The sequence below is a fragment of the Flexivirga caeni genome (genome assembly GCF_003724155.1).
Lineage (GTDB): Bacteria > Actinomycetota > Actinomycetes > Actinomycetales > Dermatophilaceae > Flexivirga > Flexivirga caeni.
Window position 1 is genome coordinate 1 of the sequence record NZ_RJJQ01000007.1, and the last position, 56,935, is coordinate 56,935.

Sequence of the window (56,935 nt, forward strand, 5' to 3'; positions counted from 1 at the left end):
GAACTACTCATCAAAAATCAGGTTCCTCAACTCGCCCTGCAGGGGTCAACTTTGCTAACGGGCACTGGACTCAACTCACCTTGACACGCAGGGGGTCGGCGGCGCCGACAGGTCGGACGCGGATCGGATCGGGGAGACAGTGAACGGACCTTGATTGCATACAAAAAGCCTCGGAACGCGAATCGCGGCCGAAGCTTCATCACCATTATCTCACGGAATCGGGATCTGCACCCCCACCCCCTCGCGACTGACGGTCCTCAGTGCGCTCGGAGTTCGCACACTCGCATCCGTCCGCAGGCAGGAAGGCACCGTGGACGAGGACCGGCACGACGGCGGAGGCATTGTGCGTAGCGGCGATGCTGACGTGCCTGCCGAAGCCATTGCCGTCCATACCCCGTGGGCGACGAGCGCGGACAGGACGGCGCCAGCCCCGAACTGGTCCTCCAGCGCGGGACGCAAGGAGTCATCGAAACTCCAGCGCTCCCCCGCCGCGATCACCGCGACCGAACGACCCGCCTCAACCGCGCGAAGCAACCTGCCGGAGCCAGCGAGGCCCGAGCCACACCAGCCTTCTGCCGCGGGGTGTTCCGCTGGTTATCGAGAAATGATCACCTGCGTGACATCGACAGAGACAGCCCCTCGAGCGGGGACAAGCACACGGCAGTCCGACGTGCTCGCCGGGTACGCATGTCGTAAACGGCTGAAGGCCTGCCCGGTTGTTACCGTGAAACAGCCGGAGCCGACGTTTGTGGGAAACCGCGTGTGGTGGCAGCCAACCGCTGAGCGGTGTCCGGCGTCTGACGGGGGGAAACGGCCGAGCGGGAACGAGAACGGCGACACGACGAGAGACGAGACGGGGTATTCGCAGTGCCTAAGCCGATCGGGGGCGCCAAGCACTATGTCCCAGGACTGGACGGACTTCGGACGATCGCGGTTGCCTTGGTGATCGCCTATCACCTGCACGTCCCCCACGCCGGCGGCGGCCTGCTCGGCGTCGGGATCTTCTTTACACTCTCGGGATTTCTCATCACCTCGATCCTGCTTTCCGGGGCACAGCAGCGTGGCTGGGAGCTGCGCAGCTTTTGGGTGCGGCGGGCTCGCCGACTGCTGCCGGCAGTCGTCCTGCTGCTGATCGTGACGATGGTCGCGACGGTGATCCGGCGGCCGGGTGAAACCGGCACCTGGGGCGTCGAGGCACTCGCGGCGCTGTTCTACGTCGCCAACTGGCACACGATCCTGGCCGGTGACTCCTATTTCGCGCGGTTCAACACCGGCCCCTTCGACCACCTCTGGTCGTTATCGGTCGAGGAGCAGTTCTACCTGGTCTGGCCGCTGCTGCTCGTCGCCTTGTGGTTGCTGACCCGCCGTCGCACCCGGATCATGGCGGTGATTGCAGCCCTGCTGGCCGCAGCCTCCTTCGTCGAACTGTCCATGTTGGCCAAGTCCGGCTTCGACACCACTCGCGCCTACGAGGGCACCGACACCCGGATGGGCGGGCTGCTCGTGGGCGCCGCGCTGGCCTTGTGGTTGCACGGCCGCCGCGACCGGCTGCCTGACCACCGTCGCGCGATCGACATCGGCGGGGTCCTCGGCCTCGTCGTGATCGGTGTGCTCGTCAGCCAGACCACCGAATACGACCTGTCCACCTACCGTTTCGGGCTGCTGGCGTTGTCCGTAGCGACCGGCGCCGTGCTGCTCGCGATCAGCACGCCCGGCAGTGTCCTGGGCCGCATTCTCGGTTTGCGACCGCTGACCTGGTTGGGCGAGCGCTCCTACGGGATCTACCTGTGGCACCTGCCGATCCTGGTCTTCATGCCGACCAACGGCGCGCTGGCGGGTGGCCTGGCGCACGGTGCGGCGGTCGTCATACTGACCGTGCTCATCTCTGCTCTGTCGTGGCGGTATGTCGAAGACCCGATCCGCGCCCTGGGGCTGCGTGCGGCGCTTCGCCGACGTGGCACCTCGGTGGTGGAGCAGATCCTCCCGCCCGAGCCGGCCATTGACACCAATGCTCCCGCGGCGCCGCTGCCCGGGCAGATTCCCGGTGCGATCCGGCTGCCGCTGTACCCGCGACCAGGCGTCGCGATGGACCGCAACAACACCAGACCCGTTCCCGCTCCGGCACCGGTCATTGCTCAGCCGGTCATCACGACCCCGGCCGATATCAACCGGGCGCGGGTTCTGTCGCGCCGGCTCAACGTGCGAGTCGGCGGTGCGATGGTGGGCGCACTGGCAGTGGCCGTGATGGTGGTGCCGCAAGCGCTGCCGCTGAACCTCATGGCTGCCAGCGACGCCGCCGCGGCTCCCGCGATCCCCACCCCACGCCCCAGCCGTGCCGCCACGTCGCCCGGGTCGACACCGACCGGCGGCGCGACGTCGTCGGGCAGCGGTTCGGCCAGCCCCTCGGCGATCCCGTCGGTCGCTATCGGCGGGCCGGGCGCGCTGCAGTCATCTTGCACTCATGTCGTGCATGTCGGGGACTCCACCTCAGAGGGGCTGCTGGGCAACTCCTACATCCCCAACCCCGCGCAGCAATACCCGCAGCAATTGCGCGACGTCGGCGTCACGTCATACACCCCGGAGATCTCCGGTGGGCGGTCGATCGTCGAGACCCTCAACGGTCAGGCCAACGCAGCGACCGTAGTGCGGCAACAGATCGCCGCGGGCTACCACGGCTGCTGGGTCTTCGCCCTCGGCACCAACGACACCGCCGACCAGGCCGCCGGCGGGAATGTCCCACTGGCGCAACGGATCTCACGCCTCATGCAACTCGTCGGCTCCGATGACGTGCTGTGGGTCAACGTGCGAGTGCACAACCCGAGCAACCCGGCGTACTCCGAGTCGAATATGCAGAAGTGGAACAAGGCGCTACTGGACGCATGCAAGAGGTACCCCACGATGCGCGTCGCGAACTGGGCCGACCAGGTGCAGGACAAGTGGTTCATCAGCGACGGCATCCACTTCACGACACCCGGGTACATCGCGCGTGCGCACGACATTGCCCAAGCCCTCGCGGTGGCCTTCCCCAAGGGTGGCCACTCGCCGTCCCAGTGCCTCGTCCAAGGGGCGCCGACCCCAACGCCCTGACCACGCAGCTATCGATCCATTCGCGCGGTCTCGGCAGGGACTCCGGCCTCGACCCGGTCGTACACACCCTGGACCTGGTCGAGAAGGTCCGCGCCGACCGGCGTCCGCGTGGACGGCTGCACTGCGGCGGTCACACCGCGCCGCAGCCGGGAAAGAAAGGAGTTCGCTCACTCGCATCCGCCCGCAGGCTGAAAGGCCCCGTCGACGAGCACCGGAACGACGGCGGACGCATTCAGCGCGGCAGCGACGTCGACGTCAGTGCCGAAGCCGAGACTGTCCAGCTCCCGACCGCCGACGCAGTCGTGCAAGCGCTCGACGAGTCTGCCTGCATTGACGTCGAAGAGCTCCGCTGCTGCCCACGCTTCCGGGCTGAACCTGTCGCCATACCCGAGGGCGACGAGCGCGGAGAGAATGGCGCCCGCCCCGAGGTGGTCCTCCAGCGCGGGACGCAAGGAATCGTCGAAACGCCAGCGCTCCCCCGCCGCGATCACCGCGACCGAACAACCCGCCCCAACCGCGGGGGCGAGCCAGTCGGCAACCGCCTGCGCGTTGCGCAGACATCCGATCGACACCGTCGAGTCGCCCTCCAAGAGCGTGGCGGCGATCGTGGAGCCGTTCGGCGATGGCAACACCAGCCGAGGGATCGGCTCGCAGGCGAGCAGGCCTGCGGGCGAAAGCGACGGGGCCGATGCTGCGTCATACGTCATGGATTCCAGCCTGCCGACAGCAAGTATGGCGCCACGTGCCGTCGCAAACTCCTGCGCCCGCGCACCTTTCCACGGGTATGGGAAGACGCGCATCCCGCGTTCGACGGCCACCGTGACGGATGTCGAGAAGCTCAGCACGTCGACCACGACCGCAACATCGGCACGCGTTGCCCGCGCCCCGACCGGACCCCACTCGAGTCGTATGCCGAAGTCGCCCTGCCCGAACAGATCCGCCACAGCGCAGGAACCTATCCGATCGCGCCGGAACATCGAGTCCCCGCCGGTGGTTGACGCTGTCATGAACACTCCCGACGGGCGGATCACAGCGCCCAATGGCGTCATCTCCATCGAGCCGATCGGCCGCACGGTTCGTGCGACGCTCGGCAGCGAGACCATCGTGGATTCCGCCCACGGCATCCGGCTGCTGGAGAAGGACCACGAACCGGTCTACTACTTCCCGCTGGCAGACGTTCCCTCCCGTTTCCTGCGGCCGAGCACGACGCACACCGTGTGCCCGCGCAAGGGGAAAGCCGACTACTTCGACCTCGTCGTGGGTGACACTGTCATACCCGATGCGGTGTGGACCTACCCGGAGCACTACGACGACGCACTGGACCTGGCGGGTTATGCGTCGATCTACTGGGACCGAGCCGACGCGTGGTATGAGGACGGCCAGCAGATCGCCGCCCCGTCGAACGGCTGATTCGGCGCATCCTGGCCGACCGCTCAGTCGTCCCCTTTCGAAGTCGTCAGCTTCGCCCAATTCCCTTCGGACACAACACGAATCGCGTCGCCGTCGATGACGATCGCCGTCTGGTCATCCATTGCGTATGCCGGGGCGGAGATGCTCGCCGCCCAGGCTTCCGCCTCGGCCAGGGAGTTGCCTGGCATGCCGTCGTCCGCCAGGTGCGGGCAGATCGAGAAGTCGACGAGCCCGAGGGTGCTGGTGTCGCCGCTCGGCGGGCGCCACTGGATGAAGTCCTCGCCAACCTCGGGTGTCATCACCATGCTCCCGGCGCTCAGACCGACCCACACGGTGTCGTCCAGTTCCGGCAGCAGGCCGGCCAGGCCGGATTCACGCATCCAGTGGCACAGGTAGAGCACGTCACCTCCGGCGGCCAGCAGCACATCCGCGGCACGGATCGGCGGAACCCAGGCCTCTTCGGGCAGGCTCGGCAACGCGGTCAACTCCAGCAAACCGACCGACTGCCAGCCCAATTCGACCATCGGATTCGGCGATCGACCGGCGACGAACCCCCACGCCTTGGTGCCCGGTCCGACCGAGGGATGGCCGTACATCGCGGTGGGGATGCACAACGCTGTGGACTCCTCGATCGGCTTGCCCAGCAGTTCGATCAACGCGGTCCGGATGCTGTCGTTGCTAACTCCGCCGGACGTCAGCAGCAGCTTCACGAATCTTCCGCATCGAGACGAGCGGCGACGGCGGCGGGAAAGCCGCCGGTGGCGATCGGGCCCCAGCGCTTCGGGGTGATCCGGATCAGCGACTTACCCTGCACGCGCATCGCGGCGCGGTATTCGTCCCAGTCCGGGTGCTCACCAGAGATGCTGCGGAAGTAGTCGACCAGCCCGTCCTCCGCCTCCGGCATGTCGAGCACTTCCGCGGTGCCGTCGACCTGCACCCACGCGCCGCCGAAGTCGTCGGAGAGCACGCAGACGCTGACGTGCGAATTCCGTTTGAGGTTCACTGTTTTCGCGCGCCCGGGGTATGTCGAGACGACGATCCTGCCTGCGTCGTCGACACCGGCGGTCACTGGCGACAACTGCGGCGACCCGTCGGCACGGGTGGTCAGCAACACCGCGTGGTGTCGGGTGCGTGCGAAGTCGAGCAGATCGGCGAGCGGAACGGTGGACGCGGTTGCGATCGTTCGGGGCATGCTCGTGAGCCTATCCGGGTCGAGCGGGCTTGCAGTGGCTCTTCGCCGCCGACGCAGCCAGTTCGATCGCGTGTCTCGTGCTCGTCGCCGGATGGTTGCCGAGAACGCCGCCGCCTCCGGTGCAGCAGGAACTCGGCACGTCTCGATCGGCGTGGAAGGACGGGCGGCTGTGGCTGCTGATGACCACGGGCACTCTTTTCGCCACGGTGTACATGCTGATCCCGATGGCGATGCCGCTGGCACTCGCGGCGACCGGTCGGCCGGCGTCCGACGCCGGACTGCTCAGCGCACTGGGCACCCTGATCACGATCGCTGCGCAGCCGTTGATGCGGCGCAGCGAGAACATCACCAGCCGGATCGTCGCTGGATACCTTCTCTTGGCTGCCGGGCTGGCAGTTGCCGGACTCCACCCCGCAATGACCGGGTACGTCGGTGCCACCATCATCATCGCGGCCGGTGACACGTTGCTGGTGGGGTACACCTACACACTCGTGGCAGCGATCGCACCAGCCGGATCCAGGGCCCGCTACTTCGCTGTCTACGGCCTCACCTGGGGAGTCGCGTTGACCGTTGGCCCACCTGCGATCGGCACACTGGTCCGCCACGGATTCGCCGAGTTCTGGCTCGTCTGCGCCGCGGCAATGTGTGCCACGGGCCTGGGACAACTTCTCGTCAATCGGATGATCCGACCGCGCCCTTGCGCGTGATCTGGAGCGCGCTCCGGGGAAGACGCCGCGTGCCACGAACATCTGGACCATGTGCGCGCCGAACTGGATGGCGGCGAACCGTGGCCGGACACGCCCCTACCGTGCTGAACCGACCGTGACCTCAGGCCGCCGCCCCGCCGTCGTGCAGCGGGAGCACGGCAACAGTCTCGTGCCGCGGGCGGGCGTGCGGCCCCTCCCCCAGGTATGACGCGACCAGCTCCACGGTATCCACCCGCCACGAGTCACTGGCGAACGTGTCGAGCACCTGCAGCCAGCGACGAGCGTCGATCGGCCGGCGCTGACGTGCCACGCTGAGGTGTCCGACGAAGCGCTGACCGTCCGGGGTCGCACCGACGGAGTTCGCGGCGTGCCGCACACCGGTCGCCAGCGCGGTCAGGTCGACGCTCGGCCGGAGCCACAACGCCTTTGCCGCGACAGCATCCGGGAACGCGCCTGCGCCCGACAGTTGTAGATCGAATGCATCGTGCCGCACCGCGGTCCGTGCCAGTGCAGCGACAAGATCGTCCTGACGGTGATCCGGCACAGCGGCCAAGAACGCGAGCGTGAGATGCCACTGCTCCGGATCGATCCAGGTCATGCCGCCGCGCGGAGCCAGGAAATCGGCGAGTTGCTCGCGCACCTCCTCGGACGGGCGGATCGCGACGAACATCCGGGTCGTCGCGGTCATTCGCCGCCCTGCGCCGGCGACTCGAGCGACACGTTCGCGGTCGTCACGGTGGCCGCGGACTTCCCGGGAGCTCGCTGCTCACCCCAGTAGAGGTTGGTGTGCGCGATCACCAGATCCGGGGTGGGAGCGCCATACGCCGACAGGTCCTCGGTGGTGTGCGCATCGCTCACGAGGGTCACGTCATACCCCCTGGCGAAGGCGCCGTGGATGGTCGACCGGACGCACATGTCGGTCTGCGCACCCGCCACCACGAGATGGCCCACACCGGCGTGGGCGAGCACCTGCTCCAGGTCGGTGCCCTCGAACGAGTCGCCATAGGTCTTCTCGACCAGCGGCTCGGAGTCGTCGCGGGACAACTCGTGAGCCAATTGCCACTCGGGAGAACCCTGTTGAAGCCCGCCGTCGTGATGCTGCACCCACACGACGGGAACGTTCTCGGACCGGGCACGGTCGATAAGCGACTGCACGTTGGCGACGACTTCGTCGCGTTGGTGTGCCCCTGCGACGACGCCCTCTTGCACGTCGATCACCAGCAGGGCGGTCTCGGGTCGGTCGGTCAGCGTGGTCATGACAGCTCCTTCGTAGGCATAGACAGGACGTTAGCCGCGAGGTCTGACAGGCGTGGGCGACAATCGACACTGTGCAGTGCGACTACTACGACGCCGGGGTCTGCCGGTCGTGCACCCTGATGGGCCGGCCGTATGACGCACAAATGCACGATCTCCAGCACGCCGTCGCGACCGTGCTGGCCCCTCATGTCGCCGAATCGTGTTGGACTGCACCGGCATACGGCCCGGAGTCGCACTTCCGCAACAAGGCGAAACTCGTCGTCGGCGGCACCCGCACCGCGCCGACGTTCGGCATCCTGGGCGGCGACGGCACCGGGGTCGACCTGCGCGACTGCGGTCTCTACGAGCCGGGCCTCCACGACGCGGTGCACCGCCTGGCGCGCTTCGTCATCGGACTCGGCCTGACGCCGTATGACGTGCCGCGCCGCAGCGGCGAACTGAAGCACCTGATCGTCACGCACTCACCGGACGGCGAGATCATGGTCCGCTTCGTGATGCGCTCCCCCGGCCAGCTGCGGCGGCTGCGGGACGCACTCCCGGACCTGCTGGACGCGGTGCCCGGGACGAGAGTTGTCTCGGTCAACCTGCTGCCGGAGCATCGGGCCGCTCTCGAAGGCGACCAAGAGGTGTTCCTCACCGACGAGGAGACGCTGCCGATGCGAGTGAACGGCATTCGGCTGCACTTGCGGCCGCGCAGCTTCTTCCAGACCAACACCACGGTTGCCGGGATGCTCTATCGGCAAGCGCAGGAATGGATTTCACCGGCCGCGCCGTCCAGCGTGCTGGATCTCTTCTGTGGCGTCGGCGGGTTTGCGCTGGGTGCTGCGACAGCGCTCTGCGACCCCGGAGCCAGCGTGCGCGGGGTCGAGATCTCGGCCGACGCGGTGGCGAGTGCGCGGCTGAGCGCTGCGGAGCTGCCGGGACGGGAAGCACTGGGCGACATACGATTCCAGGCCGGTGATGCGACCGCTGCATTGGCCGAAGGCGCCGACCTGGTCATCGTGAACCCGCCACGACGCGGCATCGGGGCACTCGCGCGGCAGCTCGAAGAATCCGACGTGCCGCACATCCTCTACTCCAGTTGCAACGCGAAGACCCTGGCCGCCGACCTACAGGCGATGCCGTCGCTGCGCGTCACGCGTGCCAGGCTGTTCGACATGTTCCCGCAGACCCGGCACCACGAGGTGCTGCTCTGGCTCGAACGATGAGGTTCCGCCGAGACGGCGCACCGGGCAATGCAGCTCCTGCGCCTATGCCGCGCGAGGTCTGGGTGCTGGTGTCCGCCGGCTTCGTGATCGCCCTCGGCTACGGCGTCGTGGCGCCGGCGCTGCCCGAATTCGCCGCCAGCTTCGGCGTCGATCTGACCGCGGCGTCGGCCATCGTGTCCGCCTTCGCCGTCATGCGGCTGGTCTTCGCACCGACCAGCGGCAGGCTGGTCACCCGCTTCGGCGAACGACCGATGTATCTCCTTGGCGTCTTCATCGTCGCCCTCTCCACGCTCGCTGCCGCGCTCGCCCAAACTTATTGGCAACTCATGCTTTTCCGCGGCTTGGGCGGCGTCGGATCGGTCATGTTCTCGGTCGCGGCGCTCGGCCTGCTGATCCGCATTTCACCACCGGCGATACGCGGGCGAGTCTCCGGGCTGTATTCGTCGAGCTTCGTGCTCGGCAGCATCACCGGCCCGGTGCTCGGCGGCGCGCTCGTCGGCTTCGGCCTGCGCGTGCCGTTCGTCGTGTATGCCGTGACACTCTTCGCCGCGATCACCGTCGTCCACCTGCAGTTGCGGCACAGCACACTTGGTCAGTTGGACGGATCGACGAAGGTCGCGGTGATGCCGCTGCCGTCGGCACTACGCATCGGCGCCTACCGGTCGGCGGTCGCCACCGCAGCCATCTTCGGCTGGGTCTACGCGATGCGGGTGTCCCTCGTTCCGCTCTACTTCGCGCGCGTCCTGCACCAGCATGTGGGCATCGCCGGGCTGGCACTCGCGACCTACGCGTGCGGAGATGTGATCGCGATGATGCCGGCCGGACGCCTCTCGGACCGCATCGGCCGCCGCCCGTTGATCGTCGCCGGTATGACGATCCTCGCGCTCGCCACCCTCACCCTCGCATTCACCCACAGCGTCGCGATCGCGTTCGCCTCCACCCTGATCGGCGGCATCGGCACGGGCATGGTCAGTCCGTCCCAGCAGGCCGTGCTCGCCGACGTGATGTACGGGCACGGCCGCGGCGGTCCGGTCCTGGTCACCTACCAGATGAGCCAGGACCTCGGCACGGTGATCGGCCCCGTCGCCGGCGGCTTCCTCGCGCAGGAGTGGGGCTTCCCGACCGCATTCACGGTCACCGCACTCCTCGCGGCTGTTGCCGCTGCGGCGTGGCTGACGACCCGGGATTCGCTCGTCATACGCGCGGCCTAGCGAGTGACGGTCTCCCCGCCGAGCGACGGCGAAATTGCGCCGTCGCTCGCCGAAGAAGCCGTCACTCGCGGAAATTGGGGTGGCGGAGTCTCCGGATCAGGACGCCGAGCACCGCGATGCCGGCGAGTGCCGCGACAGCCTGCTTCCAGTAGAGCTTCGCCATCACCGGCAGAACCGTCGTGCCGAGGTCGAGGGCGTCGTCCGTGGGCTCGGCGCGTGTGGCGGCGGGCGCCGGTGTGGGTGCAGGCGTCGGCGTGACCACGGCCGGTTCGGGCTCAGTCTCGTCGACGCCTCCCGCCTCCGCCGCAGGTTCGGACTCGGCAGTCCCGCCGTCGGAACCCACCTTCTGCTGCAGGCAGTCGACGAACTGCCCGAGTAGCTTGTCGGACACGTCCTGGATGACGCCGCGCCCGAACTGGGCGGGCTTGCCGGTGATCGACAGATCGGTGACCACCTCGACCCGGGTGCCCTCGTCCACGGCGGTCATCGTCGCCGTCACGAGCGCACCGGCAGTGCCGTTGCCTCGCCGGTCCTTGCCCTTGGCGTCGATCACCATCCGATGAGCTTCCTCATCACGCTCGGTGAACGTGCCAGTTCCCTTGTAAACCAACGCGATCGGGCCGAGTTTGACCTTGACGGTGCCCTCGAATGAGTCGCCGCTCGCCGAGGTGATCTGCGCACCCGGGAAGCACTCGGCGACCGATTCGATGTCCTGAAAGGCCACCCAGGTCTCGTCGACCCCGGCCGGCACGGTGAAGGAATGTGTCAGATCCATCTGTTCATCCTGTCGCAGCCGTCAACACCGCGCGCCGGGTGAGCACCCGTGCCAGGTGTCTGCGGTAGTCGGCGTCGCCGTTGAGGTCGGCCGGTGGGCTGGTGCCGTCGGCGACGCTGCTGACCGCGTCACGTATGGCGTCCTCGGTGGCGGGGCGTCCGCGCAACAGTTCCTCCACCGCGGTCGCCCGCAGTGGCGTGGCTCCCATATTAGTGAGTGCGACCCGAGCCTCGGCAATGGTGCCGCCCTCGGCACGCACGGTCGCGGCGACGGCCACGATCGACCACTGCTGCGCGATCCGCACGAACTTCTCGTAGTGCGCGCCCCAGCCGGTGTGCTTCGGGATCCGGATCTCGGTGAGCAACTCGTCCTCGCCGATCGCCGTCTCGAAGAGGTCCACGAAGAAGTCTCCGGCATCCACCGTACGACGCCCGCCGCCCTGCTCGGCGATCACGAACTGCGCACCCAGGGCCAGCGCCGGAGCACCGACGTCACCCGCCGGATCGGCGTGCGCAAGCGCACCGCCGAAGGTGCCGCGGTTGCGCACCTGCGCGTCGGCGACGGTGCGCACCGCCTTGCTGACCAGAGCCGCATGCTGGGCGATCAGCGGGTCGGTGGCAACCGTCGCGTGGGTCGTCATGGCGCCGACCACGAGCGCGCCACCGTCGTCCCGCACGCCGCGCAAGGCGTCGATCCGGCCCAGATCGATAACGAATTCCGGTGCGTTGAGCCGCAATCGGAGCACCGGCAACAACGACTGGCCACCGGCGATGAGCTTCGCGTCCTCGCCGTGCTCTGCCAGCAGCGCCAGTGCCTCGTCGACGGTCGTCGGCGCGGCGTAGTCGAATGCTGCGGGAATCATGCGCCCGCTCCTTCCGTGGTGGTGCCGGTATCGCCGGCGCGAGCGGCGGCGATGGCCGCGTAGACCCTGGCCGGGGAGCACGGCATGACGATGTCCTCGACGCCGAACTGGCGGACCGCGTCCAGCACCGCGTTGACGACGGCGGGCGTCGAGGCGATCGTGCCGGCCTCCCCAACTCCCTTGGTGCCCAACGTGTTCGTCGTCGCGGGAGTGCTCGCGTGGTGCGCGTCGAAACTAATCAGGTCGGCCGCGCTTGGCACCAGATAGTCCACGAACGACCCGGACACCAGCGTGCCGGCGTCGTCGAAGACCGCGTCCTCGTAGAGCGCCTGGGCGATGCCTTGCGCGAGCCCGCCGTGCACCTGCCCCTCGACGATCAGCGGATTGACGATGGTGCCGACGTCGTCGACACAGGTGTACTTGCGCAGCCGCACCTGCCCGGTCTCGGTGTCCACCTCCACCGCGCACAGGTGGGTGCCGTGCGGATAGTTGAAGTTGATCGGGTCGTAGGTCGCCTCGGCGTCGATCGACGGCTCCATGCCGTCGGGCAGGTTGTGCGCGGTGAAGACGGCACCCGCAACCTCCTGGATGGTGACACCTGCGTCCGTGCCCTTGACCCCGAACCGGCCGCCCTGGAACTCGATGTCGTCGACCGCGGCTTCCAGCAGGTGCGCCGCCACCGGCTTCGCCTTCTCGACCACCTTGTCGGCTGCCTTGACCAGCGCCTCGCCGCCGACGACCAGCGACCGCGATCCGTAGGTGTCCAGTCCCTTCACCGAGACCTGGGTGTCACCGTGCAGGATCTCGACATCCTCGAAGGGGACGCCCAGCCGATCGGCGACGATCTGGCTGAACGCCGTCTCGTGCCCCTGCCCGTGCGCGCTGGTGCCGGTTGCCACCTCGACCTTGCCGGTGGCCAGCATCCGCACCGATGCGTGCTCCCAGCCGCCGGCCCCGTAGTCGAGCGAGCCCAGCACCCGCGACGGTGCCAGCCCGCACATCTCGGTGAAGGTGGAGATGCCGATGCCCAGCTGGACCGGGTCGCCGGCTGCGCGACGGCGCGCCTGCTCGGCGCGCAGCTCGTCGTACCCGAAGAACTTCTTGGCCGACGCAGTGGCGGCTTCGTAGTTGCCGGAGTCGTATTCGAGTCCGGCGACCGTGGTGAACGGGAACTCCTCGTGGGTGATCCAGTTCTTCTCCCGCAGTTCGAGTGGGTCCATCCCGAGCTCGTCGGCCAGGTCGCTCATCAGGCGTTCGATGGCGAAGGTGGCCTCCGGTCGGCCCGCGCCACGGTAGGCGTCGGTCCAGGTCTTGTTGGTGAGCACGGTCTGGCAGGCGAAGTGGTATGCCGGGATCTTGTAGATCGCGTTGAACATGAACGCACCCAGGACCGGCACCCCGCCGCCGACGATGGCGACATACGACCCGAGGTCGGCGGTGAGTTCGACCTTCAGCCCGGTGACCCGGCCGTCCTTCGTCGCCGCAAGCGTCAGCTTCTGCCACTGGTCGCGCCCGTGATGCGCGGCGATCATCGACTCGGATCTGGTCTCGGTGTACTTCACCGGCTTGTGCACCTGGCGCGCGATCCACCAGGCGAGCCATTCCTCCGGGGTGACCTGCAGCTTGCCGCCGAACCCGCCGCCCACGTCCGGCGCGATGACCCGGATCTTGTTCTCCGGCACACCCGTCGTCGCGGCGAGCGCGAACCGCACAATGTGCGGGACCTGGGTAGCGGACCACATCGTCAGCTGCTCGCCGGTCGGATCGACGACCACCGACCGCGGCTCCATGAAGGCGGGAATCAACCGGTTCTGCCGGTACTCCCGCTCAATGACCACGCCGTCGGCGCGGGCTGCCGTGATCGCATCCTCGACATTGCCGCCGGTGCCTGCCGCGGCCGAGTCGAATACCCACAACGCGGACTTGTTCGTGCCCAGATCCGGGTGCGCCAGTACGGTGTCCTGCACCGCCTCCTTCAGGTCGAGAGCCGCGGGGAGTTCGTCGTAGTCGACGTCGACCAGCTCGGCCGCATCACGGGCAGCAGCTGCGCTGCGAGCCACCACCACCGCTACGATCTCGCCGGCGAAGGTCACCCGGTCCGCTGCGAGCACCGGGTGCACCGGCGTCACCTGATCCGGGGTGATCGGCCAGGCGTTGATCAGGACACCGGCCGACTCGTCCAGGTCGGCCGCGGTGTAGACCGCCACCACGTTGGCGGCCGCCTTCGCCTCGGCGGCGTCGATCGAGGTGACCCGGGCGTGCGCGAACGGGCTGCGCACCATCGCCAGGTGCAGCATGCCGGGCAGCACGATGTTGTCGGTGTAGCGACTACTGCCGGTGATCAGCCGGCGGTCCTCCTTGCGGCGCCGGTCCCGGCCGATCTCAGCGGCCGGCCGGTCGGCGGTGACGGTCATTGCTCCTCTCCCTTCCCGGCGGCCGCGGCGGTCTGCACCGCGCGCACGATGTTGTGGTAGCCGGTGCACCGGCACAGGTTGCCCTCCAGGCCTTCCCGGATCTCGTCCTCGGTCGGGTCGGGGTTCTCGTTCAGCAGGTCGACCGAGCGCATGATCATCCCCGGCGTGCAGAACCCGCATTGCAACGCGTGACATTCGTGGAACGCCGCCTGCACCGGGTGCAGCTCGCCTCCGTCGTAGGTCGCCGCCAGTCCTTCGATGGTGGTGACCTCACCGCCGTCTGCCTGCACCGCCAGGACGTTGCAGGACTTGACCGCGCGACCGTCCAGATGCACGGTGCACGCGCCGCAGTTGCTGGTGTCACAACCGATGAGCGTGCCTGTCTTACCGAGCTTTTCGCGCAGGAACTGCACCAGCAGCATGCGCGGCTCCACGTCTTCGGAGACCGCGCCTCCGTCGACGGTGAGGTGGATCTTCGTCATGGTGGGCACCCTTCGATCGGCAGACTTCTGGCGTCAGCATCGAACCTAGGCGGCTGCGGGTTGGCGCCTGGTTGGCAAGGTCTACCTAATCCCCGGCAAGTTCCTCCCGCGCAGCGACGTCACCTGCGTGCGGCGGCGAGCCGGCCGCGCAGCAGCGGTATGGCGCGATGCCCACTCGTGCCGAGCCGGGCCAGACACGCCTCGAGAACCTGCACGTCATACGGGGCGATCTCGCTGTAGCCCAGGACGGCGTCCGGGTCGGGGTCGGCCAGCAGTGCCTCGCGGACCGCCACGGCGACTACCTCGGCGAGTTCGGTCAGCGCCGGTGAATTCGTGCCAGGCATCAGGTCCCCGCCGTATGCCGTGACGGCCGCCAGCACCTCACCCCGTTTCACTCGGTCCAGCACCTCGTCGACATCCACGACCACCGGAAGCATCAGCCGGTAGGGCCGCGACGAGATTGCGCCGCCGAGGGTCGAACGCAGGTGGGAGACTTCGGATTTCAGCGTGGAGACGCTGACCGCGGAGTCGCCGTAGACCAGGGCGTGCAGGCGTTCGAGCGACAACCCCTCCGGGTGCAGCGCGAGCAACGCAAGGATCTCGGTCTGCCGCCGGTTCAGCAGCAGCCGCCTGCCGTCGAGCCGGGCTTCGGCGGCACCGAGCAGCGTGAGTGACAGGCCGTGCTCGACCGGTGGCGGCCCGAACCGCGGATGCTGACGCGTGTCGGGCAGCGCGCTCTCGATCAGCCGCGCCATCATCCGGGCGGTCGCCAGCCCGATCGGGTGTGCGCGGTCCCAGGTGGTCGACAGGTCGATGACGCCGAGCCGTTCGCCTGTGGCCGGATCATGCAGCGGAGCCGCCCAGCAGACCCAGTTGTGCACGATCGGCGCGAAGTGCTCCGCGGAGAACACCGTGGCCGGCGCATCGAGCCGTGCGGCCAGGTCCAGTGCGTTCGTGCCGACGCTGGTGTCGTCCCAGCGGCCACCGGCCACGAAATTGACGGCCTCGGCCTTGCGGCGCATGACCCGCCCGCCATACGTCCACAGAATGCGCGCCTGAGTGTCGGTCACGGCGAGCACCAGATCGCCGTCCGCCGCGCTGCGGCGCAACTCATCCGCGACCGCCGACACAGCGGCCTGCAGCGGTGAGCCCTGCCAGAAAGCAGCGGTGTCGCCCTCGTCGGCGAGCGGCGCACTCACCACTTCCAGCGCCGAACCCTGCGCCGACCGCCGCCAGCTGGACAGGATCTCCGGACGGACCGGCACGGACTCATTGCCCTCGGTGACGAACGCGACCCAGGCGCGCACCGCAGCCATGCGGCGGTCGCGAAGCGTTGCGACACCGTCGTCCACGGCACCTCCCGGAAGATCGCGTCCAGAATATCGCCGCGGTGCGAGCAGTCAGGCGTGAATGCGACCCTCCGTCTCGCCCAGCCGGCTACCGCTGCCGCCCCACTGCCGGGCGATGATCTCGGCGAAGATGCTGATCGCCGTCTCCTCCGGGGTGCGCGCACCGAGGTCCAGGCCGAGCGGGCTGTGCAGCCGGGCCAGTTGCTCCTCGGTGACGCCGATGTCCCGCAGCCGGTGCATCCGGTCCTCGTGCGTCCGCCGCGAACCCATCGCGCCGACATAGGCGACCTCCGGCGCCTGCAGGGCGATCTCGAGCAGTGGCACGTCGAACTTCGGGTCGTGGGTGAGGACGGTGATGACGGTGCGGGCGTCCACTCGTCCGGCGTCCAGCTCGGCGGACAGATAGCGGTGCGGCCAGTCGACGACCACCTCGTCCGCGTCCGGGAACCGGGTCTTCGTGGCGAACACCGGCCGGGCGTCGCAGACCGTCACGCGATAACCCAGGAACGACGCGACCTTCGCGACGGCAGCGGCGAAGTCGATCGCGCCGAAGACGAGCATCCGCGGCGGTGGCGCGAAGCTGCTCACGAACACCCGCATGCCGTCCTCGAGCCGCTGCCCGTCCGGGCCGTAGGTGAGGGTCGCGTTGCGGCCGCTGGCAAGCAATCCCGCGGCATCGTCCGCGACGGCCGAGTTGGCCCGGTCGGTGCCCAGATCGCCGGCCGCGGGCTCGCCCGGTCGCAGCACCAGCCGGCGGCCGACCCACTCCGGGTCCGGGTGCTCGACTACTGTCGCGACCGCGACCGGCCGATCGTTGCGTATGTCGTCTGCGATCGCGGCGAGCTCGGGAAACGTTGTCCTGTCGACCTTTTCGACATACACATCGAGTATGCCGCCACAGGTCAGCCCGACCGCGAACGCGTCGTCGTCGGACACTCCATACCGCTGCAGCACGGGGGTGCCGGACCCGACCACCTCCCCGGCGAGCTCGTAGACCGCGCCCTCGACGCACCCGCCGGATACCGACCCGACGGCCTCGCCGCCCGGGCCGACCAGCATCGACGCCCCGGGCGGGCGGGGTGCGGACCGGAAGGTCGCGACTACGGTGCCCACACCGACGGGCTCACCGGCGTCGTACCACCGCATGAGTTCGGACAGCACCTCACGCATTGCCCACCACCTCCAACACCTGCTCGAACGAGCGCAGCGAGTGTCCTGCCACGAAATGATCGCAGTGCGGCAGTGCCGCGACGATCCCTTGCTGCACCGGCTGGTAACCGTCCTTGCCGCGATGCGGGTTGACCCACACCACCCGGTGCGCGAGCCGGCCCAGCCGGGCCAGCTGGTCACCGAGCAGTTGCGGGTCGCCACGCTCCCAGCCATCGCTGAAGACAACGACGACGGCCCCGCGCGCCATTCCACGAGCGCCCCAGCGGTCCAGGAACGCTTCGAGCGTCTCCCCCAGCCGCGTCCCGCCGGCCCAGTCGGGCACCTCGTCGCCGGCGCGCACCAGCGCCCGGTCGGGGTCCGTGGTCCGCAGCGGCAGGGTGATGCGGGTCAGCCGGGTCCCGACGGTGAACACCTCGACCGGGGCTGCGGTGCACACCACCGCGTGCGCGAGCCGCAGGAGGGCATCGGCATAGGGGCGCATGCTGGCCGACACGTCGATCAGCAGCACGACCCGGCGCGGCACCGTGGCCCGGCGCCGATGGCGCACCTGGGCCGGCTCGCCCATCAGCCGCAACGAACTGCGCAAGGTGCGCTGCAGGTCGACCGCACCGCGCCGCCAGGGGGTATGGCGAGCCGCTCGCCGCACCGGGGGCCGTGGCCGCAGCGCCCGGATCATCGCGTCGAGCAGCGCCTTCTGCGCTGCGTCCATCCCGGCCACGTCCCGATGCCGCAGGACCTCCGCCTGCGAGGCCGCTGCGCGGATGATCTCCCGCTCGGCCTCGCCACCGTGCTCGCCCGGGTCGTCGCTCACCGGCAGCGGGGTCGCGACGTCCCGCCGGTGCTCACGCGGAATCGAGCCAGGCAGCCCCGACCGGTCACCGAACCACGCCTCGAATACCTGGTCGTAACGCTCCAGGTCGTCCGGGCCGGAGCACAGGGTGGCGCGGCCGGCGACATACACCCCGCCCGGGTCGCCCAGCCCGACGATCGCGGTCGCGGTCAGGAACCCGGTCGCGCGGTCCTGCGTCACGCGCACCCCGGCCGCGCGCAGTGCGCGGGTGAAGCCGAGCAGGATCTCCTCGGGTGGATGACCGGTTGGCGTGCTCATCGAGCCAGCATCCGGTCCAGGACGTGCCGGACCCGGTCGGTGTCCTCGCGATATTTCACCACCGCGCCGAGGGTTGCGGCCGCCTGCTCAAGGTCGAGTTCGGTGGCCCCGAGTTGCTCCAATGCCCTTGCCCAGTCAAGGGTTTCGGCCACACCTGGTGGTTTCAGCAGGTGCTCGGTACGCAGGGTTTGCACAAGCGCGACGACCTGGCGCGCGAGAGCGTCGGGGACCTCCGGCGCGCGAGATCGCACGATGGCGACTTCGCGGTCGAGCCCGGGGTGGTCGATCCAGTGGTAGAGGCAGCGGCGCTTGAGGGCATCGTGCAACTCGCGAGTCCGGTTGGAGGTCAGCACCACGGTCGGCGGGGTCGTGGCGACCACCGTGCCCAGCTCCGGGATGCTGACCGCCCACGAGGACAACACTTCCAACAGGAACGCCTCGAACTCGTCGTCGGCCCGGTCGACCTCGTCGATCAGCAGCACGGACGGCGACTCGCGCAAGGCGCGCAGCACCGGGCGGGCGAGCAGGAAGCGCTCGTCGAAGAGCGACTTCTCCGCGTCGACCGGATCGAGCGACCCATCCCTGGTCGCGGCCTCCAGCGTCCGCAGGTGCAGGATCTGCCGCGGGAAGTCCCAGTCGTAGAGCGCCTGGCTGGCATCGATGCCCTCGTAGCACTGCAGCCGGATCAGCGGCACACCGCGCAGCTGTGCGAGTGCCTCGGCCAGTGCGGTCTTGCCGGTGCCCGGCTCCCCTTCGAGCAACAGGGGACGTTGCATGCGCTCGGCGAGGAAGACGACCGTCGCGAGGGCCGGATCCGTCAGATATCCGGTCTGTCCCAGGGCCTGCGACACCGCGCTCGGTGAGTCCATCCGGTCAGGCTATGCCCGTGGGGGTTGGCGTGCGGTTGGGTCGCCGTCACCGATCCACGTCCCGTCCGGTGGCCAGGTCATCGCACTCCACGAGCACCGTGTCGTGCGCGCGCAGATAGTCGCGGGCGCCGCGGTCGCCCGCGGCTCCACCGGCCGCCCCGGCCCAATGGTCGCGACCGAGCAGCACTGGGTGCCCCGGCACGCCGCCGTATGACGCCCGCGCCAGCACGTCCGGGGTGTCCGGCTGCGCCAGCACCCGCGCCACGACGTCGCGTCCGACGTCCGGCAGGTCGACCAGCGTGATCAGGCAACGGGTTTCGTCGGTCAACGCACCGATCCCGGCCCGCAGCGACGCGCTCATGCCGGTCGCCCAGTCGTCGGCGACGACGACGTCGGCCTGCCCCGCATCCAGCAGCGTGCGCGCCTGCTCGGCGGCCGCGCCGAGGACCACCACGACGCGGTCGCAGTCAGCGAGGGTGCCCACCGCGTGCAGCAACCAGCCGTCGACGAGGGCCTTGGGGCCACCCATGCGGCGGCCGGCGCCTGCGGCGAGCACGATCCCTGTGGTCACCCAGCCAGTATGTCGTGACGCTCCTCGCGCGACAGCACCGTCATACCGGCGAGCCCGTAGGGTGGCAGTTCTACGGCTCCAAGAAGAGTCATGCCAGCGAATTGCCCATGGCTGCAGTGCTTTTCACCGGTTTCGGGGCCAGCATCATCGTGCTGCCGTGGATAATCGTCCAGCAGGTGCAGCTGACGAGGTGCTCGTGGCTGTCCGGCGGTACGCCGTCGGGCCGAATCCTCAGCAGATGCTCAGATAACTCCCATACGGTGGCGCCCGTCCCGCCCGGCTCCCGATCGACCAGGAGAGCTTCGTTGAGCCACCTGAGCTACCTGCAGGCCACCGTCATGGGCGCCCTGCAGGGCGTCACCGAACTGTTTCCCGTCTCCAGTCTCGGCCACTCGCTGTTGGTGCCCGCGTGGATCGGGGGTTCGTGGAGTGCGCTGGTCACCCAGCAGGGTGCCAAGGGAGCGACGCCGTTCCTCGCCTTCATCGTCGCCCTGCACGTCGCGACGGCGCTCGCGCTCATCGCCTACCAGTGGCGCGACTGGGTGCAGGTGCTCGCCGGCATTGGCGATCTGGTCAAGGACCGCCGCATCCGCACACCACGCGCGCGGCTGACCGCGTTGCTGATCGTCGCCACCATCCCGGTCGGCATCATCGGGCTGCTGCTCGACAAGCCGCTGCGGCACCTCTTCTCACATCCGCTGACCGCCGCAATCTTCTTGACGGTCAACGGATTGGTGCTCCTCACGGTCGAACTGCTCACCCGGCGCGCGCGGCGCGGGGCCCACGCCGCGGCGGTGGAGCCGGGCGAGGCAGCCACCGACTACCAGAACGTCGGTTTCGCGGAGGCAACGCTCATCGGCAGCAGTCAGGCACTTGCGCTGCTGCCCGGCATTTCCCGCTCCGGCGTCACGATCTCAGCCGGCCTGTTGCGCGGCTGGAGCCACGAGCGGGCGTTGCACTTCGCATTCCTGCTCGCCACGCCGGTCATCCTCGCGGCGGGTGTGCTGAAGGTGCCCGAGCTGTTCGGCCCGGAAGGCAAGGGCATCGGCGGGCAGGTGCTGGTCGGCTTCGTCGTCGCGTTCGTCGCGGCATACATCTCGGCGCGCTGGCTGGCCAGGTTCCTGCGCACCCGCACGCTCTACCCGTTCGTCGCCTACTGCCTGGTCGCCGGCGTCGTGAGCATCGTGCACTTCGCCTGACGAACGATACGAGAGGTCACCCGCGTTCGATCGCCGCGCGGCGTTGCTGGATCCGCCGGATGCGTGCGACGTCCAGCTTGGCCGAGCGGTCGAAGAAGTAGATGCCGTTCTGTTCCTGGAAGACGTCGGTGAGCTGGGTGTAGCAGTACCCGAACATCAACGGGTCGTCCAGCAGCACATCGACCAGTCCCGTGAAACGTTCGTAGACCTCCTCCTCCGTGCGCACAGCCTGTCCGTAACCCCACGAGTCGGCCCCTTGGACGCCGCCCGGGCTCCACCAAATTCCGCCGAATTCACTACAGAAGTACGGCTGTCCGCGGTAGGCAACAGACCACTTGGCCCCTTCGTTGATGTATGGCGCACCGTCCGCCAGCGGCTTCATCAGGTCCGCGAACTCCCGGGGATCCTGTTCGTACAGATGTGAGTCGTACACGTCGGTCTGGTCGACCCGGTGGGCATATCCTGATGCGTCGATGACAGGGCGGGTGCGGTCGGCAAGCTTGGTGGCCAAGAACATCCCACGGGTGACGTCGTCGAGCACCGTGATCCGGTCCTGCCGGTCCTGGAAGGTCTCGTTGAGCGGACACCAGCCGACGATGCTCGGGTGGCTGTAGTCCCGCTGCACCGCCTCAAGCCACTGAGTGATGTATGACGCATCCGGTCGCTGGTTATCCCCACTGGACGGGCCGGGCTCCCGGCACCCCCAGTCACCGAACTCCGCCCAGACGAGGTAGCCCATCCGGTCCGCATGGTGCAGAAAGCGCTCCTCGAAAACCTTCTGGTGCAATCGCGCACCGTTGAAGCCGGCTGCCAGCGACAGCTCGATGTCCTGGACCAGTGCCTGGTCCGACGGTGCCGTCATCAGACCGTCCGGGTAGTAACCCTGGTCGAGCACCAGCCGCTGGAAGACTCGCTCGCCGTTCAGGAGCACGGCCGGACCGTCGATCGAGACGGACCGCAGCCCGGCATATGACGAGACAGTGTCGACGACGTCACCACCGGCCGAAATCAGTTGCAGCCGAACGTCATACAAGTGCGGGTCGGCCGGTGACCACAGTCGCCGGTGCGCCAGCGGCACGGCGAGGTCGACCATCGTGGTGAAGTCCGTGGCCACCAACCGGTCGGCTCGGTCGATCCGGTCCGTCCCGTCGAGCAGCTCTGCGACGACCCGCATCCCGGCCGCAGGGCCGCTGACCGGCAGCTCCAGATGAAACGCACCGGAGCCCGCGTCGGGCGTGATTCGCGGCCGCTCGAACCGGGTCGCGGGGACCGGCTCCAGCCACACCGTCTGCCACAGGCCTGTCGTCCGTCCGTAGAGCGCGGCCCGTCCTTCGTAATCACGACTCTGCTTGCCCCGTGCCTGCGCACCACGGTGCGAATCGCGGCACCGAATCGTCAGCTGTCTCGGAGCACGCACGAAATGGTCAGCCGGTCCGAGGTCGATCGTGAAGGAAGTGAAGCCCCCACGGTGCCTGCCACACTCGGTGCCGTCGACCCAGACGGTCGTGTCGTAGTCTGCGGCTCCGATGTGCAGCAACAGGAGCTGGCCGCTCCATGCTTGCGGCACCTGGACGCCTCGTCGGTACCACACCGCTTCGAGAAAGTCCGTGTTGGCGACACCCGACAGCGTGGACTCCGGCGCGAACGGCACGATAATCGTCCCCGAGAGCGGAGCATCGACCAGGCCGCGTTCCAGGCCGCTGTCACCCTGGTCGATCTCGAAATCCCACGCACCGTTCAGGTTGAGCCACCGATCCCGGACGAAGGACGGGCGAGGATATTCCGGGCGTGGCTGAGCCGCAGTTGCGGTCACCTGGTGCCTCCATCGGTGAGTCGGTGGTCGGTCCGGTCGTCGCCGGCAGTGCTAGCCCGCACCGCAATGCGGTGCGGGATGACCACGTGGTCGTGTGTGGTGTCGAGGCCGGCAAACTGCGGCACCAGACGGTCGATCGCAGCGCGCGCGACCGCAAACCGGTCGACGCTCACCGAGGTGAGACTCGGCACGCAGAACTGTGCGTCCCTCAGATCGTCCCAGCCGATCACGGCGATGTCGTCGGGAACACGGACGCCTGCCGCGTGCAGAGCGTGCAGTGCCCCGAAGGCGAGCTCGTCGTTGAAGCAGAAAACCGCCTCCGGTGGGTGCGCCAACGCCAGCAGCCGGCGCATGGCCTGGGCACCGTCGACACGCTCGTAACCGCCCGGTGCGACGACCCAGTCACGGCGCACGCGGAAACCTGCAGCGCGCATCGCGGCGCGGTAGCCCCTCGTGCGCAGTGCTCCCGTTTCGCCACCGAAGCCGTGTTGGTCACCAATGACCGCAATCCGGCTCCGCCCCAAGGAAATCAGGTGGTCCGTGGCATCTCGTGCCGCAGCAACGTTGTCGGTGCCGACCCACGCCAGATCGAAGGTCGCCCCGTGTTCGCCGAGCGCGACGAGCGGCGCATTCGCGTGCCGCCCCAGGTCGGAGCGCGTCATGCTCAGCGGGCTCACGATCGCGCCGTCCCACAAGCCGTCATCCAGCGCCTGCCGCAGTGGTGAGGTCTCGCTGTCGCGTCGGCCATCCGTCTGATCAACGACGATCGACAGCTCGTTCTCGCGCGCCACGGTCACGACGGCATCGGCCAATTCGGCGAAGTAATGCTCCGCGAGACGTGGTATCAGCAAGCCAACGACGCCGGTCCGGCCGGACCGCAGTCGCCGAGCGACCCGATTCGGCCGATAACCGAGAGCGTCGATCGAGCGCTGAACGGTCGCCCGAGTGTGCGGCGACACCTGCGGAAAGTCGTTGACAACGTTGGAAACGGTGCGCACCGAGACCCCCGCATGCACCGCAACATCCCGCAGAGTGACTGCCACAGGAGGAAACTACCAGAAAGCCTTGCATCGTTGCATGCAACGATGCAAGGCTTCATCTCGCACAAGGAGGTGCCCGCCATGACCGACAATTCGGTTCAGCGCAGAACACAGCCGCATCCATCGCCCACTCGGCGCACCATCGTCGGTGCCGGCCTCGGAGCAGCCGCCGCCGAACTCCTATCGGGATGCGGATCTCCAGTGGCGACAGGGCTTTTCGGACTTGCACCGCCCTCCGACAAGCTGACCTACTGGAATCTGTTCAGTGGAGGCGACGGCGCAAACATGGCCAAGATGGAAAAGGTTTACGAGCGGTCGCACCCCTCGATCGACCTCAGTGCCACCACCCTCTCGTGGGGCACCCCGTACTACACCAAGCTCGCTCTTGCCACGGCAGGCGGAGCGCCACCCGACGTGGGCATCGTGCACCTGTCCCGGCTGGACACTTTCGTCGAGGCCGGCCTGCTCACGCCGTTCCCCGCCGACGAGCTGACCGCATTCGGGATGCCGGCGACGAATTTCACGCCACGGGCTGCCCAGAAGGCCACTGTCGACGGGCAGCTGCACGCCATACCGCTGGATACCCACCCGTTCGTCATGTACTACAACATCCCGGTCTGCCGGAAGGCCGGCCTGCTCGACGCCGACGACAATCTGAAACCGATCCACGGCCCTGCCGAACTCACCGCTGCCCTCTTGGCCGCCAAGAAGGTCACCGGTCACTACGGCGGTGTCGTTGCCGTCATCGGCGACCCGGCGACCAACCTGCGGTACTTCTCCACCCTCTATTACCAGGCGGGCGGGACCTACATCGCCGATGCCGGTCAGAAGATCACGATCGACAACGATAAGGCCGCCCAGGTCCTGACGTTCATGCGCAATCTGACCAAATCCGGTCTGATGCCCGCCACGATCAACGACGCCGGTGTGCTGTCGCTCTTCTCCACCGGCAAGGCCGGCTTCCTCTTCGACGGCGAATGGGACATTCCGACCTACCGGGCGACCCCGCTCAATGGGAAGTTCAATGTCGTGCCGATCCCGCACATCTTCGGCCCGAAGCCGGTTGCGTATGCCGACAGCCACTCGTTCGTCATACCGAGAAACAGCGCGATGGACAAGAACCGGCGGGCGATGGTGCTGACCTTCATCAAGACGATGCTGGAGAACAGCCTCATCTGGGCCGGCGGAGGACACGTACCCGCGTGGACGCCGGTCCGCGATTCGGCGGCGTTCAAGGCGCTGAAGCCGCAGGCGAACTACGTGGCGGCCGCCGAGACCGCGATGTACGACCCGCCTGCGTGGTATTCCGGCGCCGGCAGCGACTTCGAGAACATCATCGGCGCGGCCGTCGCGAATTCCCAGTCCGGGGTGAGCAGCGCGTCGTCCGCCGTCGGGCAGATGTGGTCGGGACTACGCCCGTATGCCGACGCCAAGGCACCGGTGGGATGAGGAGGCACTGACCCATGGCAACCACAGTGATCGACGACGGTCTACCCGTCGCAGTGCCGGACTCCGGCTCACCCCTGCGCACCCAGCGCAGCGGTGAGAATCGTGCCGGCTGGCTGCTCAGCGCACCGTTCATCGTCTTCTACCTGATCTTCCTCATCGGCCCGGCGCTCTACGGCATCCTGATGAGCTTCTTCAACACCACCTCGGTCAAATCCGGGCTGGGAGCGGCCGTCGGTCTCGCCAATTACCGTGAAGTCCTGACCAGTTCGGCGTTCTGGGGTTCCATGGGCCACACCCTGTGGTTCACCGTCCTGACGACGCCGCCGCTGGTGATCCTCGCCTTCGTCTTCGCCATCCTCGCCGAGCGCATTCGCCGTGGAAGGGCGCTGGTGCGGTTCATCTTCTTCGCACCGTTCGTCATGCCAGTCACCTCGGTCACGATGATCTTCGGCTGGCTCTTCACCGCTCAGATCGGACTCTTCCCCAAGTGGCTGAGCGATATCGGCATCTCACCGCCGAACTTCCTCGGGACCACCGGGTGGTCGTTCATCACCGTCGCGTTGCTGACCGTGTGGTGGACCGTCGGATTCAACTTCGTGCTGTTCCTGGCCGGCCTGCAGGAGATCCCGACCGAGGTCTACGAGGCCGCTGCCATCGACGGCTCCACCCCACGCAAGACCATGTGGTCGATCACCATGCCCTTGTTGCGGCCGACGATCGTGCTGGTCACCATGCTGCAGATCCTCGCGAGTCTGCAGATCTTCAACCAGATGTACCTGATGACCGGCGGCGGTCCAGGCACCTCCACCCGGCCGGTCATGGAATTCATCTACGACTACGGCTTCTCCGACTATCGGGCAGGGTATGCCGCCGCCGCCACGATGGTCTATTTCGTCATCGTCCTGGTGGTATCCCTGGTCTGGTTCGTACTGCGGCGGCAGACCCGAAAGACGGTGGGAGCATGACGACCAACGCCCCGGCAAACGCCCTGGACTACAACGCCCGGTCGAGAGCCTTCAAGATCTTCTCCGCGATAGTTCTCGCAATCTTCGCGATCATCTGGATAATCCCATTGGTCTTCGCCCTGGACACTTCCCTCAAACCCGAGGGCGAGATCGCGGCCCACCCGACCTCCTGGTGGAGCTCGCACTTCTCGTTCCATGCCTATACCGAGGTGGTCAAGGGCACCCCGATCATGACGTGGTATCTCAACAGCCTGATCATTGCCGTCCTCACGGTGATCATCACCCTGGTGGTGTGCTCGATGATCGGTTTCGCGCTGGCCCAGACGAGATTCTCCGGGCGGATCACGGTTTTCGGGTTCGTGCTCGCCGGATTGCTGATCCCGGGCTCCATCCTGGTGCTACCGCTCTACCAGATCGTGCACGAGATGCACCTGCTGAACACCTACTGGGCAATGGCGCTACCGGCGGTCTCGGCACCGGTCGCGGTCTTCATCTTCGAGTCGTTCTTCAGCGGATTGCCACGGGAACTCATCGAAGCCGCCCGCATCGACGGCGCCTCGTGGTTCGGCATCTACTGGCGAGTGTGCCTGCCACTGTGCCGGCCGGCGATGGCCGCCGTCGCGATCTTCACCTTCGTCGGCAGCTGGAACAACTTCCTGTGGCCGTTGCTGTGCATGAGCAACGTGGATCAGATGACCATTCCGGTCGGTATGGCGACCGTCGCCGGCGGGTTCGGCATCCTCTACGCGCAAGTGATGGCAACCGCCGTGCTCGGTGCGCTCCCTCTCTTCGTGGTGTTTCTGCTGTTTCAGCGACACATCGTGCAAGGAATCGCCGGCACTGGCATCAAGTAGTGGCTGCGGTCGCAGCGGCGACAGCCGGAGCGCGGCGGCGCTCCGAACGCAGCCGCTCCGCGATAACCGAGACGAGGTAGATCGCGAAGCTGGTGAAGGCGATCAGCACACTGGCCTTGATGTTGGTGTTGCTGAGAGCCAAGCTGAGCAGCAGCCCACCGTCGGCGGCGATCAGCGCGAACAGCACCGAAAGGCCCGCGAACGCAACGGGATTGGCGGTCCAGCGACGCGCAGATGCCGCCGGGGTGATCGCCAGGCTCAGCACCAGGAGGGTGCCGACGACCTGCGCGGCCTCGGTCACCGTCACCGACAGCAGCAGCAGGAACACCAGGCCGAGCAGCCGGACGGGGACGCCACGCGCTTCGGCGACGGCGGCGTCGACCGACGCGAAGAGCAGCGGCCGGTAGATCACGCCCAGCACCACCAGCACCACCACTGCAAGCACCGCAAGCGTCACGACGTCGCGGGTGGAGGCCGACACGATCGAGCCGAAGAGGATGTTGGTCGCGGCGGATGCGAAGCCGTTGTAGAACGACAGTAGGAAGATGCCAAGCCCCAGCCCGAAGGCCATGACGACGCCGATCGAGGTGTTGCTGTCGGTGCCCCGGCGGCCGAGCAGCGCGAAAGCTATTGCGACCACCACGGATCCGACGAGGGCACCGGTCACCGCGTCGTTGACGATGAGCAATCCTGCGACCGCTGTGGTGAAGGACAACTCCGCAGTGCCGTGCACCGCGAACGCCATGTCGCGCATCACGACGAACGGTGCCACCAGCCCGCAGGTCAGGCCGATCAGCGTGGCCGCGATCAGCGCGTGCTGGGCCCACGGGTAGCCCAGATATTCGGTGATGTTGGTCATGCGGGGATCACAACGTCGGCGCCGCAGTGGTGCGTGGCTTCCGGCGCCTCGCCGCCGCCGACCACGACGACCCGGCCGCGCACGCGCAATACGTCGATGGGCGTGCCGTAGAGCCGGCTCAGCCGCTCGGAGGTGAGCACCTCGTCCGGGGTGCCCTGCGCAAACCGCCCGGCGGCGAGATAGAGGATGCGGTCGACGAACGGCAGGATCGGATTGATCTCGTGCGTGACCATCAGGACCGCCGTGTTCCGTTGCCGCCGGCGCTGGTCGAGCAGTTCCAGCACGCCCTCCTGGTGCCGCAGGTCCAGGGAGGTCAGCGGTTCGTCACAGAGCAGCACCTTGGGGTCGCTCATCAGCGCCTGTGCGATCCGCAGCCGTTGCTGCTCGCCGCCGGAGAGGCGCCCGATCGGGGCGGACGCGTATGACGTCGCGCCGACCGCTTCGATCAGCTCGGCGGCCTTCGCGCGCACCCGCTTGCGCGACCACGGCACTCCGAATCGGTCGCCGTCGGCGCCGAGGCACACCAGATCCACGCCCCGCAGCCCGAGGTCGGCGTCGAACATCTTCTGCTGCGGCACATAGCCGACCTGGGAGCTGCCGCGGTGCGGGGTCTGACCCGCGACCTGGGCCGAACCACCGGCAAGCTGTTGCAGGCCGAGCAGCGCCTTCAGCAGGGTCGTCTTGCCGGTGCCGTTAGGACCGAGGATCGCGAGGAACTCCCCCGGCTGCACGTCGAGGTCGAGCCCGGACCAGAGCACCCGGCCACCGACCGACAAGGTCGCGTCGGTGAAGCGCACCGCCGGACCGTTGTCCGCATCGCTCATTGAGATTCCTCCAACGCCTTCTGCAACGCCTGGACCTGGCTCAGCTGCCAGGCCTGGTAGTCCTTCGCATTCGTAGGCATTGTCTCCGAAACCGGGACGAGCGGCACCTTGGCGGTCTGGGCGTCCTGTTTCAGCGCGTCGGTCTGCTTGTCGGTGACCTGGCTGTTATAGATGAGCGCCTTCACGGTGTGGTTCGTCAGCGCGTCGGTGAAGGCCTTGGTGTCCGCAGGGCTCGGGTCGTCGCCGTCCTCGACGGACTGGGCAAAGCTGGCCGGGATGCCGAGCTTCAGCCCGGCGTTGTCGACGAGATAACCGGCCACCCGCTCGGTGTAGGCGATCTCGGTGCCCGTGAACTTGCTCTTGATTGCCTGGGTGGCCTTCTCGATCGGGTCCAGACTCGTGGCGAACTTCTTTGCGTTCGCGTGGAATTCGGCCGCATTGGCGGGATCCGCCTTCGCGAGTGCGTCGGCGATCGAGGAAGCGACCTTGGGCATCTGCGGCACGTCATACCAGAGGTGCGGGTTGGGGTTCTTGCCGGTGATGCCCAGCACCTTCGACACGGTGACGACGGTCGGGTTCGCGCCGGAGTTCTTCACCAGGTCGTTCATGAAGTCGTCGTAGCCGACCCCGTTGTCGACGACCACCTTCGACCGTGACACCGCTGCCGCGTTCTTGGTGCTCGCCTCGTATTCGTGCGGGTCGACGTTCGGGTCGCTCAGGATCGACGTCACCGCGACGTGGGCGCCGCCGATCTGCTGCACGATGTTGCCGTAGACGTTGGTGCTCGCCACGACCTGGACCTGGGCGCCCTTCCCCTCACTGCTCGCGCCACTGCCTCCCGACCCGGAGCCACAAGCGGCCAGCAGCAGAACCGGTGCCGATGCCAGGACGGTCCAACGCACGTTCACACACTTCTCCCTGTGTCTCTTCTGGAACAACTCACCATATTGATAGTGATTCTCGTTACCAGGAGACTATCAGGGTACGGCGCTGGGGACGAATCGGCTGCCTTAGGCGGTCGGCGATGACAGCCAGTCGGCGATGACCCGGCCCAGCGCACGATCGGCGACAGCGCTCATGTGATTGCCCGGGATCTCGACGAAACTGCCGTGCGGGACTGCGTGCGCGAGTCGTTCCGAGCCGGCGCGGTGGTCGGTGTCCTGCTCTCCGCAGACGGCCAGCAACGGCATCGAGATCGCTGACAGCTCAGCGGGATCCGTGCGCACGCTGGAGCGCCATACACCACGCAGGGCAACCGGGTCGGACCCGGTCTGCCGCATGAAGATGCGTGCCTTGCCGGCAGGCGACCGCTTGTCGGTCTCCTGGTCCAGGTCGAACGCGGTCTCGTAGACCGCGTCGCGTGACTTGAGGTTCTCGATGCCCTCGATGCCCATCCCGGCTGTGACCAGCCGGCGGGGGCGGGAACCCCGCAGCACCATGCGCAGGCTGGTGTGCGCGCCGAGTGAATAGCCGCCCAGGTCGTAGTCGGTCAGTCCGAGGTGCTCGATGAGCGCAGCGCCGTCCATCGCGAGCACGTCCGGCGGATAGGCACGGGCGTCGTGCGGCTGGGCACTGCTGCCATGACCCCGCAAGTCGGGCATGATGACGCGAAATCCCTTGTCGGCAATGGTTTTCGCGTGTCCGTAGCGGATCCAGTTGGTCAGTGCATTGGAGACGAAGCCGTGCAGCAGGACGACCGGACGCCCCTCGCCGAGCTCCCGCCAGACGAGGCGCGCACCGTCGAACGATGCGAAATCGTGGGTGGTGATTTCGTCCATGCCGGCCGTGATGCTCAACGCTGTCCCAGCGCCAGGGAACCCATCGGGTCCCACGCGGGCAGCACGATCGGCTCGGTGTCGAGCGCAGCCTGCAACTCGGCGGGCAGCCGGTCGCGCGGAGCGGCGATCTCGAAGACGTATTCGCCGAACCACGAGTCGTTCATGGTGTAGAAGCCCTTGTCGGCCTTGTCGGAGCCCCAGGAGTTCTCCACCCGCCACTTGCGCGGAGTGTTCCCGTCCAGGTCGACGCCGGTGAGCAGCATCGCGTGGGTCATCAGAGTCTCGTGCAGGGCGAGCCGCTCGGCCTTGTCCAACTCGAAGCTCGTGCCGTAGACACCCGCGAAGTCGTAGAGCCGGGCGTCCCAGATCCCGAGATCCCGCTCCATCATCTGGCCGACGTCGCAGCCGAACCACACTGGTTCGCCGGACGTGATCGCTTCTGCGGCAAGAGATTTCAGCGTCTCCGGCGGAACGTTGAGGTAACGCACCGGCGCACCCCCGACGACGTTGCCAAGATGGTCCACGGTGAAGGTGCGGCCGCGCGGGCTCGTCGGCCGCGGGTCGTCGACCAGACAGACGTAGTCGTCGACGTCGATCGTGACATAGCGATCACGGAACTGCGCGGGCGTCAGCGTGCCGTCGCGATGGAACTCGCCGTCGTCGTCGGTCCACTGCCAGTCGAACTCGGTCGGCGGGGTGCCGAGGTGCATGGCCAGGATGCGGTATGCCGCGGCCATCACCTGGGCACGGATCTCCGCGACCTGCGCGTCACCTGACGCGGCGCGCACGTCGCGAGCGGCTTGGCGCAACAGGCTGCGCAAGTTCTTGTTCATCGCCGCACTGTTGGACGACGACTGTGTCTCGGGCATCACGGTTTTGGGGACGACGCCATACTTCTGGACGATCGCGGCGAACATGTTCCACTGCCCACCGTCACCCACGACGTCCTGCAGCAGCCAGGCGACGGTGCGATCGTCTGCGGGACGATCGGCAAGCTGCGCCATCGACTCCAGGAAGTAGTTGCAGCGTTCCAGCTTGTCCCAGAAGAACGGGTAGTTCTGGGAGAGCTCGAAATCCTTGACCCCAAGCTTGTCCATCACGCCGGCGCGGAGCAGGTTGAGACCGGCGAACATCCAACAGCGGCCGCTCTTCTCCTGGCTGGTGACCGGCCACTTGTCGAGACGATGCGACATCGAGCGGTCGATGCCGGTGACGACGGCGTGGTCGAGCGCCACGTCCGTGATCGGTGACTTGGTGATGGCGTTCTGGAAAAGCCGATTGACCGGCCGAGCGTCGAACTCCTTGCGCAGGAGTGCGACGTCCGGCTCGGTCAATGGTGTTGAGGAGGAAACCATGAGTTCAGCTTCTCACGGACGAATTGGCCGGACCCGCCGATCACTTCGACAGCTGGATGCGTCGATCCTCCTCTCGCTCGAAGTCGTCGAATGCCGCTGCGGCACCACCGAATTCGTCCCCGACTTCGCCGGCGATCTCCTCCGGCGCATCGGCGCCATCGACCTTGTGGCCGTCTTCGTCGATGCCGCGGTCGGCGGCCGCGAGGGTCCGGTGCGCGGTGCTCAGGATCACTGCCGCGAGCAGCGCGGTGCCGGCCGCGATCGCGAACGGGAGGTGCAGGTTGTAGTGCTCGACCAGCTTGCCGGCCGCGAACGGGGCGAGACCGCCGCCGATGAAGCGCACGAAGCCGTAAGCCGCGGAGGCGACCGGGCGCTCCACTGGGGAGACCACCATCACGGCCTGCGTGGTCAGCGTGTTGTTGATGCCGATGAAGATGCCGGCGGCGATGACCGCGCAGATCAGCACGGTGCGGTGGGTCGGCCAGATGGCGATGATGGCCAGGTCGATGGCGAAGAGCGTCAGGGCGACATACAGGGTCGGGGCCGTGCCGAAGCGACGCTGCAGGGCGGGCGCGCCCAGCACGGCGAAGATCGCGACCAGGATGCCCCAGCCGAAGAAGACGAAGCCGAGCTGGATGGCCGACAGCTTCATCGGGAACGGCGCGTAGCCCAGCATTGTGAAGAACGCCCAGTTGTAGCAGAGCGCAGCCAGGCCCATCGTCAGCAGACCGCGGTGCCGGAGCGCCTTGAGCGGGGCCAGCACCGAGGTGTGGTGCGTCGGCTTCGGAGTCGCCGGCAGGAAGAAGAGGGTGGCGATCAGTGCGATCAGCATGAGGACGGAGACGCCGTAGAACGGGCCTCGCCAGGAGACCTCACCCAGCAGGCCACCGACGAGCGGTCCGCAGGCAATGCCGACGCCGAGCGCCGTTTCGTAGAGGATGATCGCGCCGGCGAATCCACCGGTCGCCGAGGCGACGATGACGGCCAGCGACGTCGCGATGAACAGTGCGTTGCCCAGACCCCACCCGGCCCGGAAGCCGATGATCCCGCCGATCGAGCCGGCCGATCCGGCCGATCCGGCGAAGATGACGATGAGCACCAGACCCGCGATCAGTGTCTTCTTCGCACCGATGCGACTGGACACCGCATTGGTGCCGAGCATCGCGACCGCCGTCACCACGAGGTAGCTGGTGAACAGCAAGGTCACCTGGCTGGGCGACGCATGCAACTGTGACGAGATGGCCGGCAGGATCGGGTCGACCAGGCCGATGCCCATGAAGGACACCACGCACGCGAACGCGACGACATACACCGCCTTCGGCTGGCTGAACATTGAAGGCCGGGTCTCCCCTGCCGCTGGGCGGTTCACACTGCGCTCCTTGTCTTGTGGGGTGGGTTCTGTTCATCTCGGAACCACGGACAACTATATACCTCCTCTATGTTTCTTGCCAGGTCAGGAATCCACGGCGAACATCCACTCCCCTGCGAGCGACCCGCGTCGAGCGGGGTACTTCGGCGCCGAGCGGGGTAGATATCCGGGCCGTGAACGCCTGTGGTTCTACTCCGCTCGGTGGGCTTCTACCCCGCTCGGCGAATCCACGCGATTACTCCATGCTGTCCACGAATTCCATGATCGCCAGCATCGCTGCTGTCTGCGCGACGGTTTCAGCTGCTCGCCCGGCGTCCGACCCGCGGTTGACGGCCGAAACGGCCGCTGACGGTGCAGCAGCGACGTCAGCGGTGGTTTCGGGCGCCAGCGAACACTTCGACCGTCAGCAGACGGGGCGACCCTTCTCCTGAGCGGCCGAGCAGCCCAGGAGAATCCCGCCCCCGCGAGCGGCGGAGCGAAGCGGGGAACGTATCGAAGGGCGAAGCCCAGGAGGGCGCATCGAGGCCCGAGCGCCCCCTTCGCCGAGCAGTATGGGCGCCGATTGCCGTATCCGATATTGAGGACGCCGGTAGGCGACCCGGCCTCGAGTCAGCACCGGCTGGACCGGCGCGACAGCCTCACGGCGTCGCACGATGGATCCTGGACGATCTTCACACCCCATTGGCCGACCCACGTCGGAGACACGACTCAGGAGGCGGGACCCCCGAGGGATTCTCACTCCCCGCGTCCCCGACCCGGGGGCCTTATTCGAAAATTTATCTGATAGAACGCTTGTGCTATCAGGATGCGTTCAGGTAAACTGCAGGTACAGCGAAACAACCTGAACGGTAAGGAGGTCCGGGTATGACGAGCAACGATCCTGGACCTCTGGTGCCCGGCGAGGTCGTGGTTTCGGGGGTGCCCGGTGGTGACGTTTCCGGCGATCCGGTGGATTCGCCGGTGACCCAGGGTGAATCGCCAAGTTCTGCCGCACCCGCCGCGCCACCGGCGGTTGCGGTGCCGGGTCGTGCTGCGGAGATTCTGGAGATGGCGCGGGAGTTCCGGGCTGCCCTGGATGAGGTGCCGGGTGCGTTGTACCAGCTCGGGGAAGAAGGACTGTCGGACCTGATGACCCATTTGATGGGCGTGCATGTTCGTGCTGCGCAGGTGGCGACCGTGGTGGTCGCTGAAGCCCACATCCGAGGTGAAGTGAACACGTCGATATCGGCGTCCGCGGTGCAGTGGATCACCGCCCACGCGGTCGAGGCCGGCACGATGGTGGAGCCGCGGGATGCGAAGACGATGGCCGTGGTTGCCGAAGCCTACGGCGACCGCCGCAATGCCGTGGTGGCGGATGCTGTGCGGGAAGGCAGATGCACCCTGGCGGTGGCCCGGGCGGCGTTGTCGAACACGGACAAGGTGGCCCCGGTGTTGCCGGGCGCGTCGCGGGATGAACTGTTGGGTCACTTCCTGCACCTGGATCCGGCGTTGGGGTCTCGTGGGGTGTCGGCGTTGACGCGGATGATCATCGCCCAGTACGCCCCCGACACCCTCTCGGCGCAGGACGCGAAACTGGAGGCGGTCGAAACGTTGAGTTGGTTCACGACGCCGACGGGGATGACCCGTTTGACCGCAGAACTCGCTCCCGCGTCGGCGGCGGTGATGAAGTCCGCGATCCTGGCCCTGTCGGCACCCCAACCCGTGCCGTGTGATGAACACCCGAGTGTGACGGTGGCGGATGAGCGGACCCCGGGGAAACGTCGCGCGGACGCGTTGACGGAACTGGTCACCGCCGCCGCGAAGGTGCTGGCCGGGGATGCGTCTCCGACGGGTGCGGCGGCGACGGCCCTGGTCACGATGAACCTGGAAGCCCTGACCGAGGGTGTGGGGCATGCCCAGGTGGTCGCGACCGGCGACGTCCTGGATGCGGGTGCCGCCCGCCGGTTGGCGTGTGATGCGCAGGTCATCCCGATCGTCCTCGGCGGACCCAGTGAACCCCTGGATGTGGGACGCAAAGAGCGCCTGGTCACCAAAGGGTTACGCACCGCCGTCATCACCCGGGACCACGGGTGCACCCTCCCTGGGTGTGACCGGCCACCGGGCATGTGCGAAGTCCATCACGTGAACCCGTGGTGGGCCGGCGGGGAAACGTGTTTGCTCAATTCGGCCATGTTGTGTGTCTTCCATCACCACCTGGTCCACCGGCTCGGGCTACTCGCGGCCGTCACCGCGGCCGGGGTGCACTGGGACCTGACCCCAGGCCGCATGCCCACCCCCGGCGCAGCCTGAGCACCGCGGCCTCAGCGGCGCCCGGGGGTGGCCGTGTGTGCCCTGGCCGGTGCGCTGAGTGGCGGGAGAGCGAAGCGGCGGAGCGTATGGAAAGGTCGCCAAGAGCCAGCCCGCCTCAAGGCAACTCACCGGCCGGCGAGCCTCCCGCAGCTTGATCCCTGGCCTTTCCGTGTGATCGCTCTCCGAGTGCCCGATAGGGGCCCGTCTCACCGAGCGGGGTACAAACCCGCCGTACGGCATACGACCCTGGGCTGCATTCCTGCGCCGAGCGGGGTACGAGCCCACCGAACGGGGTAGAACCACACGCACTGAACGGCGGGGTTTCTGCCGCACTCGACACCGAAGGACATCGTCTGTGCCTCCGTGCCCCTACGGGATCAGCAGCACCTTGCCGGTCGTGGCGCGGCCCTCAAGCGCCTCGTACGCCGAAGCCGCGTCGTCCAACGGGAAGCGGGCACCGATCTCAAGCGTGAGCGAACCGTCGGCGAGCTGCCCGAGAATGTCGCCCGACCGCCAGAGCAGTTCGTCACGGTCGAGCAGGTATGACCCTATGGTCGGCCGCGTCACGAAGAGCGACCCCAGCCGGTTGAGCACCTGCAGGTCGAGCGGCTCCACCTGCCCGCTGGCACCTCCGAACAGCACACCCATGCCGCGGGGGCGCAACGACTTCAGCGACGCGTCGAACGTTGCCTTGCCGACGCCGTCATACGCGACGTCGACGCCTCGTCCGGCAAGTTCGCGCACCCGCTCGGCGAGCGCGTCGCCGGAGAATTCGCGGTAGTTGATGGTGTGCGTAGCCCCGAGATCCGCTGCGATCTGGAGCTTTTCGTCACTGCCGGCGGTCGCGACAACGGCGGCGCCCTTGCCGGTGATCAGCTGCACCAGCAGCTGCCCCACTCCCCCGGCAGCCGCATGCACGAGCGCGATCTGCCCGGGCTGCACCGGCCAGGTCGAATTGACGAGGTAATGAGCCGTCATACCTTGCAGCATTGCGGCCGCCGCAACGTCGAGCTGCAGACCGTCCGGCACCGGAACCGCAGCACTGGCAGGGATGTTCACCAGTTCGGCGGCACTGCCGATGCTCCCCGCCCAGGCAACCCGATCACCGACCGCGAAGTCCGCGACGCCGGCTCCGACCGCCTCGACAACTCCGGCGCCCTCCTCGCCGAGGGTGAACGGTGTCGGCACCGGGTAGACGCCCTGCCGCTTGTAGACGTCGATGAAGTTGACGCCGGCCGCGGCGACGCGCACCTGCACCCCCGTGGCAGCAGGAGGTGGGATGCTCACGTCCTGCACCTCCAGAACGGAACGATCACCGGGCCGGGTCACCACCAGAGCACGAGTCATTCCGTCAGCCTAACGAGCGACGGCAATGCCCTCAGCGGTGCCGAACCGCGCCACGTGGTGCCAGACCTGCTTCACCGCCTGCGGGGGGTGCGTCTCGCGCCGGGCGAGATCGCCCACGATGCGCGCATCCAGCCAGCCGTCCTCGGCTAATTCGACTGCCAATGCGACAATTTCGGGGCCGCGAAACTCCGGATGTGACCGGATGACCTCGACCGGGACGCGGAAACCGTCGTGCCATTCGACCGGGCACGGCAGCTCCATCGCAGCCTCCTCGACCCGAGTGCCCCGGAAGCTCGGATCCAGCACCACCGCCTCCACGTCCTCGCCCAGGCTGAGGTGACCGTGCACGTGCGCCTCGACGTAGTCGTCGAGCAGGTCGCGGTCGTCAGCATCGGCCAGCTCAGTCAGCGAACACGCCTCCGCCACACCGAAATCCGTCGGATGCTCGCAGCTGTCCGGGTAGCAGAACGTGGTGCGGTTCAGCGTGTGCGCCGCCAGCCGCAGGTATGACGAGCCGAACCTCGGCGAGGCGCCGGTGCCACGGTGCCGGTGGTCGAGTGCGCCGTACTTGGGCCGGAGGTCCGGGTCGGCACCGTCATACGCACCGGCGAAAAGCGCACTCTCCCAACGGAACCTATCGCCACCGGGAAACGCGGTCAGCCCGCCGTTGCTGGTGCCGGTGACGAATTGCGGGACGTACGCGCCCTCGCGTGCGAGACGTTCGAGGACCAGCTCACGTGATCCGGGCGATGCCCAGCGGTCCGGATGGAAGCTGCAGGTCACGCGCAGCGACGGATCCAGCGCCGGACCGGTCGCGAGAGACCGGACCTGCGCCATGGCACGCGCGACAGGTGCGGGCAGCGCGTCAGCCATGGTGATCCGCCGGGTGGAACAACTGCACACCGGCAACTGGCGTGAAGCCCGCGGCCAGGGTGGCGCGCAGGCTCGCCACATTGCCGGGCGCCACAGCTGCCAGCAGGATTTCGTCTGTGGCTACGAGGCGCCGCGCGTCGGCGATCAGCCGTCGGCCAAGTCCGGCACCGCGTGCCGGCAGGTCGACCTCGAAACTCAGCTCGAGCAGCCCGGCAATCCCGTTGCCGATCGTGACCAGCACGTCGTCGCGATCGGCAACGCCATACGTCTCGACGGCGGAGCGCAACCCCACTGCACGCCGGGCGCGCGGCCAGGTCGTGAGATCCGGCCGGGGCACCAGCAGTTCAGGACGACCGCCGAGTCCGCGCGCCGCCAGCAGCACGTCCAGCGAGTCGATCCAGCCATCTGTCCCGGCGAGCACGGTGACCACACGCGGATCAGCCGCGCCGCCGAAACCGTCAGGATGCAACCCCGCCAACTCGATGTCGGTGACGTCGTCCGGCACGCAGAGCACCGCATGCCCGGTGAACGTGACGATGCCGAACACGCTTGCGTTCCAAGGAGATAGCCGTCGCCAGCCACCATCGGCCGGAGGCGGATCGCCCGCCGCTGCCGCGCGAAGGATCTGCGCGAGCGGGTGGTCGCTGCTCACGCCTCGAAGGGAGCCGGATCACCCGCGCCGACGCGAATGATCTCGGCATACCCTTCGGAGAAGTCCACGACAGTCGTGGGCTCGACTCCGCACTCCCCCGAGTCGATGACTGCGTCGACCTGGTGGTCGAGCGCCTCCTTGACCTGCCAGCCGTCGGTGAGCGGCTCCTCCTCGTCGGGCAGCAGCAAGGTGCTGGTCATGATCGGCTCACCGAGCTCGGCGAGCAGCGCTCGTGCGACCGGGTGGTCGCAGATGCGCACACCGACCGTCCGCTTCTTCGGCTGCAGCAGCCGGTGCGGGACCTCGGAGGTCGCCGGGAGAATGAACGTATACGGCCCGGGCGTCGCTGCCTTGATCGCCCGGAACACCCGATTGTCGATGTGCACCAGTTGCCCGAGTTGTGCGAAGTCGCGGCACATCAGCGTGAAATTGTGCTTGTCACCCAGCTGCCGGATGCGCACGATGCGGTCGCGGCCGTCCCGGTTGCCCAGGGTGCAGCCGAGCGCGAAACACGAATCCGTCGGGTAGGCGATCAGCCCGCCGTCGCGCAGGATCTGCACCGCCTGGGCGATGCTGCGCGGCTGCGGATCCGCTGGGTGAACGTCGAAATAGCGGGCCATGGGCCAACCGTACGACGTCCGGCGCCGTTCAGCCCCACTTGCCGGCCAGCGCGCGGACGACCGTCAGGTCGCGCGTGGTCGAGACCGCTCCACCGCGCTCGAGCCGCGCGTTCGAGATCTTCGCCTCATGCGCCGGTTTGGCCAGCCACCAGTGCATCTCGCTCCCGTGCGGGAGCAGGCGCTCCCCCGGCTCGTCCCACGCCGCCAACTCGTCGGCGCGGTCCTGCGGGAGCGGGTCCCGGTAGAACGTCACGTAGCGGCGCAGCGTGCCGCCGTCCAGCGGATCGGGCTGCGTCTCGGCGAAGTCGGCGATCGCACGCAGCTGCGCCGGGCTGCGCACGATGCAGGGTATGGCGAAGCCGAACTCCTCCTGCAGCAGAGCCTCCAGCGTGGCGCTCACCTTCGCGGTGCTCCGCATAGGGGTCCCGACGAGCACGTTGCCGCTCTGAATATGCGTCTCGACATCCTGGAAATCGTTGTCCAGCAAGAACTCCCGCAGCCGAGCCATCTTCACCCAGCGACCACCGACATTGACCGCTCGCAGCAAGACGATGTGCTTGGGCATGACTCAGTCCGCTTCGTGGGCGGTCACTTCGGTGGGCAGCAGTACCGTGCGGCTGACGGTGCACAGCCGCTCGTGCGACTTCCGGATGGCGTCCGGGACCACCGCACGCGCGGCATCCCCCTCGTCACCTTCCGGGAACTCCAGCCGGAAGGTGATGTCGATCGGTCCCATGTGGTTGCCCTGCTCGTCGCGCAGCTTGTCGCCAGCTGCGGTCACCTCGAACCGGGTGGGCTCGCTCCGCCGGGAGGTGAAGATGTCCACGTCGATGCCGGTGCAGCCGGCGATCGCGGCCAGCAGGATCTCGACCGGAGTGAACTGCTCGTCACCCCCGCTGCCGAAGTCGAAAATGCCGCCCCGCGCGTTGACGGCGCGGAACTTGCCGGGAGCGGTGCGCGTGATGGTGACGGCGCGGTGCGCGTCGGAGGGCTGAGTCGTCATACACCCCAGCCTGCCACCTCGCGAGACCCCGATCGCCCGACCCGCCATACCCCAGTACGGTGGCAGCCGTGAGCGCCCACTCCGAACACAGCATCATCCTGATCCGCCACGGCGCGACCGAATGGTCGCGCAACGGACGGCACACCGGCACCACCGACCTGCCGCTGCTGCCCGAGGGCGAGGCCGATGCCCGCAAGCTGCGCGACGAGATCCAGCAGCTCGACATCGTCGCGACCTTCTGCAGCCCGATGCAGCGTGCACGCCGCACGGCAGCGCTGGCCGGCCTCGACGACGTCCGCATCGATCCGGACCTGCGTGAGTGGGATTACGGTGCCTACGAAGGACTTTCGACGCCGCAGATCCGCGAGCAGCTTGGCGACCCATCGTGGGAGATCTTCGCCGACGGTGTCGAACCGGGCGCCACTCCGGGCGAGACCGTCGAGGACGTCGCCGCGCGCGTCAGTCACGTCGTGCGCCGGGTCGTGCCGCTGATGGAGATCGGCAATGTCGCACTCGTCGCGCACGGTCACTCACTGCGCATCTTCGCGGCGATCTTCCTGCGGCAGGAGGCGCGCATGGGCGCCCAGCTGATGCTCAACGCCGGCTCGTTGTCGAAGCTCGGCTTTTATCACGGCACCCCGTGCATCCAGTCGTGGAACGCCGGCGGGGACTTCGCCTAGCCCACCGCCCAGGTGTGCACCGGCTCGCCTCCGTGCATCAACTCGAGATAGCGCCGCAGCATCCCGACCAGCGCACTGCCGCGGTCTTTGCCTTGCGCCTCAAGCGATTTCACGCACGCGATCTGCCATGACGCGCCGTTCTGACCGGTGCGGCAGCGCTCCTCGATGATGCCGAGGTAGCGGTCCCGGACCTCCTCGGCGACACCCCACTCGGCCAGGCCCTGGTGCGCCAGCGGCAGCAGGTGCCGCAGCGTAAGCTCGTCCGCGCGCACCTCGCCGAAACCCGGCCAGTAGACCTTCGCGTCGATGCCGCGCCGGGCGCACTCGGTGAAGTTGTCCGCGGCTGCGTCGAAACTCATCCGTGTCCACACTGGGCGGTCAGAGTCGGCAAGCATCCGGGCGACGCCGTAGTAGAAGGCGCTGTTCGCCATACCGTCGACAATGGTGGGACCCGCTGGCAGCACACGGTTTTCGACCCGCAAGTGCGGTTTGCCGGCGACGATGTCGTAGATCGGGCGGTTCCAGCGGTAGACCGTGCCGTTGTGCAGCCGCAACTCGTCCAGATGCGGCGCCTCGCCGCCCTCGAAGACCGCGACCGGGTCCTCGTCGGTCGACTCCGGCAGCAACGCCGGGAAGTAGCGGACGTTCTCCTCGAAAAGATCGAAGATCGAGGTGATCCACCGCTCGCCGAACCACACCCGCGGCCGAACGCCCTGGTTCTTCAACTCGATAGCCCGGGTGTCGGTCGCCTGCTCGAAGAGCGGGATCCGGCTCTCGTGCCACAGCTCCTTGCCAAAGAAGTACGGCGAGTTGGCGCCGACCGCCAGCTGGATGCCGGACAGCGCCTGGGCCGCGTTCCAGTAGTCGGCAAAACGGTGCGGCTGCACCTGCAGATGCAGCTGCACGGATGTGCACGCGGACTCGGGAGCGATCGAATCGGCATACATGGCAAGGCGGTCGCCGCTGCCGCCCTCGATATCGATGAAGATGTCCTCGCCGCGGGCGGAGAAGATCGCCTCGTTGAGTGCGGCGTAGCGGGCGTTGGCGCTCATCCAGTCGGTGCTGAAGTGCTCGGGCATCAGCGTCGGCAGGATCCCGATCATCGCGATCTGGGCTCCCGCGTCGTTGGCTTTCCGCTCGGCCCGGTTGAGACTCTCCCGCAGGTCCTGCTCGAGCCGGAGCGCCGAATGACCCGGCAGCGGACGCGGACTCACGTTCAGCTCGATGTTGTACTGCCCGAGCTCGGTCTGGTAGTCCTCGTCCGCGATCGACTCCAGCACAGCCGTGTTGCTCATGGTCGGCTGCAGGTCGTCGCCGACCAGATTGAGCTCGATCTCCATCCCGGTCAGCTGCTTCTCGAAATCGAAGCTGTGCGTCGTCAGCATCCGCTCGAAGACGTCGAGGTCCTGGTGCACCTTCTCGCGATAGCGCTGCCGCTGCTCGCGGGTGTATGACGTGGCGGCGACGTCCTTACCCATGATGACCTCCTCGTGTCAGCGTGTCGGACACGCTTCCACAATCTGACCACGCGCGGCGGCAAAATGGGTGGAGCTTCTCGCGCCGCACCACGATGCGGACAGCGGCGCCACACGCCGGGCGCGTTTCCGGGGTATGTCGGTGCCGCCTCATACCCTGCATGTCATGCGCTTCCTGCACACCTCCGACTGGCATCTGGGCCGCCGCTTCCACGGCGTCTCGCTGCTCGACGCGCAGGCGGCATACCTCGACCAGGTCGTCGAGACGGTGCGCACGGAGCGGCTCGATGCGGTGCTGGTCGCGGGTGACGTCTATGACAAGGCGCTGCCCGGCCCGGAGAGCGTGGCCCTGCTGGACGAGACGCTGGCGCGGCTGCGGGACACCGGCGCGCAGGTCGTGCTGTCGTCCGGCAACCACGACTCCGTGGTGCGGCTCGGATTCGGCTCGCGAGTGCTGGCTCACGGTGGGGTGCACATCCGCACCGCGCCGGAGTCGATCGGCCAGCCGGTGCTGATCGACGATGTCGCCGTTTACCCGATCCCCTACCTGGAGCCGGCGCTCGCCGCGCCTCGGCTGGACGCGGCCGAGACGACCCATGCCGGTGTGCTGCGGGCCGCGATGCGGCGCGTGCACGCGGATGCTGCCAAGCGTGGCCGGGCCGCGGTCGTCATGGCGCACGCGTTCGTGACGGGCTCGACCACGTCCGACTCCGAGCGTGACATCGGTGTCGGCGGTGCGAGTGCGGTGCCGGCGAGCACCTTCTCCGGGGTTTCGTATGCCGCTCTCGGGCACCTGCATCGTGCCCAGGAAGTCGGCAATGTCGGGCGCTACAGCGGCTCGCCGGTCGCGATGTCGTTCTCCGAGGTCGGCCACCACAAGAGTTCGGTCCTGGTGGACGTCACCGACGAGGGCGTTGCCACGTCACTGGTCGACGCGCCGGTCGGCCGCCCGCTCGCCGCGCTGCGCGGCACGCTCGCCGATCTGCTGGCCGACCCCGCCCTCGTCGACGCCGAACATGCCTGGTGCCAGGTCACGCTCACCGACGCGACCCGGCCGCTAGCGGCGATGGAGCAGCTGCGGCGACGCTTCCCGCACACCCTGGAGCTCCTCTTCGACCAGCCTGCCGGGCTCACCTCGGGCAGTCGCTACGCGACCCGCGTCGCCGGCAAGGGCACCCTTCAGTTGTGCTGCGACTTCCTGGAGCACACCCGCGGCGGGGCGCCGGCGACCGATGCGGAGCGCGCCCTCCTGCAGACCGCCGTCGAAGCCACCCGCATCGCGCGCGGGCAACGCGACGAGGCGGAGCCGGTGCGCACGGTCGAGGCGGACTCGGCATGAGGAGCGAGCGACCCAGGAGGCACAGTACGAATGCCGAGCGCCGAGGCACGGGGCGGCCGGCATGAGGCTCCATCGCCTGCGGCTACAGGCGTTCGGCCCGTTCGCCGGCACCGAGCAGATCGACTTCGACACCCTCGCCGCCGGCGGTTTGCATCTCATCCATGGACCGACCGGTGCCGGCAAGACCAGCATCCTGGACGCCATCTGTTTCGCCCTCTTCGCGGCAGTTCCGGGTGGCCGAATGCAGGGTCGCACCACGGTGCGCAGCGACCACGCACCTGTCTCGACGCGACCGGAGGTGGAGCTCGAGTTCAGCGTCGGAGACCGCCGGCTGCGGGTGCAGCGCTCCCCGGAGCACCAGGTGCCCAAGCGCCGCGGAGAGGGTCTGCGCACGCAACGCGCGAGCGTGCAGCTGGCGGAGCTGCACGCCGGACGATGGAACGCCGTCAGCACCCGGCACGACGAAGTCGCCCAGGTCGTCGGCGAGTTGCTCGGCATGGGTCTGGCTCAATTCGCGCAGGTGGTGCTGCTGCCGCAGGGCGAGTTCGCTGCGTTCCTGCGCGCCACGGCCAATGACCGAGCCAGGCTGCTGGAGCGGCTTTTCGACATCAGCGACTTCGCCGCGGTCGAGCAGTGGCTCGTCGAGCACCGCAAGGCAGTTGAAGCCCAGGTGCAGCGTGCGGACGCCGCACGCGCGGCGTTGCTCGCCCGCGTTCGCGACACCCTCGGCGGCATACCGACGGAGGCAGGCGGCGCCGACTCCGACCGCGAGCAGCCGGAGCTCGATGCCGAGGTGCGCGCGGAAGTGCTCGACCAGCTCGCGTCCGACCTGTCCGGCCGGCTGACCGCCGCGCTCACAGCCGCCGACGCCGCCGACGGCGACGCCGAGCGGCTGCGCGCCCGGCTCGCCGACGAACGCGCCCTCGCCGCACTGCAGAGCCACGCCGCCGACGCTCGCGCCACTCTCGACCGTCTTGCGGCTGGAGCGGCACAGCTGGCCGAGACGCGTGAGCGGCTCGACCGCGCAACCCGGGCCGAGGTATGCCGGTCGGCCCTCGACGCCGCAGCCCGCCGCGAACGGGCCGCTGCCGCCGCAGCGGTGGACGTCGACGGTGCACGAGGCGCGCTCGCCGCGACCAGCCGCTGGTCCGTGCCCGAGTCGCACGGCGTGTCCGGGCTCACCGCGAACGCGCTGCACCCACTGCACGAGCGCGCCACCGCGGGCACCGCGGCCCTTGCCGGTCAGGCGGAGTTGCACCGCCAATCACGGTCAGTCCAGCGCGAGTTGCGGGAGGCGATCGCCGCCGAGCAGGTGGCCCGGACCCACGCCGAAAGCGCTGCGGCGCTGGCCCGGTCGGGCGCGGAACGCCTGACGCAGCTGGCCACCCGGCGCACCGGGCTGTTGCCGGAGTCGGTCACGCACCCGCAGTGGCAGGCACTACGCAGCGAAGTCGCCGCCGCGGACAAGGCGGCGGACTCGTTCGCGTCCGACCTCGCCGAGTGGCGCCGCCTGACCGGCGAACACCGCACCGCGCGCCGAGACTGGGCTGCCGCCGAGCGCGGCGTGCTGCAGTTGCGCACCGCGCGGCTGGCCGGCATCGCCGCCGAACTCGCCGACGAGCTTGCCGATGGGCAACCGTGCCCAGTCTGCGGCTCCTGCGACCATCCGCAGACGGCCCAGTCCGCACCCGACCGGGTCAGTCCCGAGCAACTCGACGCCGCGGAGGCCGAGCTGGCCAGCTCCGCGAGTCGCGCCGAGCACGCAGGTGCGCGCCGGTCGACGGCAGCTGGTCGCGCCCACACGACGGGGCAAGTGCTGCTGGAAGCGCTGGGCGTGCTGTCAGCGACACCGCCCGCGGAGCCAGAGATTGCCGAAACTATCGCAGCGGCAAGGCAATCCGTGGTCTCAGCACTCTGCTCAGCGGGCACCCTGCACGACATCGTCGCGCAGCTGACAGCCCCCGATGCCGAGGTGACCGAAGCCGGGCTTACTGCGGTGGCCCAGCTCCGGGGAGCACTGGACCGCGCCGCCGATCAGGTTGCCGTCCACGAGCACCGCGCGGCCGATGCGGTCCGACGTGTGCGTGCGCTTGACGACGAGCTGTCCGCAACGCGTGCCGAGCATGCGGACGCCGAGCAGGCCGCCGCTGCCGCCGCGGAAGCCGCCCGCGCGGCGAAGGCACGGGTCACGTCGCTGCGCGCGCAGCAGGCGGCAACCGATGCGCGCCTGGCGGAGCTGGTTCGTGACCACGATGCGGTCTGCGGGTGCGCGGCGGACACCGAGGCCACCGCCATCCACGCCGCGTGCATCGAGCAGCTCGACGCATTGCTCGCCGCTGTCGCGGCGGCGCACGTCGCCGGGAAGGAGAAGGTGGCCGCGCGACGGGCAGCCGACCAGCAGCTCGCCGAGCAAGGCTTCACTGACGACCGATCTGCCACTGCCGCAATGCTTTCCACCGATGCACGCACCCGGTTCGCCACCATGGTCGAGCGGGCGCGGGAGGAGCGGCTGAAGGCCGAGGGTGTCCTCGAGCAACCCGACGTCGCCGCCGCGGCCGCTGCCGCACCGGCGGAGGTCGAGCGCATCGCCACCGAGTCAACGGAAGCCGAGCGAGCGGCCCGCCATACCCGCGACACGGTGGGTGAGTTGCGCCGCGCTCTGCAGACCATGCAGCGCATCGCCGCCGAATTGCGCAGTCACGACGCACAGACCGCGCCGGTGCGGGCCGAGTTGGCGGTGGCGACGTCGCTGGCGGCAGCGGTCACGGGTGCGGGGGACAACGTGATGCGGATGCGGCTGACGGCATACGTGCTGGCTGCCCGCCTGGAGACGGTGACGGCGCTGGCCAACGAGCGGCTCGCGGTGATGACCGCCGGGCGTTACCAGCTCGAACACACCGACGCCCGAGCCGGGCGGGGCAGCAAGAGCGGCCTGGGGCTGCGGGTGCGTGACGCCTGGACGGACACCACCCGCGACACCGCGACGCTGTCCGGCGGCGAATCGTTCATCGCCTCGCTGGCCCTCGCTCTCGGCCTGGGTGACGCGGTGCTGCAGGCGGCCGGCGGTCGTCACTTGGAGACGCTGCTGGTCGACGAAGGGTTCGGGTCGCTCGACGAGGACAGTCTGGAGCACGTGCTCGACGTGCTCGACGAGCTGCGCGCCGGCGGCCGCAGCGTCGGCATCGTCAGCCATGTGGCCGAGTTGCGCACCCGCATCCCCACGCAGCTGCGGGTGCACAAGACCGCGCGCGGTTCAACTCTGGAGGTCTGCACGGCGACCGAGGTTGCCTGACCGAGCGGCGCCGGGCTGGATCGATCGCTCGGGCGACGTGCGTTTGGGCGCGAACTGACCTCTCAGCGGCCGCGATCGGGCAGGTGGACCAGACCGGAGCGGAGCGCGGCAAAGGCGTATTCGCGGACACCTCCACGTTCGGCGGCGATGTGCGCGACCGGCAATCCGTCACGGACCGCTTCGACCGGCCACCAGTCGATGAAATGCATCGTCTCGGCCGACAGCCAGGCCGCGATGCCCAGCTGGTCCTCGCCAATGCGACCATCGAGCGCGGCGGTGATGACGTCGCGCACTTCGAGGTAGTGAGTGTGGAATCGGGAGGTCAATGCCCGGCTGGCGAGAATCATGCCGGCGAAGGAGGGCCAAGTGGAGACGCCGTCGATCCCCCGCAGAGCGCGGTACACGGGACCCTCGAGTTCTCTGGCCGCACAGTGGTCCTCGAGCGCGTCGATGGCGGAGCCCAATCCGGTCACCGGGTCGAGCGCGGCCCTGATATCGCCGAGATCGCCGACAAACTCGTCGAAGACGAGATCCTCCTTCAGCGGAAAGTGATTCGTCACGGTCATCTTCGACACGCCGGCCAGCTCGGCGATTTCGGCGATGGAGACCGCTTCGAAGCCCCGCTCGAGAAAGAGACCCGTGGCGACCTCGGCGATCCGGGCGCGACGCAGCTGTTTGGAGTTGGCCGCACGAGGACTTGACACCATGTCACCAGTATAGCCAAAATTATGACCGACCTAAATTAGGTTCGACCTAAGGAGTCGGGATGTCGGACGTCACTGTGGTGGGTGGTGGCCCCGTGGGCCTGATGGTCGCGTACGAACTCGCACAGCGCGGCGTGGCGGTGCAGGTGCTGGAACGCCGTGCCGATATCGATCCGACCGTGAAGGCGGGGTCGGTGAACGGTGCAGCAGCGCAGCTCCTTCGACTGCGCGGTCTCGACGTGGAAGATCCGATGCCCGAGCGGCGGCCGGAGGCGGGCTGGGCCGTGCCCGCTCCCCGCTTCATCGGTCATGTGGGTGGCCTCAAGATTCCACCCGATGCCGTCCGCTATGACGAACTGCCCGAGGCGCCCGTGCCGCTGATGGCGAGCCAGCAGGACATCCAACGAGCACTGCTGACCCGGCTGGACGGACTGGGAGTCGACGTGCAACGCGGCATCGACGTCACGGGGGTCGAGTCTGCCGACGACCACGTCCGCATCATCACCGACCGCGGCGAGGTGACGGCCGGCTGGGTGGTCGGCGCGGACGGCGGCCGTAGCACCGTCCGCAAGTCAGCCGGCATCGACTTTCCCGGCGTGGATGGAGTCATGACCGGGCGGCAGATGATGGTGCGCGGCGAGGGCCTGGACGAGTTGGCGCCCGGCTGGCACCAGACGGACACGGGGGTCTATCGGCGCATGCCGGGGGCAGAGGTCATTCTCACGGCCGAGTTCGATGGCGCTCCCGAGGACCGCGACGCCATCATCACAGCCGCGGAGATCGAGGGATCGATTCGTCGCGTGACCGGGATCGAGGTTCACATCAGCGAGGTGCTGAGCGCGACGAGGTTCACCGACAACACCCGGATCGCCGAGCGCTACCGCGCAGGTCGGGTGCTCCTCGCCGGTGACGCGGCGCATGTCCATCCGCCTTTCGGCGGTCAGGGACTCTCCCTCGGAATCATCGACGCAGCCGAACTCGGCTGGCGCCTCGCCGCTGTCATCCGTGGCAGTGACGCGGACGAACTGCTCGCCGGCTACGAGGCCGAGCGCAAGTCCTCGGCCCAGCGTGTCATCGACTGGACGCTCGCACAGATCGGGATCATGCGCACCGACCCGCGCTCCCGAGCGGCCGGGCGACTCGTCGCCCTGCTGATCTCGACGCCGGACGGCGCCACTGCCGCGGTCCGGATGCTCAACGGCGAAGCAACGGGGACGGCGTCCCCGGAGGCCATGTCGCCGCCCGCAGCCGGTTGACGAATCCCCGCGCGATTTGCGGACGGTCCGACGGGACCGCGGAACGCCGTGGGAAACTTGGCGCCGTGCGGCTCATCAAGCAGTCCAAGAAGCTCCAGGACGTCAGGTATGACGTGCGCGGTCCGATCCTCGTCGAAGCCGAGAAGCTGGAGGCGCAGGGTCACCGGATCCTGAAACTCAACATCGGCAACACGGCGCCGTTCGGCTTCGAGGCGCCGGACGCGGTGCTGCGCGACATGATCCACAACCTGCCGCAGTCACAGGGCTACAGCGACAGCCGGGGGATCTACTCGGCGCGAACGGCCGTGGCGCATTACTACCAGTCGCACGGCCTCACCGACGTCGGCGTCGAGGACGTCTTCATCGGCAACGGCGTCTCCGAGCTGATCAGCATGGTGCTGCAGGCCTTCGTCGACGACGGCAACGAGATCCTCATCCCCGCACCGGATTATCCGCTGTGGACCGGAGCGGTCACCCTGGCCGGCGGCACCCCGGTGCACTACCGATGCGACGAGTCGGACGACTGGAACCCCGACCTGGCCGACATCGAGGCCAAGATCACCGGCAACACGCACGCGCTCGTCGTGATCAACCCGAACAACCCGACCGGAGCGGTCTACTCCGAGGCCACCGTCCGGGGACTGGTGGACCTCGCCCGGCGGCACGACCTGGTGCTGATGGTCGACGAGATCTACGAGAAGATCCTTTTCGAGGATGCCGAGCACCACCATGCTGCGACGTTCGCCGCCGACGACGTGCTCTGTCTCACGTTCAGCGGTCTGTCGAAGGCGTACCGTGCCTGCGGCTACCGGGCCGGCTGGCTGATGGTGTCCGGACCCAAGCATCTGGCGGCCGACTTTCTGGAAGGCCTGACGCTCCTGGCGAATATGCGCATGTGCGCCAATGTGCCCGGTCAGCACGCCATCCAGACCGCGCTCGGTGGCTACCAGTCGATCAACGAGCTCATCGGGCCCGGCGGCCGTTTCTACGAGCAGTCGATGACCGCGTGGCGGCTGCTGAACGAGATCCCCGGGGTCAGCTGCGTCAAGCCGCGCGGCGCGCTCTACTGCTTTCCCCGTCTCGACCCGGCCATCTACCCGATCGAGGACGACCAGCAGTTCGTGATCGACCTGTTGCGCGCCGAGAAGATCCTGGTCACCCACGGCACCGGTTTCAACTGGTTCGAGCCGGACCATTTCCGGCTGGTGACCCTGCCGGACGTCGACGTGCTCACCGAGGCTGTCGGCCGGATCGCCAGCTATCTCAGTGCAGTTAGGGCGGGCGCGCCGATCTCGTCGGTATCAGCGCAGTGAGCGGGCTGCACTGCCCGGCGACCGTGCTGCTCGCGCGACACGGTGAAGCGGCATACGAGGCGACGACGTGGTCTGGCGAAGGCGGCTCGCTCACCCTCACCGGCCGTGCCCAGGCGGCTGCGCTAGCCGATCGGCTGCACGGCCGCCGCGTGCTGCACGTCTACTGCAGCACCATGGCGCGCGCTGTGCAGACGGCCGAGATCGCCGCTGCGAAGCTCGGCGTCGGGGTCACCACGCGAATCGGCCTGCAGGAGTTCAGTTTTGGCAGTTTCGCGCAGGACGAAGACAATCCAGTTACCAAGACCTTCGCACGTTGGTTGGACGGCAACGATCTCGCGGCCCGCGTCGACGGTGGCGAGTCGGGCGAGGAGGTCGTCGAGCGGGCGAACGCCGTGCTGGCGGAGATCGCCGATGCGCACTCGGGCGAAACCGTGCTGGTCGTCGCGCACGGCGGCATACTCAGCCTCGCCATACGCAATCTGCTGACGTTCGAATCCGGTGTGCGGCCACAGCGATTCGCCAACTGCGCGTATGCCGAGACCGAGCTCCGCAGCGACGGCTGGCGGCTGACCGGCTGGTCGGACCCCGAGTAGGAACACCCGGGGTGGAGAGTCCTCTCCACCCCGGCTCCACCCGCAGATCTGCCCACGGGAGGATCCGCTTTCGCCGCCGGACGCCGAAGCTGGAAGACATCACCGAGCACCACTTCCAACGCGAAAGGCGAGGCCCATGTCCGACTTCCAGCAAGCACTCCTCATCAGCGGTGGCATCGCCGCCGTCGTCCTGGCCACGCAGTACGGCCGCCGGGCACTGTCCACTCACGCGATCCTCCGCCCGCTGGGGATGATCGCCGGCGTTGCGTTCTTCTACCTGCGCGGCATACCGACCGACCGCTCCGAACTGTGGCTGTATGCCGCGGGCCTCGGCCTCGGACTTCTCTGCGGCGCCGTCGCCACCGTCTTCACCCGGGTCGAGCGCGATGCGGCGACCGGCAAGGCCATGACGGTCTGCGGCGCCGGGTTCGTCGCCACCTGGCTGGTCGTCGTCGGCGCCCGCTTGCTGTTCGTCTGGGAAGCCGACCACAACGCGGCCTTCCGGATGCACCTGGGCCAGTTCATGATGAACCACCAGCTGCACGAGTCGTCCATTGCTCCGTTCTTCGTCCTCTGGGCGCTCACCATGGTTGTCTCCCGCATCGCCGCGAACCTGCTGCGCGCCGTCCGGCTCCCGCAGGTGCAGCCGGCCCGCGAACTGGTCGCCGTCTGACACCGCCGCCCGGATCGAGCGGACCCAATCCGCATTGAGAGGACCCGAAAACCGGCGCGGTTTTCGGGTCCTCTCGATGCATGTGGGGTCCTCTCAATGTGGGCGCGCTCAGGGGGCCGCTCGATCAGGGGGTGGGGCCGAGGCCGTGCTGGAAGGCGAAGGTGACCGCGGCGGCCCGGTCGCGAACGCCGGCCTTCGCGAAGAGGTTGTTGATGTGCGTCTTGACGGTGCCTTCGCTGACCACCAGGTGCTTGGCGATGTCGCGGTTGCTCAGGCCGGACGCGATGAGTTGCAGCACCTCGCACTCGCGCGGGGTGAGTCCCGCAGGCGGCGCCGCGGACGGTATGGCGGGGGCGCCGCCCGGACCGGCCGGCTTCGCCCGTTGCATCGCGGCCCGCACGAGCTGCTGCTGCACCTGCGGGTCGAGCACCGCCTGCCCGTTCGCGACGGTCCGGATGGCCGCCGCGATGTCCGCGCGACCGGCGTCCTTGGTGAGGTAGCCGCGTGCTCCGGCGTCCAGCGCGCGCATGATCGAGGCGTCATCGCCATACGTCGTCAGGATCAGCACGTTGATGTCCGGCGCCTGCTCGCTCAGCAGACTGGTCGCGTCAGCGCCGTCCGTGCCGGGCATGTTGAGGTCCATCAGCACGACGGCGGCCCGCTGCTCGATCGCAACGGTGACCGCTGCCGCGCCGTCGGCGGCGACTCCGACGATGTCGATGTCGTCATACAGGTCGAGCATGGCGGCGACCGACTCGCGCACCACGGTCTGATCGTCCGCGACGACCACCCGGATCGGCTCATGCTCAGTTGCCATTGTTCCCCGCATTCTCCGTCTGTGCCGGCAGCGCCGCAGCGACGCGCCACCCGCCGGCGTACTCTCCGTCGTTCACCGGGCCGATCTCATGCCTGCCGTCGAGCAACTCGACCCGTTCGCGGATGCCGACCAGGCCCATTCCGCTGCCGGCATCCGACGCGGCCTCCGCACCAGGTCCATTGACGACCTCGAGCTGGATCTCGGCGCCCGATCGTGCGACGGTCACTCGCACCGGGGCGCCCTGCGCGTGGCGACGAGCGTTGGTCAGCGCCTCCTGGACGATCCGCACGACCTCCGCAGCAGTCGCCGCGCCGACGTCGCCCAGCTCGGCGCAGGTCAGCTGCTCCCCCGGCTGCACCATCCGGCCCAGGGTCACCGGCAGGTCGATCGTGCCTTCGCGCAGCGCCCGCACCGCACGACGTGCCTCGTCCAGCCCTTCCACCACCAGACCGCGCGCTCGCTGCACCGTGGCGCGCCCCTGCTCCGGCCGGCCCGCCTCGAACTGCGCGTCGGCCAGATCCAGCTGCAGGCTCACCCCCGACAACGAGTGCGCCAGCACATCGTGGATCTCCCGCGCGATGCGGGTGCGTTCGGCCAGGGCGCTGGCCCGCGCGTCGGACTCCGCGGTCAGCTGCGTCTGCTCGACGAGCTGGGCGCTCAGCCGGAGGGTGCGGCGGCGATTCTGGGTCGCCAGCCCTGGCAGTACACACAGCCCGATGAGCAACACGGTGTACCACAGCCAGGGATCCGCCGAGCCCAGCGCGTTGCTGGCGCTCGCCACGGCGACGGTCAGCACCGTCAGCAGCACCGCAACACGCGGTGGCCACACGGTGCCCACGTGCCCGCAGGCGAGGATCACCATCGAGACCGCCCAGTCGCCGGCACCGAACGCCACACCTGCAGTCACGCAGAAGCCGACGCTGACCGCGAGGCGCGCCAGCGGGCCGAGCAGCGTGGCCGGGACCAGTCGGGCATACGCGAACGCTCCGCTCGCGGCGAGCAACACATAGCTGAGCCACATCCGGCCGCCGACCGGATTCGCGGTCAGCAGCGCGAGCACCAGCAGCCCGGTCGTGATGAACGGCTGGGCGCGCTCGTCGAAGAGATCCAGCCACGCCCCGGAGGCGGGTTGCTCGTCGGACGTCTCGAGTTCGCGTCGCAGCCGGCTGAGCACAGGGCGATTCTGTCACTCCGCCGACCGGACCGCGGGAACTCAGTCCTCGAACGCCTCCGGCGGCGGGCAGGAGCAGACCAGGTTGCGGTCGCCATATGCGCCATCGATGCGGCGTACGGGTGCCCAGTACTTCCGCAGCGGGTCGACGCCGGCCGGGTAGACCGCGTCGCGCCGCGAGTAGGGGTGCTCCCAGTCGTCCACGGTCAGCGACGCAGCGGTGTGCGGTGCATGCCGCAGTGCCGAATCCGCTGCGGGGACAACGCCATCGAGCACATCCTGAATCTCGGCACGGATGGCGATCATCGCGTCGCAGAAACGGTCCAGCTCCTCCAGTGACTCGCTCTCCGTCGGCTCGACCATCAGTGTGCCGGCCACCGGGAAGGACATCGTCGGCGCGTGGAAGCCGTAGTCGATGAGGCGCTTGGCGACGTCGTCGACGGTCACGCCCGACTCCCGAGTCAGGTCGCGCAGGTCCAGGATGCACTCGTGAGCCACCAGGCCGTCCTCGCCGGCGTACAGCACCGGGAAGTGCTCGCCGAGCCGCTTGGCGATGTAGTTCGCCGACAGGATCGCCGTCTGCGTCGCGCGGGCCAGGCCGGCACCGCCCATCAGCCGCACGTAGGCCCACGAGATCGGCAGGATCGACGCCGAGCCGTATGGCGCCGCGGACACCGGCCCGGTCTCGCCGGTCAGTTCCTCGGCGAACGGGTGCGACGGCAGGTATGGCGCCAGGTGCTCCCGCACCCCGATCGGCCCCACGCCCGGGCCGCCGCCGCCGTGCGGGATGCAGAACGTCTTGTGCAGGTTGAGGTGCGACACGTCCCCGCCGAACTTGCCGGGCCTGGCCAGCCCGATCAGCGCGTTGAGATTGGCGCCGTCGACATACACCTGACCGCCGGCCTCGTGGACCAGCGAGCACAGCTCGGAGATGGTGTCCTCGAAGACGCCGTGCGTCGAGGGGTAGGTGACCATGATGGCGGCCAGGGCCTCGCCGTGCTCCTTGATCTTCAGCAGCAGGTCGTCCATGTCGATCTCACCGCTGGGCGCGGTGCCCACGACGACGACCTTCATGCCGGCCATGACCGCCGATGCGGCGTTGGTGCCGTGCGCAGAGGCCGGGATGAGGCAGACGTTGCGGGCGGACTCGCCGCGCGCCTGGTGATAGCCGCGGATCGCGAGTAGCCCGGCCAGCTCGCCCTGGGAGCCGGCATTCGGCTGCAGTGACACCGAGTCGTAGCCGGTGATCTCGCACAGCCACTGTTCGAGGTCGGTGATCAGCGACCGGATGCCCTCGGTCTGCGTGGCCGGCGCGAACGGGTGCAGGTTCGCGAACTCCGGCCAGGTGATCGACTCCATCTCGGTGGTCGCGTTGAGCTTCATGGTGCACGAGCCGAGCGGGATCATGCCACGGTCGAGGGCGTAGTCGCGGTCAGCGAGGGTGCGCAGGTAGCGCAACATCGCGGTCTCGCTGTGGTGCGCGCTGAACACCGGGTGGGTCAGGATCTCGTCGGTGCGCACCAGGGCGGCGTCCCAGTCGAGTTCACCGCCGGACGGCACCGGCGCGTTCACGCCGAACGCCCCTGCCACGGCAGCGAGTTGCTCGTCGGTGGTCGTCTCGTCGACGCTGACCGAGACGTGATCGTTGTCGACGCGCCATACATTGATGCCGCGCTGCAGAGCCGCTTCCACGACGGCGTCGGCGCGGCCGGGGACGACCGCCGTCAGCGTGTCGAAATAGGTCTCGCTCACCAGCTCGACGCCGCCGGCGAGCAGTGACTCGGCCAGTCCGACGGCCTTGCCGTGCACGTCGAGCGCGATCCGCCGCAGTCCGGCCGGGCCGTGCCAGACGGCATACATCGAGGCCATCACGGCCAGCAGCACCTGAGCGGTGCAGATGTTGGACGTGGCCTTCTCCCGGCGGATGTGCTGCTCACGGGTCTGCAGCGCGAGCCGGTATGCCGGTGCACCATCCGCGTCCACGCTGACGCCGACCAACCGGCCCGGCATGGTCCGCTCCAGGCCCTTGCGCACGCTCATGTATCCCGCGTGCGGCCCTCCGAAGCCCATCGGCACGCCGAACCGCTGGCAGGTGCCGACCGCGACGTCCGCGCCGAGGTCGCCCGGTGAGGTCAGCAGCGTCAGCGCGAGCAGGTCGGCAGCGAACGTCACCAGCGCCTTCGTCTCGTGTGCCGCGGTCACCAGCGCGCGCCAGTCGGCGATCACACCGTCCGCGCCCGGGTACTGCACGATCACGCCGAACACGTCGCGCTCCCCCGCGGCCGCGCGCAACCCGTCAGGATCGGTCACCTCACGGAGTTCAGCGACGACGACGTCCAGGTCAAGAGCAGCAGCGCGGGTCTGCACGACCGCGATCGACTGCGGCAACAGCTGGGCGTCCAGCAGCAATACGGCGCCCTTGGCAGCCTTCGAACCACGCCGCATCAGCGTCATCGCCTCGGCGACCGCGGTCGCTTCGTCCAGCAGCGACGCGCCCGCGGTGGGCAGCCCGGTCAGGTCGCTGATCACGGTCTGGAAGTTGAGCAGCGCCTCTAGGCGGCCCTGCGAGATCTCCGGCTGGTATGGCGTATAGGCGGTGTACCACGCCGGGTTCTCCAGGATGTTGCGGCGCACCACCGGTGGGGTGTGGGTGCCGTAGTAACCGAGGCCGATCATCGAGGTGAGCACCTCGTTGCGACTCGCCTTCGCCCGCAGCTCCTCAATGACAGCGGGCTCGGATGCCGCGGCCTGCACGGCCAGCTCCTCACCGGTGCGGATCCCGCCCGGCACCGCCTGCGCCAGCAACTGGTCCAGGTCCGCGTAGCCGAGGGCCTGGAGCATGGACGCGACGTCGTCGTCGGTGGGGCCGACGTGTCGGGAGACGAAATCAGGCAGGTCGAGCGCAGTCATGGTGCGGCACCTTCGGGAGAGCGTTGAGTTGACGTCTCCCCAACTGTCAGCACCCGCTGGTGCCTTCAGAGCTGCCTCGGCCAAGTGGTCCTGGTGCCTGAGAGGTTCTGGGGATGTTGCCCCTTCGGCGTTCCGGCGGTGCTGCCGGAACTCTCCCACCCGGTGTCGTAGGCGGGCCCAAATTTAGCAGAGCCGTTTGGCTCGACTCCTCGCGCCACCTCATTGAGCGGCACAGTAAGTGATCGAGCGGCACAGAAAAATGGTCCAGATTTGTGTACCGCTCGATGAGTTTGTGTGCCGCTCGATCGGAGAACCGCCTGGCCCGGGACCAGCGCGGCGAGAGCTCAGCCCGCGGTGCGCCGGGCGCGGCGCTCGCGCAACTCGTCGCCGGGGTGGTCGGCCGGGACGTCGGCCTCGGGCCGCTCGCCGGGCAACTCCGACAGCGAGCCCTCGACCTCGCGCCATACGGAGCCGAGCGCGATGCCGAAGACGCCTTGGCCGCCACGCAGCAGGTCGATGACCTGGTCGTCGGAGGTGCACTCGTAGACGCTGGCACCGTCGGACATCAGCGTGATGCCGGCAAGTTCCTCGACGCCATGCTCACGCAGCACGGTCACCGCGACGCGGATCTGCTGCAGCGACACGCCCGTGTCGAGCAAGCGCTTGATGACCTTGACGACCAGGATGTCGCGGAAACTGTAGAGCCGCTGGTGACCGGAGCCGCTGGGGTTGCGCACCGACGGCTCCAGCA

At 68.2% G+C, this 56,935-nt stretch carries 51 protein-coding genes and 1 riboswitch (1 of these 52 cut by a window edge); of the genes, 17 read left to right on the forward strand and 34 right to left on the reverse strand.

Going from position 1 to position 56,935, the window contains the following annotated elements:
• Window positions 1–867 precede the first annotated feature (867 nt).
• Window positions 868–3,087 carry an acyltransferase family protein gene (locus EFY87_RS08010; RefSeq protein WP_123270962.1) on the forward strand — a complete coding sequence of 740 codons (2,220 nt, stop codon included), beginning with the start codon at window positions 868–870 and terminating at the stop codon, window positions 3,085–3,087.
• 167 nt (window positions 3,088–3,254) lie between these two features.
• On the opposite strand, the gene EFY87_RS08015 is transcribed toward EFY87_RS08010, so the two are convergent.
• Window positions 3,255–4,094 carry a 2-phosphosulfolactate phosphatase gene (locus EFY87_RS08015; RefSeq protein WP_245988540.1) on the reverse strand — a complete coding sequence of 280 codons (840 nt, stop codon included), beginning with the start codon at window positions 4,092–4,094 and terminating at the stop codon, window positions 3,255–3,257.
• On the opposite strand from EFY87_RS08015, the gene EFY87_RS08020 reads away from it, so the two are divergent.
• Entirely contained in the window at window positions 4,093–4,497 is a 405-nt protein-coding gene (locus EFY87_RS08020) for a DUF427 domain-containing protein (protein WP_158607550.1), read from the forward strand. The two genes, EFY87_RS08015 and EFY87_RS08020, sit on opposite strands and share 2 nt — an antisense overlap.
• A gap of 23 nt (window positions 4,498–4,520) precedes the next feature.
• Here EFY87_RS08020 and EFY87_RS08025 read toward each other — a convergent pair whose 3' ends face one another.
• The gene (locus EFY87_RS08025) at window positions 4,521–5,207 is read right to left on the reverse strand and encodes a Type 1 glutamine amidotransferase-like domain-containing protein (RefSeq protein ID WP_123270963.1); all 687 of its coding nucleotides are present in this window, start codon (window positions 5,205–5,207) and stop codon (window positions 4,521–4,523) included.
• Window positions 5,204–5,689, reverse strand: a complete 486-nt coding sequence (locus EFY87_RS08030; RefSeq protein WP_123270964.1) for a PPOX class F420-dependent oxidoreductase — start codon at window positions 5,687–5,689, stop codon at window positions 5,204–5,206. Before EFY87_RS08030 ends, EFY87_RS08025 begins: the two co-directional genes overlap by 4 nt.
• Window positions 5,690–5,718: 29 nt before the next feature.
• Here EFY87_RS08030 and EFY87_RS08035 point away from each other — a divergent pair, with 29 nt between their 5' ends.
• Entirely contained in the window at window positions 5,719–6,396 is a 678-nt protein-coding gene (locus tag EFY87_RS08035) for an MFS transporter (RefSeq protein ID WP_123270965.1), read from the forward strand.
• 121 nt (window positions 6,397–6,517) lie between these two features.
• Here EFY87_RS08035 and thpR read toward each other — a convergent pair whose 3' ends face one another.
• Window positions 6,518–7,084, reverse strand: coding sequence for an RNA 2',3'-cyclic phosphodiesterase (gene thpR, locus EFY87_RS08040; protein ID WP_123270966.1), 567 nt, complete (start codon window positions 7,082–7,084; stop codon window positions 6,518–6,520).
• Window positions 7,081–7,653, reverse strand: coding sequence for a cysteine hydrolase family protein (locus EFY87_RS08045; protein ID WP_123270967.1), 573 nt, complete (start codon window positions 7,651–7,653; stop codon window positions 7,081–7,083). The genes thpR and EFY87_RS08045 overlap by 4 nt, the downstream gene beginning before the upstream one ends.
• A gap of 71 nt (window positions 7,654–7,724) precedes the next feature.
• On the opposite strand from EFY87_RS08045, the gene EFY87_RS08050 reads away from it, so the two are divergent.
• Window positions 7,725–8,861, forward strand: coding sequence for a methyltransferase domain-containing protein (locus tag EFY87_RS08050; RefSeq protein WP_123270968.1), 1,137 nt, complete (start codon window positions 7,725–7,727; stop codon window positions 8,859–8,861).
• On the forward strand, window positions 8,858–10,072 hold the full coding sequence (locus EFY87_RS08055; RefSeq protein ID WP_123270969.1) for an MFS transporter: 1,215 nt from the start codon (window positions 8,858–8,860) through the stop codon (window positions 10,070–10,072). Before EFY87_RS08050 ends, EFY87_RS08055 begins: the two co-directional genes overlap by 4 nt.
• Before the next feature lie 61 nt (window positions 10,073–10,133).
• Here EFY87_RS08055 and EFY87_RS08060 read toward each other — a convergent pair whose 3' ends face one another.
• From EFY87_RS08060 to EFY87_RS08100, 9 genes are all read right to left on the reverse strand, one after another.
• Complete coding sequence (locus EFY87_RS08060) at window positions 10,134–10,847, reverse strand: SRPBCC family protein (RefSeq protein ID WP_123270970.1); 714 nt, start codon at window positions 10,845–10,847, stop codon at window positions 10,134–10,136.
• Window positions 10,848–10,851: 4 nt separating this feature from the next.
• Window positions 10,852–11,709, reverse strand: coding sequence for an FAD binding domain-containing protein (locus tag EFY87_RS08065; RefSeq protein ID WP_123270971.1), 858 nt, complete (start codon window positions 11,707–11,709; stop codon window positions 10,852–10,854).
• Window positions 11,706–14,123: a xanthine dehydrogenase family protein molybdopterin-binding subunit gene (locus EFY87_RS08070; protein ID WP_123270972.1), complete on the reverse strand. Its 2,418-nt coding sequence runs from the start codon at window positions 14,121–14,123 to the stop codon at window positions 11,706–11,708. Before EFY87_RS08070 ends, EFY87_RS08065 begins: the two co-directional genes overlap by 4 nt.
• The gene (locus EFY87_RS08075; RefSeq protein WP_123270973.1) at window positions 14,120–14,605 is read right to left on the reverse strand and encodes a (2Fe-2S)-binding protein; all 486 of its coding nucleotides are present in this window, start codon (window positions 14,603–14,605) and stop codon (window positions 14,120–14,122) included. The genes EFY87_RS08070 and EFY87_RS08075 overlap by 4 nt, the downstream gene beginning before the upstream one ends.
• A gap of 119 nt (window positions 14,606–14,724) precedes the next feature.
• Window positions 14,725–15,957 carry a helix-turn-helix domain-containing protein gene (locus EFY87_RS08080; protein WP_220093561.1) on the reverse strand — a complete coding sequence of 411 codons (1,233 nt, stop codon included), beginning with the start codon at window positions 15,955–15,957 and terminating at the stop codon, window positions 14,725–14,727.
• A gap of 48 nt (window positions 15,958–16,005) precedes the next feature.
• Window positions 16,006–17,124 (reverse strand): XdhC family protein, encoded by a 1,119-nt coding sequence (locus EFY87_RS08085; RefSeq protein ID WP_123270974.1) that lies wholly within the window; start codon window positions 17,122–17,124, stop codon window positions 16,006–16,008.
• Window positions 17,117–18,232, reverse strand: a complete 1,116-nt coding sequence (locus EFY87_RS08090) for a vWA domain-containing protein (RefSeq protein ID WP_123270975.1) — start codon at window positions 18,230–18,232, stop codon at window positions 17,117–17,119. The genes EFY87_RS08085 and EFY87_RS08090 overlap by 8 nt, the downstream gene beginning before the upstream one ends.
• Window positions 18,229–19,101 (reverse strand): AAA family ATPase, encoded by an 873-nt coding sequence (locus tag EFY87_RS08095; RefSeq protein WP_123270976.1) that lies wholly within the window; start codon window positions 19,099–19,101, stop codon window positions 18,229–18,231. The genes EFY87_RS08090 and EFY87_RS08095 overlap by 4 nt, the downstream gene beginning before the upstream one ends.
• Window positions 19,102–19,147: 46 nt before the next feature.
• A complete protein-coding gene (locus EFY87_RS08100) occupies window positions 19,148–19,672 on the reverse strand; it encodes a nucleotidyltransferase family protein (protein WP_123270977.1) in 525 nt (174 codons plus the stop codon).
• A 305-nt stretch (window positions 19,673–19,977) separates the two neighbouring features.
• Between EFY87_RS08100 and EFY87_RS08105 the strand changes: the two genes are divergently transcribed.
• Window positions 19,978–20,871 carry an undecaprenyl-diphosphate phosphatase gene (locus EFY87_RS08105; protein WP_123270978.1) on the forward strand — a complete coding sequence of 298 codons (894 nt, stop codon included), beginning with the start codon at window positions 19,978–19,980 and terminating at the stop codon, window positions 20,869–20,871.
• A gap of 16 nt (window positions 20,872–20,887) precedes the next feature.
• Here EFY87_RS08105 and EFY87_RS08110 read toward each other — a convergent pair whose 3' ends face one another.
• Together EFY87_RS08110 and EFY87_RS08115 are read right to left on the reverse strand one after the other, a co-directional pair.
• Complete coding sequence (locus EFY87_RS08110; RefSeq protein WP_123270979.1) at window positions 20,888–22,684, reverse strand: glycoside hydrolase family 2 protein; 1,797 nt, start codon at window positions 22,682–22,684, stop codon at window positions 20,888–20,890.
• Window positions 22,681–23,727, reverse strand: coding sequence for a LacI family DNA-binding transcriptional regulator (locus EFY87_RS08115; RefSeq protein ID WP_123270980.1), 1,047 nt, complete (start codon window positions 23,725–23,727; stop codon window positions 22,681–22,683). The genes EFY87_RS08110 and EFY87_RS08115 overlap by 4 nt, the downstream gene beginning before the upstream one ends.
• Window positions 23,728–24,009: 282 nt before the next feature.
• Between EFY87_RS08115 and EFY87_RS08120 the strand changes: the two genes are divergently transcribed.
• Genes EFY87_RS08120 through EFY87_RS08130 form a run of 3 tightly spaced genes read left to right on the forward strand, consistent with a single transcriptional unit; the run spans window position 24,010 to window position 26,992 of the window.
• Window positions 24,010–25,173, forward strand: a complete 1,164-nt coding sequence (locus EFY87_RS08120; protein WP_158607551.1) for an extracellular solute-binding protein — start codon at window positions 24,010–24,012, stop codon at window positions 25,171–25,173.
• Window positions 25,174–25,187: 14 nt separating this feature from the next.
• On the forward strand, window positions 25,188–26,138 hold the full coding sequence (locus EFY87_RS08125) for a carbohydrate ABC transporter permease (RefSeq protein WP_123270982.1): 951 nt from the start codon (window positions 25,188–25,190) through the stop codon (window positions 26,136–26,138).
• A complete protein-coding gene (locus EFY87_RS08130) occupies window positions 26,135–26,992 on the forward strand; it encodes a carbohydrate ABC transporter permease (RefSeq protein ID WP_123270983.1) in 858 nt (285 codons plus the stop codon). Before EFY87_RS08125 ends, EFY87_RS08130 begins: the two co-directional genes overlap by 4 nt.
• Here the strand turns inward: EFY87_RS08130 and EFY87_RS08135 are convergent.
• From EFY87_RS08135 to EFY87_RS08160, 6 genes are all read right to left on the reverse strand, one after another.
• Entirely contained in the window at window positions 26,985–27,851 is an 867-nt protein-coding gene (locus EFY87_RS08135) for a metal ABC transporter permease (RefSeq protein ID WP_123270984.1), read from the reverse strand. The genes EFY87_RS08130 and EFY87_RS08135 overlap by 8 nt on opposite strands.
• The gene (locus EFY87_RS08140; RefSeq protein WP_123270985.1) at window positions 27,848–28,675 is read right to left on the reverse strand and encodes a metal ABC transporter ATP-binding protein; all 828 of its coding nucleotides are present in this window, start codon (window positions 28,673–28,675) and stop codon (window positions 27,848–27,850) included. Before EFY87_RS08140 ends, EFY87_RS08135 begins: the two co-directional genes overlap by 4 nt.
• Window positions 28,672–29,583 carry a metal ABC transporter solute-binding protein, Zn/Mn family gene (locus tag EFY87_RS08145; RefSeq protein WP_220093562.1) on the reverse strand — a complete coding sequence of 304 codons (912 nt, stop codon included), beginning with the start codon at window positions 29,581–29,583 and terminating at the stop codon, window positions 28,672–28,674. Before EFY87_RS08145 ends, EFY87_RS08140 begins: the two co-directional genes overlap by 4 nt.
• 102 nt (window positions 29,584–29,685) lie before the next feature.
• Complete coding sequence (locus EFY87_RS08150) at window positions 29,686–30,453, reverse strand: alpha/beta fold hydrolase (protein ID WP_123271152.1); 768 nt, start codon at window positions 30,451–30,453, stop codon at window positions 29,686–29,688.
• Between the two features lie 14 nt (window positions 30,454–30,467).
• The gene (locus EFY87_RS08155; RefSeq protein ID WP_123270986.1) at window positions 30,468–31,808 is read right to left on the reverse strand and encodes a C1 family peptidase; all 1,341 of its coding nucleotides are present in this window, start codon (window positions 31,806–31,808) and stop codon (window positions 30,468–30,470) included.
• Window positions 31,809–31,848: 40 nt separating this feature from the next.
• On the reverse strand, window positions 31,849–33,177 hold the full coding sequence (locus EFY87_RS08160) for an MFS transporter (RefSeq protein ID WP_245988541.1): 1,329 nt from the start codon (window positions 33,175–33,177) through the stop codon (window positions 31,849–31,851).
• 864 nt (window positions 33,178–34,041) lie between these two features.
• On the opposite strand from EFY87_RS08160, the gene EFY87_RS08165 reads away from it, so the two are divergent.
• Window positions 34,042–35,466: an HNH endonuclease signature motif containing protein gene (locus tag EFY87_RS08165; protein ID WP_123270988.1), complete on the forward strand. Its 1,425-nt coding sequence runs from the start codon at window positions 34,042–34,044 to the stop codon at window positions 35,464–35,466.
• 369 nt (window positions 35,467–35,835) lie between these two features.
• On the opposite strand, the gene EFY87_RS08170 is transcribed toward EFY87_RS08165, so the two are convergent.
• From EFY87_RS08170 to EFY87_RS08195, 6 genes are read right to left on the reverse strand one after another with little or no spacing between them, the layout of a single operon-like run.
• A complete protein-coding gene (locus EFY87_RS08170) occupies window positions 35,836–36,813 on the reverse strand; it encodes a quinone oxidoreductase family protein (protein WP_123270989.1) in 978 nt (325 codons plus the stop codon).
• A 9-nt stretch (window positions 36,814–36,822) separates the two neighbouring features.
• Window positions 36,823–37,686: a DUF3626 domain-containing protein gene (locus EFY87_RS08175; RefSeq protein ID WP_181445467.1), complete on the reverse strand. Its 864-nt coding sequence runs from the start codon at window positions 37,684–37,686 to the stop codon at window positions 36,823–36,825.
• A complete protein-coding gene (locus tag EFY87_RS08180) occupies window positions 37,679–38,338 on the reverse strand; it encodes a GNAT family N-acetyltransferase (protein WP_123270990.1) in 660 nt (219 codons plus the stop codon). The genes EFY87_RS08175 and EFY87_RS08180 overlap by 8 nt, the downstream gene beginning before the upstream one ends.
• Complete coding sequence (locus EFY87_RS08185; RefSeq protein ID WP_123270991.1) at window positions 38,335–38,958, reverse strand: L-threonylcarbamoyladenylate synthase; 624 nt, start codon at window positions 38,956–38,958, stop codon at window positions 38,335–38,337. The genes EFY87_RS08180 and EFY87_RS08185 overlap by 4 nt, the downstream gene beginning before the upstream one ends.
• Before the next feature lie 28 nt (window positions 38,959–38,986).
• The gene (locus tag EFY87_RS08190) at window positions 38,987–39,523 is read right to left on the reverse strand and encodes a DUF1697 domain-containing protein (protein ID WP_123270992.1); all 537 of its coding nucleotides are present in this window, start codon (window positions 39,521–39,523) and stop codon (window positions 38,987–38,989) included.
• A gap of 3 nt (window positions 39,524–39,526) precedes the next feature.
• Window positions 39,527–39,961, reverse strand: a complete 435-nt coding sequence (locus EFY87_RS08195; RefSeq protein ID WP_123270993.1) for an OsmC family protein — start codon at window positions 39,959–39,961, stop codon at window positions 39,527–39,529.
• Window positions 39,962–40,029: 68 nt separating this feature from the next.
• On the opposite strand from EFY87_RS08195, the gene EFY87_RS08200 reads away from it, so the two are divergent.
• A complete protein-coding gene (locus tag EFY87_RS08200; RefSeq protein WP_245988542.1) occupies window positions 40,030–40,641 on the forward strand; it encodes a histidine phosphatase family protein in 612 nt (203 codons plus the stop codon).
• Here the strand turns inward: EFY87_RS08200 and EFY87_RS08205 are convergent.
• Window positions 40,638–42,119 (reverse strand): glutamate-cysteine ligase family protein, encoded by a 1,482-nt coding sequence (locus tag EFY87_RS08205; RefSeq protein WP_123270994.1) that lies wholly within the window; start codon window positions 42,117–42,119, stop codon window positions 40,638–40,640. The two genes, EFY87_RS08200 and EFY87_RS08205, sit on opposite strands and share 4 nt — an antisense overlap.
• Before the next feature lie 163 nt (window positions 42,120–42,282).
• On the opposite strand from EFY87_RS08205, the gene EFY87_RS08210 reads away from it, so the two are divergent.
• Together EFY87_RS08210 and EFY87_RS08215 are read left to right on the forward strand one after the other, a co-directional pair.
• Window positions 42,283–43,455, forward strand: coding sequence for an exonuclease SbcCD subunit D (locus tag EFY87_RS08210; RefSeq protein ID WP_123270995.1), 1,173 nt, complete (start codon window positions 42,283–42,285; stop codon window positions 43,453–43,455).
• Window positions 43,456–43,516: 61 nt separating this feature from the next.
• Complete coding sequence (locus EFY87_RS08215; RefSeq protein WP_158607552.1) at window positions 43,517–46,747, forward strand: AAA family ATPase; 3,231 nt, start codon at window positions 43,517–43,519, stop codon at window positions 46,745–46,747.
• 62 nt (window positions 46,748–46,809) lie between these two features.
• On the opposite strand, the gene EFY87_RS08220 is transcribed toward EFY87_RS08215, so the two are convergent.
• Window positions 46,810–47,454: a TetR/AcrR family transcriptional regulator gene (locus tag EFY87_RS08220; RefSeq protein ID WP_123270997.1), complete on the reverse strand. Its 645-nt coding sequence runs from the start codon at window positions 47,452–47,454 to the stop codon at window positions 46,810–46,812.
• Between the two features lie 59 nt (window positions 47,455–47,513).
• Here EFY87_RS08220 and EFY87_RS08225 point away from each other — a divergent pair, with 59 nt between their 5' ends.
• From EFY87_RS08225 to EFY87_RS08240, 4 genes are all read left to right on the forward strand, one after another.
• Window positions 47,514–48,707 (forward strand): FAD-dependent oxidoreductase, encoded by a 1,194-nt coding sequence (locus EFY87_RS08225; protein ID WP_123270998.1) that lies wholly within the window; start codon window positions 47,514–47,516, stop codon window positions 48,705–48,707.
• A gap of 65 nt (window positions 48,708–48,772) precedes the next feature.
• Complete coding sequence (locus EFY87_RS08230; protein WP_123270999.1) at window positions 48,773–50,020, forward strand: pyridoxal phosphate-dependent aminotransferase; 1,248 nt, start codon at window positions 48,773–48,775, stop codon at window positions 50,018–50,020.
• Entirely contained in the window at window positions 50,017–50,613 is a 597-nt protein-coding gene (locus tag EFY87_RS08235; RefSeq protein WP_158607553.1) for a histidine phosphatase family protein, read from the forward strand. Before EFY87_RS08230 ends, EFY87_RS08235 begins: the two co-directional genes overlap by 4 nt.
• A 136-nt stretch (window positions 50,614–50,749) precedes the next feature.
• Window positions 50,750–51,286 carry a hypothetical protein gene (locus EFY87_RS08240; RefSeq protein ID WP_123271001.1) on the forward strand — a complete coding sequence of 179 codons (537 nt, stop codon included), beginning with the start codon at window positions 50,750–50,752 and terminating at the stop codon, window positions 51,284–51,286.
• 124 nt (window positions 51,287–51,410) lie between these two features.
• On the opposite strand, the gene EFY87_RS08245 is transcribed toward EFY87_RS08240, so the two are convergent.
• From EFY87_RS08245 to EFY87_RS08260, 4 genes are all read right to left on the reverse strand, one after another.
• Window positions 51,411–52,103: a response regulator gene (locus EFY87_RS08245; protein ID WP_220093563.1), complete on the reverse strand. Its 693-nt coding sequence runs from the start codon at window positions 52,101–52,103 to the stop codon at window positions 51,411–51,413.
• The gene (locus tag EFY87_RS08250; protein ID WP_123271003.1) at window positions 52,093–53,277 is read right to left on the reverse strand and encodes a sensor histidine kinase; all 1,185 of its coding nucleotides are present in this window, start codon (window positions 53,275–53,277) and stop codon (window positions 52,093–52,095) included. Before EFY87_RS08250 ends, EFY87_RS08245 begins: the two co-directional genes overlap by 11 nt.
• A 39-nt stretch (window positions 53,278–53,316) precedes the next feature.
• The gene (gene gcvP, locus EFY87_RS08255) at window positions 53,317–56,184 is read right to left on the reverse strand and encodes an aminomethyl-transferring glycine dehydrogenase (RefSeq protein ID WP_123271004.1); all 2,868 of its coding nucleotides are present in this window, start codon (window positions 56,182–56,184) and stop codon (window positions 53,317–53,319) included.
• A gap of 75 nt (window positions 56,185–56,259) precedes the next feature.
• Window positions 56,260–56,352: riboswitch (glycine riboswitch) on the reverse strand.
• Between the two features lie 176 nt (window positions 56,353–56,528).
• A protein-coding gene (locus tag EFY87_RS08260; protein ID WP_123271005.1) for a MerR family transcriptional regulator crosses the window boundary here: on the reverse strand, window positions 56,529–56,935 show its 3' portion. It continues 193 nt past the right edge of the window; 407 of the gene's 600 nt are visible here — the last part of the coding sequence; the start codon falls outside the window, past its right edge; the stop codon is at window positions 56,529–56,531.

What these genes read in the sequence shown, in the direction of transcription:
- EFY87_RS08170 (WP_123270989.1), bottom strand. Translation starts at nt 36,813, where the DNA reads ATGACTCGTGCTCTGGTGGTGACCCGGCCCGGTGATCGTTCCGTTCTG.
- EFY87_RS08020 (WP_158607550.1), top strand. Translation starts at nt 4,093, where the DNA reads ATGAACACTCCCGACGGGCGGATCACAGCGCCCAATGGCGTCATCTCC.
- EFY87_RS08155 (WP_123270986.1), bottom strand. Translation starts at nt 31,808, where the DNA reads ATGGTTTCCTCCTCAACACCATTGACCGAGCCGGACGTCGCACTCCTG.
- EFY87_RS08065 (WP_123270971.1), bottom strand. Translation starts at nt 11,709, where the DNA reads ATGATTCCCGCAGCATTCGACTACGCCGCGCCGACGACCGTCGACGAG.
- EFY87_RS08135 (WP_123270984.1), bottom strand. Translation starts at nt 27,851, where the DNA reads ATGACCAACATCACCGAATATCTGGGCTACCCGTGGGCCCAGCACGCG.
- gcvP (WP_123271004.1), bottom strand. Translation starts at nt 56,184, where the DNA reads ATGACTGCGCTCGACCTGCCTGATTTCGTCTCCCGACACGTCGGCCCC.
- EFY87_RS08120 (WP_158607551.1), top strand. Translation starts at nt 24,010, where the DNA reads ATGGCCAAGATGGAAAAGGTTTACGAGCGGTCGCACCCCTCGATCGAC.
- EFY87_RS08015 (WP_245988540.1), bottom strand. Translation starts at nt 4,094, where the DNA reads ATGACAGCGTCAACCACCGGCGGGGACTCGATGTTCCGGCGCGATCGG.
- EFY87_RS08225 (WP_123270998.1), top strand. Translation starts at nt 47,514, where the DNA reads ATGTCGGACGTCACTGTGGTGGGTGGTGGCCCCGTGGGCCTGATGGTC.
- EFY87_RS08220 (WP_123270997.1), bottom strand. Translation starts at nt 47,454, where the DNA reads ATGGTGTCAAGTCCTCGTGCGGCCAACTCCAAACAGCTGCGTCGCGCC.
- EFY87_RS08060 (WP_123270970.1), bottom strand. Translation starts at nt 10,847, where the DNA reads ATGGATCTGACACATTCCTTCACCGTGCCGGCCGGGGTCGACGAGACC.
- EFY87_RS08215 (WP_158607552.1), top strand. Translation starts at nt 43,517, where the DNA reads ATGAGGCTCCATCGCCTGCGGCTACAGGCGTTCGGCCCGTTCGCCGGC.
- EFY87_RS08085 (WP_123270974.1), bottom strand. Translation starts at nt 17,124, where the DNA reads ATGCGTGAGGTGCTGTCCGAACTCATGCGGTGGTACGACGCCGGTGAG.
- EFY87_RS08185 (WP_123270991.1), bottom strand. Translation starts at nt 38,958, where the DNA reads ATGGCCCGCTATTTCGACGTTCACCCAGCGGATCCGCAGCCGCGCAGC.
- EFY87_RS08205 (WP_123270994.1), bottom strand. Translation starts at nt 42,119, where the DNA reads ATGGGTAAGGACGTCGCCGCCACGTCATACACCCGCGAGCAGCGGCAG.
- EFY87_RS08125 (WP_123270982.1), top strand. Translation starts at nt 25,188, where the DNA reads ATGGCAACCACAGTGATCGACGACGGTCTACCCGTCGCAGTGCCGGAC.
- EFY87_RS08070 (WP_123270972.1), bottom strand. Translation starts at nt 14,123, where the DNA reads ATGACCGTCACCGCCGACCGGCCGGCCGCTGAGATCGGCCGGGACCGG.
- EFY87_RS08130 (WP_123270983.1), top strand. Translation starts at nt 26,135, where the DNA reads ATGACGACCAACGCCCCGGCAAACGCCCTGGACTACAACGCCCGGTCG.
- EFY87_RS08030 (WP_123270964.1), bottom strand. Translation starts at nt 5,689, where the DNA reads ATGCCCCGAACGATCGCAACCGCGTCCACCGTTCCGCTCGCCGATCTG.
- EFY87_RS08045 (WP_123270967.1), bottom strand. Translation starts at nt 7,653, where the DNA reads ATGACCACGCTGACCGACCGACCCGAGACCGCCCTGCTGGTGATCGAC.
- EFY87_RS08075 (WP_123270973.1), bottom strand. Translation starts at nt 14,605, where the DNA reads ATGACGAAGATCCACCTCACCGTCGACGGAGGCGCGGTCTCCGAAGAC.
- EFY87_RS08195 (WP_123270993.1), bottom strand. Translation starts at nt 39,961, where the DNA reads ATGACGACTCAGCCCTCCGACGCGCACCGCGCCGTCACCATCACGCGC.
- EFY87_RS08090 (WP_123270975.1), bottom strand. Translation starts at nt 18,232, where the DNA reads ATGAGCACGCCAACCGGTCATCCACCCGAGGAGATCCTGCTCGGCTTC.
- EFY87_RS08190 (WP_123270992.1), bottom strand. Translation starts at nt 39,523, where the DNA reads ATGCCCAAGCACATCGTCTTGCTGCGAGCGGTCAATGTCGGTGGTCGC.
- EFY87_RS08175 (WP_181445467.1), bottom strand. Translation starts at nt 37,686, where the DNA reads ATGGCTGACGCGCTGCCCGCACCTGTCGCGCGTGCCATGGCGCAGGTC.
- EFY87_RS08245 (WP_220093563.1), bottom strand. Translation starts at nt 52,103, where the DNA reads ATGGCAACTGAGCATGAGCCGATCCGGGTGGTCGTCGCGGACGATCAG.
- EFY87_RS08240 (WP_123271001.1), top strand. Translation starts at nt 50,750, where the DNA reads ATGTCCGACTTCCAGCAAGCACTCCTCATCAGCGGTGGCATCGCCGCC.
- thpR (WP_123270966.1), bottom strand. Translation starts at nt 7,084, where the DNA reads ATGACCGCGACGACCCGGATGTTCGTCGCGATCCGCCCGTCCGAGGAG.
- EFY87_RS08150 (WP_123271152.1), bottom strand. Translation starts at nt 30,453, where the DNA reads ATGGACGAAATCACCACCCACGATTTCGCATCGTTCGACGGTGCGCGC.
- EFY87_RS08055 (WP_123270969.1), top strand. Translation starts at nt 8,858, where the DNA reads ATGAGGTTCCGCCGAGACGGCGCACCGGGCAATGCAGCTCCTGCGCCT.
- EFY87_RS08095 (WP_123270976.1), bottom strand. Translation starts at nt 19,101, where the DNA reads ATGGACTCACCGAGCGCGGTGTCGCAGGCCCTGGGACAGACCGGATAT.
- EFY87_RS08140 (WP_123270985.1), bottom strand. Translation starts at nt 28,675, where the DNA reads ATGAGCGATGCGGACAACGGTCCGGCGGTGCGCTTCACCGACGCGACC.
- EFY87_RS08165 (WP_123270988.1), top strand. Translation starts at nt 34,042, where the DNA reads ATGACGAGCAACGATCCTGGACCTCTGGTGCCCGGCGAGGTCGTGGTT.
- EFY87_RS08210 (WP_123270995.1), top strand. Translation starts at nt 42,283, where the DNA reads ATGCGCTTCCTGCACACCTCCGACTGGCATCTGGGCCGCCGCTTCCAC.